This window comes from Niallia sp. FSL R7-0648, assembly GCF_038007005.1.
Lineage (GTDB): Bacteria > Bacillota > Bacilli > Bacillales > Cytobacillaceae > Niallia > Niallia circulans.
In genome coordinates, this window is sequence record NZ_JBBOWE010000001.1 from 1,384,118 (window position 1) to 1,441,788 (window position 57,671).

Consider the following 57,671-nt stretch of genomic DNA (forward strand, 5'->3'; position numbering starts at 1 on the left):
GATGAACTATCATGAAATGAACGAAAAAGAAGTAGAACAAACATTGAATACTGATTTTTCGGCTGGGTTATCAGATGAAGAAGCGGAAAAGCGACGAAAGAACTTTGGATACAATGAATTAGAGGAAGGAGAAAAGCAATCACTCCTGCTTATTTTCTTCAGTCAATTTAAGGATTTTATGGTACTCGTTCTTTTAGCTGCCACGCTTATTTCAGGTTTATTAGGCGAATATATTGATGCAATTGCGATAATTGCCATCATCATTCTCAATAGTTTTCTTGGATTTTTTCAAGAGATAAGAGCAGAAAAATCTTTATCTGCTTTAAAAGAATTATCACAGCCTCATGTTCAGGCACTACGGAATGGAGAATGGATTAGTCTATTATCGAAAGAGCTAGTTCCTGGAGATGTCATAAAATTCGCGAGCGGGGATCGAATTGGAGCAGATGTCAGAATTATTGAATCAAGAAGCCTGGAAGTGGAGGAATCTGCTTTAACCGGAGAATCTGTGCCAGTTCCTAAAACAGTATCTGCAATCAAAAATAACAATCTAGCACTTGGTGATATGGAAAATATGGGCTTTATGGGAACGATGGTATCCCGTGGAAGTGGTGTCGGGGTTGTTATTGGGACAGGGATGAAAACAGCAATGGGGCAAATTGCTGATTTGCTGCAAAATGCAGATTCGGTTACCACCCCGCTGCAAAGACGTTTAGAGCAGCTAGGGAAAATTCTCATTGTCACAGCATTACTATTAACCGTATTAGTTGTGGTGATTGGGGTTCTTCAAGGGAATGATTTATACACAATGGTACTAGCAGGTGTATCATTAGCGGTAGCCGCGATTCCAGAAGGCTTGCCAGCGATTGTAACCATTGCTCTATCTCTTGGTGTTCAGAAAATGATTCGCAAAAATGCCATTGTAAGAAAGCTGCCTGCTGTCGAAACTCTTGGCTGTGCTTCAGTCATTTGTTCTGATAAAACCGGAACATTAACGCAAAATAAAATGACAGTAACAAAAACTTGGATCGGCGGAAAAACATATACGGTAGATGGAACTGGATATGAGCCGCAAGGACAATACTATGTAGGCGAACAATTAATAAATCCAGCAAAGGATAAGGCATTACAACAGCTTTTAACCTTTGGAATGCTTTGTAATCACGCCGAGATTCTGCAAAAAGATGGCGATTATGTTTTAAATGGGGATCCGACGGAAGGAGCAATTTTAGTTGCAGGGATGAAAGCAGGATTCACGCGTGCTCAATTATTAAATCAATTTGCGATTGTCAATGAATTCCCTTTTGATTCTACAAGAAAAATGATGAGTGTTGTGGTAAAAGATCCAACTGGACGTCAATTTGTTGTTACTAAAGGTGCACCCGATGTCTTAATTGGTCAGAGTAAATCAATTCTTTTTGAAAATCGTTCACAAGCTTTAGGAAATAATGAAAAGCAAGTAGTTCAAGAAGCGATCAATGGCTTAGCTTCCCAGGCGCTTCGTACCATTGCAATTGGCTATAAGGAAATTTCACCAAACACTCTTATTATGCATGAAGGAGAAGCAGAAAAGGACTTGATTTTCATTGGTCTGCAAGGAATTATTGATCCGCCAAGACCAGAAGTAAAACAAGCTGTAAAAGAATGTAAAGAAGCTGGTATTAAAACAGTAATGATTACAGGAGACCATGTTATTACTGCAAATGCTATTGCGAAACAGCTAGGCATTGCCAATAATCGCTCTAAAGTAATGGAAGGGAAAGAGCTTTCAGATTTAAGTTTAAAAGAATTAGAGGATATCGTAGAAGATGTTGCTGTCTTTGCACGAGTTTCCCCAGAGCATAAATTGAAGATTGTTCAAGCATTTCAAAATAGAGGGCATGTAGTTGCGATGACTGGTGACGGAGTAAATGACGCTCCAGCGATAAAGAAAGCAGACATCGGCATTGCGATGGGAATCACAGGGACGGATGTTGCGAAGGAAGCATCTTCTTTAGTATTAATGGATGATAATTTTGCGAGTATAAAATCTGCTATTGTAGAAGGAAGAAATATTTATGAAAACATTCGTAAATTCATCCGTTATTTACTTGCCTCAAATGTTGGGGAAATACTGGTGATGTTATTTGCGATGCTGTTAGCACTTCCTTTGCCGCTTGTTCCTATTCAAATTTTATGGGTGAATTTAGTAACAGACGGATTACCAGCGATGGCCTTAGGCTTAGATAGACCGGAAGATAATGTTATGAAAAGAGGACCACGCAGTCCGAATGAAGGTGTATTTTCTAGAGGGCTTGGATGGAAGGTTATTTCTCGCGGGTTCCTTATCGGTATTTCGACTATTTTAGCTTTTATGTTTGCCTATAACAATAATCCAGAAAATCTTGAATATGCCCAAACGGTTGCTTTTATAACATTAGTACTTGCCCAGTTAATTCATGTATTTGACTGCCGCAGTGAAAAATCCATTCTTTCAAGAAATCCGTTTGGCAATATGTATCTAGTCTGGGCTGTGATTTCTTCCTTAGTATTGGCGCTTGCTGTTATTTACGTGCCAGGCTTGCAAGAAATTTTCCATACACTGCCAATAGCAATGAAAGATTGGCCAATGATCATCGGATTCGCCTCTGTACCAACTTTTTTACTCGCAGGATCATTTTTATTAAGTAAATCAAAATAAAATATGTTATAATCCAAAAGGTAGTAGAGACCACTCTATTACCTTTTATTTATTTGATGCTGTTTTTAATGCTGATTTCTAAAAGGTTAGTAACCATATAATGTATAATGAGAAATGATCGAATAATAAAGCAGCGTGAATACACGAAGACGGCAGGGGATTGTCAGATCCTTGAGGCAAAGCTGAAGAGGCATAAGCGTAAGCCTGCGGAAAGTAAAGTGCACTCTTGCTGGAGGTTAGCAGCGATTAAACTTTGTGGAAAAAGCACAAGCAAACATTAATTCGCACATTTTTTAGAAAACGGATGTGTCAGTATAATGAAAAGTATGACTGGATTTGGAAGAGCAACAAAACAATATCACCATGCAACACTTCATATCGAAATAAAATCGGTCAATCACAGGTTTAGCGATCAGATTATTCGGATGCCCAAGCAATTTCTATATTTGGAAGATCAAATAAAGAAAATTATTTCAAACTATATACATAGAGGTAGAATCGAAGTATTTGTAACATTAGAGGATGAAGACAAAAAAGGTCAAGAAATTATAGTGGATTGGCCATTGCTTGATCAATACTATCAATTGCTTCACCAATTAAAAGACAAATATTCTATCAAAGAGTCCATCTCGCTTCGTGATTTATTAAATCAAGAAGAGTGTTTTCAGATAGTAGAACGAGAGCTTGATATGGAAGAACTATCAGAAGTGTTGCTTATTACAATGGAAGAAGCGGTTGTCCAGTTAAATAAGATGCGCACTATTGAAGGAGTGGAATTATCCAAAGACTTAGAAAGCAATCTTAAGCAGATAGAAAAGCTAGTTGCGAAGTTACAGTCGTTGGCACCAGAAGTGATTGCACAATACCGTGAAAAGCTCAAGACAAGAATAGAAAGCTATTTAACGGAACCGATTGATGAAGCACGCCTTATTACAGAAGTGGCGATTTTTGCAGATAAAGCAGATATTAATGAGGAATTGGTTAGATTACATAGTCATATTAGACAGTTTTACCAAATTATGGAAGAAAGTAACCCGATTGGAAGAAAGCTCGATTTCTTACTTCAAGAAATGAACAGAGAGGTTAACACCATTGGATCCAAAGCTAATTCAGCAGATATTGGAGCAAATGTGGTGGAGATGAAAAGCTGTTTAGAAAAAATGAAAGAGCAAATTCAAAATATTGAATAAAAAGGGTTTAGAATAAATCTTCCTAGTTAAAACTAAAAATAATAAGATTGGAGAAGACGAATGTCCATAAAATTAATCAATATTGGTTTTGGAAATATAGTTTCTGCAAATAGAATTATCTCTATTGTCAGTCCAGAATCTGCTCCCATTAAACGTATTATCCAAGATGCTAGGGATAGAGGATCCTTAATAGATGCAACATATGGTCGAAGAACGAGAGCTGTTATTGTGATGGACAGTGACCATGTTGTTCTTTCAGCAGTTCAACCAGAAACAGTTGCACACCGTTTAAACGATCGTGATGAGATCATAGAGGAAGGGTAGGAGAAAAATTTGGTAGAAAAGGGACTTTTAATCGTTTTGTCTGGACCTTCTGGTGTAGGGAAAGGAACAGTGAGAAAGGAAATCTTCTCACAAAAAAATACATCCTTTGAATATTCTATTTCCATGACCACAAGATCACCGCGTGCTGGTGAGGTAGATGGAGTAGATTATTTCTTTAAATCAAGAGAAGAATTTGAGGATTTAATTGAACAAGGAAAGTTACTAGAATATGCAGAGTTTGTTGGAAACTACTATGGTACACCTGTTGATTACGTTAGAGAAACGACATTAAAAGGCAAAGACGTCTTTTTGGAAATTGAAGTAGAGGGCGCGAAGCAGGTTCGCGAAAAGTTTCCAGATGGATTATTTATTTTCTTGAGTCCGCCAAGTTTATCAGAGTTGAAAAATCGTATTGTGACAAGAGGTACCGAGTCAGAAGAGATTATTAACAACCGCATGAATGTGGCAAGAGAAGAAATAGAAATGATGCACTTATATGATTATGTCGTAGAAAATGATACAGTAGAGAATGCTTGTGAAAAAATAAAAGCAATCATTGTTGCGGAGCATTGTCGCAGAGAAAGAGTAGAACCAAAATACAAAAAAATGCTGGAGGCCAATTAATCTATGTTATATCCATCTATTGATAAATTAATGACAAAAATCGATTCAAAATATTCATTAGTATCTGTTGCTGCAAAAAGAGCAAGAAAACTACAAACTAATGCGAAACCACAATTAGCAAAATATGTTTCTCATAAAAATGTAGGGAAAGCATTAGAAGAAATCAACAAAGATCAATTAACTTATCGTGTAAATACACCCAATGGTGCAAGCGAGGAATAATTAAATTTTTATCATATAGTACGAAATAAAAGGCTTAAGTAAAAGGAATGATTCCATTTACTAAGTCTTTTTTCATGGACATAATGATTATTTAATTATATGCTAACAATAATAAAAGAAATACAAATCTTACATATGGCTGAAGTTTAAGAATATTAATTCTAACAAAGTGGGAGAATTTCTGCTTAGGATTGCTCGCATTTTTTATTAGCAACTTGCTTCGCCAATTCATTAGAACTTATTCATAAACAAACAATATATCTCACTCTTAACGAACAAAAAAGATTCATATTGTCTGACAGCTACAAATGGTTCAATTAATCCGGTCGCAGAGGGTTTATCTGGCTGATGATACGATTACTATATCATAAACTTTAGAATAGAAAGAAAGGAAGGAGGCACATGATGTTGAATGGCAAGAAGATTCTTCTGTGTGTAACAGGGGGCATTGCGGTATATAAGGTATGTGCTTTAACTAGTAAATTAACGCAAAAGGGAGCAGATGTAAAGGTTATTATGTCGGAATCAGCAATGGAATTTGTGAATCCATTAACCTTTAAAGCCCTCTCTAAAAACGAAGTATATACAGACACCTTTGATGAAAAAGATCCAAAAGTGATTGCACATATTGATTTGGCTGATTGGGCTGATTTAATTTTAGTAGCCCCAGCAACGGCTAATGTAATTGGAAAGATTGCAAACGGTATTGCGGATAATATGATTACAACAACCTTACTTGCAGCAACAAGCGATGTTTGGATTGCGCCAGCGATGAATGTACATATGTATGATCATCCTGCCGTTATTAAAAATATTAACACGCTTCATGACTATGGTTTTCGCTTTATTAACCCAGGCGAAGGTTATTTAGCATGCGGCTATGTAGGCAAAGGAAGATTGGAAGAACCGGAAATGATTGTTCAGCATATGGAGGATTATTTTTCCAATAATAACAAGGACAAGATCTTAACTGGAACAACCGTACTCGTGACTGCTGGACCAACGCGCGAAAAAATTGATCCTGTTCGTTTTATTTCCAACCACTCTTCTGGAAAAATGGGATATAGTATTGCCAAAAAAGCTATGGCCTATGGGGCAGATGTTATTTTAATATCTGGACCTACAAATCTAACTCCACCAAAAGGTGCTCAGGTTATTTCAGTGGAAAGTGCGGAAGAGATGTATAACGCTGTAATGACATACAGAGAAGAGGCTGACATTATTATTAAAACAGCTGCGGTAAGTGACTATAAGCCTACGATTGTTTATGACCACAAAGTGAAAAAGCAAAGTGGTCCAGAAACAATTGAATTCACGCGGACCCAAGATATTTTATCCGAACTTGGAAAAAGAAAAGAACAGCAGATTCTCATTGGCTTTGCAGCGGAAACACAAAATATGGCTGAATATGCAATGGATAAATTAAAACGGAAAAATGCAGATATGATTGTGGCTAATAATGTAAATAGACAAGATTCTGGCTTTGGAACCGATACAAATCTTGTGACTATGTATAAGAGAGATGGAACTTCAATCGAATTACCGCTTCTTTCTAAGGATGAGGTAGCGGAAAAAATATTGGAACAAGCAATGCAGATGAAGGAAGCTGTTCAAAAATGACGGTAGCCAAAGTAATTGTCGATGTACCGGCAAAACAAACGGACAGACCCTTTGATTATCTAATTCCGAAAGAATTAGAAGACGTTATTCAACCAGGGATGCGCGTAATTGTTCCATTTGGTCCTAGAAAGGTACAAGGCTTTGTGGAAAGCATAGAAGAATCCTCAAGCTTTAAATCATTAAAAAAAATTATAGAACCGATGGACTTAGTGCCCGTTTTAAATAAAGAACTTTTATCTCTTGCTGACTGGTTGTCTCATTCTACGCTCTGTTATAAGATTTCTGCTTTTCAAGCGATGTTACCACCGGCTTTAAAAGCTAAATATGAGCGTAAAGTAAAAAAGGTATCTAGGGAAGAAGAGAAGATGGCTGAAGGGGTAGCCGCTCTTTTTACTAAAACGGAAGAAGTGGTTTGGGAGGAAGCGTTAAAGAATGTATCTCTTTCTTCCTTACAAAAGGAAGTGAAGAAAGGAACAATCGAGGTTTCCTATGAGGTACAATCAAGAGGCAAGAAGAAGAAGGTAAAGCATATTTATCCTCTTCTAAATAGGGAAGAATTACTTCATTATGAAGAATCGCTGAATAAAAACGCTAAAAAACAAAAAGAATTATTGGTTTATTTTAGTGAGCATCCAGACCCAATCGAACAAAAGCAACTACTTACGAAATTGAGTATTTCAACAGCTGTAATAAAAGGACTAGTCGAAAAAGGGCTTCTTGCAGAAATGGAAAAAGAAGTATACCGCGATCCTTATCAAGAGCGGGAGTTTGAAAGAACATTTGCCTTGCCTTTAACCGATGATCAGGCGAAAGTGGTGGCGCCGATTCATCAGGCGGTAGAACAAAATCAGCATGATGTTTTTCTGTTGTATGGTGTAACCGGTAGTGGGAAAACAGAGGTATATTTACAATCCATTGATAAAGTGTTGGCAAAGGGAGAAGAAGCAATTGTCCTTGTTCCGGAAATAGCGCTGACACCACAGATGGTCAATCGCTTTAAAGGCCGCTTTGGCGATCAGGTTGCCGTTCTCCATAGTGGGTTATCGGTGGGAGAAAAATATGATGAGTGGCGGAAAATCCAAAGAAATGAAGTAAAGGTGGTAGTTGGAGCGAGATCTGCTATCTTTGCGCCATTTACAAATCTCGGGCTTATCATTATTGATGAAGAGCATGAAATGACATATAAGCAAGAGGAGAATCCTCGCTATCATGCTAAAGATGTCGCGATCGAGAGAGGGAAAAAGCATGGATGTCCGATTATTTTGGGTAGTGCCACGCCATCTTTAGAAAGCTTTGCAAGAGCCCAAAAAGGTGTATATACTTTATTGTCTCTTCCTAATCGCATGAATAATCAAGCACTCCCGAAAGTGGAAATTATTGATATGCGAGAAGAATTGAGAAATGGCAATCGCTCTATGTTTTCCGAAGTATTGCTGGAAAAACTGAAAGATCGCCTAGAAAAAAAAGAACAAACGGTATTGTTTTTAAATAAACGGGGACATTCCTCCTTCGTCATGTGCCGTGATTGCGGTTATGTCGTGAAATGTCCAAATTGTGATATTAGCTTGACCTATCACCGCTTTCAAAATCAGATGAAGTGTCACTATTGTGGATATGAAACGTATACGCCTACTACTTGTCCAGAATGCAGCAGTGAGCATATTCGATATTTTGGAACAGGGACGCAAAAAGTAGAGGAAGAGCTGACAAAAATCCTCCCAGAAGCAAGGGTTATTCGCATGGATGTCGATACAACTAGTCGAAAAGGAGCCCACGAAAAGCTGCTGCAAAAATTTCAAGAGGGAGAAGCAGATATTTTATTGGGAACACAAATGATTGCCAAAGGACTAGATTTTCCAAGAATTACGCTAGTTGGTGTACTGTCAGCTGATACAATGCTTCATTTGCCAGATTTCCGCTCATCGGAGAAGACCTTTCAATTACTGACACAAGTAAGCGGCAGAGCAGGCAGACATGAATTACAAGGAGAAGTTATTTTTCAAACCTATACTCCTGAGCATTATAGTATTGAGCTTGCGAGCGAACAGGATTATGACCGTTTTTATGAAACAGAGATGATGATTCGCAGACAACATGCTTATCCTCCTTACTATTTTCTTACGATGATTACAATTAGTCATGAAGAGCTAATGAAAGTAGTCGGGGTTGCGGAAAAAATCACCCAGATTGTCCGAAATAGATTATCACCGCAAACAGTTATTTTAGGACCAGTCGCATCACCAATCGCAAGAATAAAAAATAAATATCGCTATCAATGCCTAATAAAGTATAAACAAGAACCAAACTTGGAAGAAGTTTTAAAATCAATTTTAGATCATTACCAAACAGAAATAAGCACAAACGGCCTGCAGATTTCGATTGATGTTAATCCGTTTATATTGATGTAATATTCTGTTTGCCTATTCGAACAGTTTGTTCAGATTAAAACTATAAAGACCATAGTAATAAAAAACATGGGTAAGGTCTCCGGCGATGACCTTACCCATGTTTGTATTTCGTTAATTATTTTCTTTCTCCAAATAATAAATGCCAATCTGTATATTTTGCTTATGATTTCCAAAATGTTCCCCGAATAAAGTCAACCCACCAACTCTTTCGGATTCCTCTTCAACTGCAATTCTTAGAGTGAGGAAAGAAGAGCTCTCGAGCTGTAATTCATTAATCGTTACGCTGGAAAAGGGTTCGCCATCAATGCCTGTATCTATTTTATTCACCCTGATTGTTTTTAGCAAACCGTACTGACTGAATTTATCATTCCACCATTTCGGCGTATACCGTCCTCTCACATCAGAAAAATTACCAGGAACCGTGTATGTGCCAAGCTTAACATTATTTAAATAAAATGTTATGTCGCTCGGCCAAACATTATTGGAAAGTGGGAATTCAGAAGCAAGCTCCAAACTGATTTCTACCATTTCTGGAATTTCATTTGGTCCAAGTAAGTTAGGGATTTTATACTCTACAAACCCCTGAGACAACCACAATAGCTGGGCGTCCACTCTTTGGCTGTCCATAAAATATTTCGGATCATCCGCTTTTCCGATTATTTCTTTTTCTGTTGCAATCCCGCAAGTAGGCTTTACAGAAAAATCTGTATAATGACCAATTTTTAAATCAGTTTCGTGGAGTTGATATTCTTTAAATATTTTTCTTGGAAAATGAATTTCAATATTGTCTATCGCTAAATAAACAATTTTCTGCAGTCCTGATTTTCCAGGGATTCGTTCCGATTTAACAATTCCTGCTTCTTCTAGTTTTTGAATATGACGGGTAACGATGGCGGCGCTTATGCCTAATTGTTTTGCTAAATCAGATATATTCATGTTGTTTTTTGCGAGAATTTCTATGATCTCTATTCTTGTTTCACTAGCAAGTGCTTGATAAATGTGAAAATAATCCTTTGAAATTTGTATTTGCATAGCAATCTCCTTTAACTTTATGGTTAAAAAGTAGCTTGTCTGTTTATTTTATCATCCACAGTGTTTAACTTCAATAGAAAACACTGAAAATATTGTTTAAATAAGATTGACAACGCTTTCTTATGTTGTTAAATTAATAGTGTAATAAGAATATTAGTAGTCACTTTAACTTTTTAGTTAAAGAATTTCGTTAAGTAATGAGTTAAATAAAAGGAGGAATTAATGTGGGGGCAAAGAGCAAGCTTTGGAAGTATGTTGGTGTGATTGGACTCTCAATCGGTATTTTAGCAGGCTGTGGAGATTCGGAAGCAAGTAGCAGTGCCAAAAATGAAATTACGTTTTGGAATCCGTTCACTGGTCCAGATGGAAAAAATATGCAGGCGATGGTAAATGAATATAATAAAACGAATCCTGAATACAAAATCAAAAACGTCTCTTTAAAAGAAGGAGATATGTATACGAAAATCCCAACAATCGTAAACTCTAAAAAGAATATTCCTGATTTAACGATTGTCCATGCAGAACGAATTAAACAGTTTAAAGATAATGATATGTTAACTTCTTATAATGACTTGCTTGCTGATTTTCCGGAAATTAAAGCAGATAACTATGTAGCAGAAGCTTGGAAGATTGGAGAACTAGATTCAGAGCGTTATAGTATCCCGTTAGATATTCATACTTTCGGACTTTACTACAACAAAGATTTAGTTGATAAGTATTTGCCGACAGCATTGGATGACAATATCGTTACATTTGATGAAATTAAACAAGTTGGCGAGAAAGCCCAAAAAGATAAAATCAGAGCATTAGGGGTAACATGGCTAAAGCCTAATTTCTTGTCCTTGTATGCACAAAATGGTGGTGAGTTAACAGAAGATGGCATTCAACCAACTTTAGTAAACCAAGCAGCGAAAGATACTTTTAATCTATGGAGAGATTATGTAAAGGCAGGTTATACAACAAAGGATGGAGAAGATCCAACTCAAATGTTCTTAACTGGAAAAGTTGTTTTTCTTCCTGAAGGAATTTGGATGCAAAACCAAATTAAAGAATCAAAGGTAAATTGGGGATTAACTAATGCGCCTCAATTATCAGATGATTTATCGAAAGCGGTCAACTGGTCTTCTTCTCACCAATTTGTCATGCTGAAAGATGACTCACGTACGGAGGAAAAAGAAAAAGCTGTTGTGAAGTTTTTAGACTGGGTTCGTGATAATTCAATGGAATGGGCAAAATCGGGACAAAATCCAGCAACGCTTGCGCTTTTAGAAAATGAGGAATATAAAGCAATGCCACAATCATTCTTCTTGGCAACACCTGAACAACAAGCAACATTAAAAATCTTTGACTATAAATACAATGGTTATGTTTCAGAATTATTAGATTCTAAAGCTGGGGATGTCGTATTCTCCAAAACAGAAACAGATAAAGCATTAGAAGATATGGAAAAAGAAATATCTGCTAAGGTAGAAAAAGATAATTCGAATTAATGTTTGCCAAAAAGTAAGAGCGCTTACTTATAGCTGGTGATTGGAGAAGCCGCTGACTGTTTAAAAAGGTAGTTGTTTACTATTGAGACATATTATTATGCAATTCTTGATGAACTTTATATCAAACAGCTAAATAAATAAAAAAGCAAGCAGCCTAAATATAGTAACAAAAGTGCAGCAGGGAATCGAGGTATTTAGGCTGTATGCTTAATCTAGATAAGATGAAAATCTTATTCTAATAGAAGCGAGAGGAAAGGAAGTAGGCGTATGGAAACTGTTCCCGCTACGAAAAATGTAAAACAAATGAAAATAAAAAACTCCAGGAATACATCCTTTGCACCATGGCTATTTTTAGCCCCTCATTTGATCATTTTTGGAGTGTTTTTTCTTATTCCAATCTTTTTTGGAGTTTATATTTCTTTTACAGAATGGGATTTAATTAGTTCGCCAATTTTTGTTGGATTGGATAATTATAAAGAATTATTACTTCAACCAGACTCCGTCTTTTATGAACAACTTCATAATGGGTTGAAAAATACCTTTTTATTTGTTCTATTTACTGTCCCATTTTGTATTATTGTACCTCTGCTTCTTGCAGCAGCTTTGAACACAAAACCAGTTCTGTGGAAAGTATTTCAGTCATTATTCTATTTACCATCGTTGTTTGCAATTTCCGCTGTCATTATTATATGGGGGCTTATGTTTAATGTAACATATGGTCCAATTAATAATATTTTCAATCTGGAAACCGTTTGGACTGGTACTCAGCCTTATGCGTGGATTGCGCTAGTAGCCGTAACAGTTTGGTGGACGATTGGAGGAAATATGATCATTTACCAAGCGGCATTGAATGGTATTCCGAAAGATTATTATGAAGCGGCAGATATTGATGGAGCTTCTTCTTTTCAGAAGTTTATGAAAATTACCCTTCCAAGCATTAGAGGTCAGATTCTTTATACGGTTGTTATCACAACCATTGCTCAATTTAACGTCTATGGGCAGCCGTTGATGTTAACAGGTGGCGGCCCAACAGATTCAACAAGGGTGTTATTAATGGATATTCAGCAAAATGCCTTTGGTTCAGGTCAATCGATTGCGGGGATCTCGTCTGCGATGGCGGTTATTCTTGGACTTTGTATAATGGTTGTTGCATCATTACAATTCTTTTTCTTAAGAGAGAAGAAGAATTAATTAAAGGAGGAAGAGTATGAGCAGTAAAAGAATCAATCCACTACCTAAAATAATCGGGTTTGCCTTTTTGCTTATCATGGCTGTGATTTGGATTATTCCTTTATTATGGGGAGTTGTAACCTCCTTTAAATCAGAGATAGAACTACAAACAGTGGGCTTTAAATTTCTTCCAATTGAATGGGTACTGACAAATTACACTACTTTATTAGTTGATAATACAAGTACACCATTGGTTCGTTGGTTTACAAATTCAGTTGTTATTTCTGTGTCACACACATTATTAGTATTAATTGTGGTGACATTATCAGCCTTCGCTTTTAGCAGATTGAATTTTAGAGGGAAACACGGTTTGTTTGCCTTTTTAATGGCAACGATGATGTTTCCTGGTGTAGTAAATCTTATTCCTCTTTATAAAATCATCGACGTTCTCGGCTGGGTGAATTCTCCGATTGCGATGATTGTTCCAGGTGCAGCAGGTGTATTTAATATCTTTTTAGTTAGACAATTTATGAATAATATTCCTCTAGAATTTGATGAAGCTGCTCGTATGGATGGGGCTAGTGATTTTCAAATTTTAGGAAAAGTAATCTTGCCTTTGATCAAACCGGTTCTCCTTGTTGTTGCCTTATTTTCCTTTACGGGATCATGGAATGATTTTTTATGGCCATCGATTGTTTTTAATGATATTGAAAAAATGCCGATCACACCGGGTCTGCAGCTATTGCAGGGGATGTATCAAGCACAGCCAACCTTATTAATGGCAGGCGCATTGGTTGCGATAATTCCCACTTTTATCTTGTACCTATTCGCACAGAAATACTTCTTGGAATCAATGTCCTTATCAGCTGGAGTGAAAGGATAATGAATAGAAAACTAGAAAGGAATTTAGTGAGAATAGTAGGCGTTTGGCAAATCATCGATGGTCTTATTACAATCCTGTTATATGGAACACTAAAAAAGGTCGAAGGTGCAAGGCTTGCGGAGGACTCGGCTTTTGTCTATATGAAAGCGATGGAATCTTATGTTGGAAGTGTCTATATATTCATTGGCATGTTTGGCGCCTTATTAATTGGTCTGGGGTTAATAAATTTAGTCTGTGCCAAGAAATATATGATAGATGATCAAGTTCATGTAAAGGTTGCCGTATGGCTGTTTGTATGTGGAGCATTATCCTATATCATCATGGATATTATCAGTCTAGTTTTATGTATGTCAGCGGGTATTTTAGTTTTAGCAAAAAATAAATCTATTCGAAAAATAAATAGGACAACAAATAATCGAGTCGGAGGTATAAATTAATGAATGTACTTCATCCAAATCCTCAGTTTCGCAGAGCGGAATGGGTTTCTTTAGATGGAAAATGGAAATTTGCGTTTGATGATAAAAAAGTGGGAGACAAAGAGAGATGGTATGACTCTTTTCCAGAAAGCCAAACCATCAATGTGCCGTTTACTTATGAGACGAAAGCAAGCGGCATCAATCAACAAGAACATCATGAAACAGTATGGTATGAAAGAACAATCGTAATTGATGATACAAAGAAGCATCCAATTGTCCATTTTGAAGGAGTAGATTATGAGGCTTTTATCTATGTAAACGGGAATCTTGCCACGATCCATCAAGGAGGTTACCATGGTTTTTCTGTGGATGTAACTGACTTTGTAACAACTGGAGAGAATAAACTAACTGTTAAAGTCAAAGATTCAAAGGATTGTGCACAACCGAGAGGAAAACAACGCTGGCATGATGAAAATTTTGGCTGCTGGTATGTTCAGACAACGGGAATATGGAAATCCGTTTGGTTGGAATATGTAAATGAATCCTACTTAAATCATGCGAAAATTACACCATTATTTGATGCCCAACAAGTAGCGATTGAAGTAGAAACAAAAGGAATTCCGCTAACGGCAGATGGCTATAAAATAGTGGCATCCATCCAATTTGACGATAAAGTAATCAATGAATTAACAGCTAATATAATTGATAATGTAGCGTCCCTTACTGGAAGTGTATTAGAAAGACTGGATCCATGGACAATGAAAGTATGGAGTCCAGAAAACCCTAATTTATATGATTTGACGCTTAAATTGTACCACCATGATGAATTACTGGATGAAATTCAATCTTATTTTGGTATGCGCAAGATATCTATTGAAGGAAATAGAATTCTTCTTAATAATAGAGAGTTATATCAACGCTTAATTTTGGATCAAGGCTACTGGGAAGAATCAGATTTAACACCACCAAGTGTTGCAGCGTTGGAAGAAGATATCGATAAAATATTAGCATTGGGATATAACGGAGTTCGTAAGCATCAAAAAGTAGAAGACAGTAGATTTCTATATTTAGCAGATAAGAAAGGGCTTCTTGTCTGGCTGGAAGTTGGTTCGACGTATGGCTTTAGTGACAAAGCAGTCCTCAATTTTACCCATGAATGGCTGGAAATTGTGAAGCAAAATTACAACCATCCGAGTGTGATTACATGGGTGCCATTTAATGAATCGTGGGGCATTGGCGATATCCATCATGATAAGCAGCAACAAGCTTTTACGGAAAGTATCTATCATTTAACTAAAGCATATGATTGTAATCGCCCTGTTATCACAAATGACGGCTGGGAACATACTATTTCTGATATTATCACATTGCATGACTATGAGGAGTATGGAGCGCTGCTTGCTAGTAGATATAAAGACAGCGACAAGTTAATGTCTAATGGTATCCAGTTCAATAAAGGTTTCTATGCTTTTGCAGAGGGTTATCCGTATAAAGGTCAGCCAATCCTTATTTCTGAGTTTGGCGGAATTGCTTTTCAAACAGAGGAAGGTTGGGGCTATGGGAATCAAGTGAAGGATGAAGAAGCGTTCTTTAAACGTTTTGAAGACATTCACCATGCAGTTCAGGATTTAGAATACGTATGTGGTTATTGTTATACACAACTAACCGATGTCCAACAAGAAGTAAATGGCTTGCTTACAATCGATCGGAAGCCAAAAGTTTCTGTTGAGAAAGTAAGACAAGTAAATACCCGAAGATTATAATCATAGGAGTGTATAAGATGACGAGACAAGAATATCCCCGCCCGCAGTTCGTGCGTGACCAGTGGATTAACTTAAATGGAACTTGGCAATTTCAGTTTGATGATAAGAATGTAGGGGAACAGGAGCAATATTTTAATAAAGAAACACTGGATAAAGAAATACAAGTACCGTTTGTTTACCAATCTAAGTTAAGTGGAATTGGGGAAAGAACCATTCATGAATATGTTTGGTATAAGAAAGAAGTAGTGATTCCTAAATACGCAGATAAACGAACAATCTTGCATTTTGGTGCGGTAGATTACTATTGCAAGGTATACGTGAACGGAAAATTTGTGGGAGACCATGAAGGCGGGCATACTTCATTCTCATTTGATATTTCGAATTATTTATTAGACGAAAACCAAAGTATTACTGTTAAAGTCTACGATCCTATCAAAGATGAAACCATTCCACGAGGGAAGCAGTTCTGGGAAGAGGAACCAAGGGCGATTTGGTATACGAATTCTACAGGGATTTGGCAGACGGTCTGGGTGGAACAAGTAAATAATGATTATCTGGAAAAAGTTCGATTTACTCCTGATCTAGACCGCGGTGTCGTCTGGATGGATTTTGTTTTAAATAAAGAAGCAGAAATATCAAGAGCGAATTATTATGTGAAATACAAAATAAGTTTTAAGAACATTTTAATTGCGGAAGATCAAATTAAAATGAATAATCTTGCAGAAAAACGCGCGGTTGATATTATTCAAAATAAAATTTTTCGCACCAATTTTCACGATAGCGGCTATACTTGGTCACCAGAACACCCTAATTTATTTGACGTATCTATCGAACTTTGTGATGAAAAAGGAACCGTTTTAGATAAAGTGCAATCTTATTTCGGCTATCGAAAAGTCCATACAGAAAATGGTATGGTTTATTTAAACAATAAACCATACTATCAAAAACTGGTCCTTGATCAAGGTTATTGGCCAGAGGGACTTTTGACAGCTCCGGAAGCAGAAGATTTAAAAAAAGATATAGAATTAGCGAAAGAAATGGGATTCAATGGATGCAGAAAGCATCAAAAAACAGAAGATCCTCTCTTCATGTATTATGCAGATACATTAGGTTTTCTAGTGTGGGGAGAATGTGCATCAGCTCCTGTTTATACAAAAGAAGCAGCAACAAGATTAATGAAGGAATGGATGGAAATAGTCGACCGTGACTATAATCACCCTTCTATCGTTACTTGGGTTCCCTTAAATGAAAGCTGGGGTATTCCGGATATTCATCATGATAAAAAACAACAGCATTTCTCTACAACCATGTATCACATGCTCCATGCCATTGATGATACTCGTCTGGTTATCTCTAATGATGGCTGGGAAGCAACAGTTACAGATATTTGTGCGATTCATAATTACGGTCATGGAAATGCTGATGAAAAAGCAAAGTATCAATACTTCAAAGAGTCTATATCTTCTGTTGAAAATTTACTTACACATGCTCATAGCAAATGGGAAGTGTATGCTGAGAACCACTCCCACCAAGGAGAACCAATTCTGTTAACAGAATTCGGGGGCATTGCCTTTAAGATGGGGGAACAAAGCGGTTGGGGCTACACTTCTGTCGAAACTGCGGATGATTATATAACAGAATACCGCAAAATCATGGAAGCAATCTTTCAATCGAAGGGACTATGGGGCTATTGCTATACGCAGCTGACAGATGTTGAGCAAGAAATTAATGGGATTTTAACGTATAATCGTATTCCAAAATGTGATTTATCCAAAATTAAAGAATTGAATAATCTCTTCTTTCCCGAGCGATTGGCTACTAACGGGAAGAGGATGAATGGAGGCATAAACTAAATAAATAATCTGTAAAGGCAAACAATCTCAAAGTTAGTTATTAGATAATAGTTACTTTCTAACACGGATTTTTTATCGTTTTAAATATAGCCATGTTTAAAAACTAATTTGTTCCAAACTATACTTATCAACAGTAATATGTTAAAATGTTCAAGGCTCATGACAGCGAAAATGATGGATGGTTTCAAGTTATCCTGAGTTTCCTGACATGGGTTTTTATTTTTTCCGCCCAAAAATAAAGCAACGTACGAATTAATTTCCAAAAGGAATACATAGCTATTTAGTAGCAGGGTTTGATAAAATACAAAAAGGAATGAGTTTTAGCATAGGCTGTTTGTCTGAACAATGATGGCAAGACCGTCTTCGATTAATAAGAGCAAACCTTTAATCGACTATCTCTCTTAATGTTTGGAGGAAATAATGTGGCAGTAAAACAAATTGTAATGTACCCGGATCCGGTGTTAGAAACACCATGCGCGGAAGTTACAGTCTTTGATAAAAAATTAGCAAAATTATTAAACGATATGTATGATACAATGATTGAATTTGACGGAGTTGGACTAGCTGCTCCACAAATTGGTATATCAAAGCGCATTGCTGTAGTAGATATTGATGATGATATGGGTACACTGGAATTAATTAATCCCAAATTATTAGAAGTGAATGGCTCTCAAGTTGGTCCCGAAGGATGTTTAAGTTTCCCGGGATTATTCGGAGACGTCGAAAGGCCATTGTCTATTAAAGTAGAGGCGCAAAATAGAAAAGGAAAAAAATATATAATAGAAGCTGAAGAATATTTAGCAAGAGCGATTTTACATGAAATGGACCATTTAGATGGAGTACTATTTACATCAAAGGTAATTCGCTATCTAGAGGAAGATGAGCTAGAAGGAGTGGAAGCAAATGACTAAAGTTGTATTTATGGGTACCCCGGATTTTTCTGTTCCTGTATTACAAAGATTATTAGAAGAAAAGTATGAAGTAATTGCGGTTGTGACACAGCCTGATCGTCCTGTGGGCAGAAAAAAGGTGTTAACCCCGCCGCCAGTAAAGGTAGAAGCTCTAAAACATGATATCCCTGTCTATCAACCAGAGAAGATTCGTCAATCAGACGAGCTGAAAGCTATTATCTCTTTGAACCCGGATATTATTGTGACTGCTGCGTTCGGTCAAATTTTGCCAAAAGAGCTATTAGATGCACCAAAATTCGGCTGTGTGAATGTTCATGCATCCTTGCTTCCTGAATTAAGAGGCGGAGCGCCAATTCACTACAGTATTTTACAAGGGAAAGAAAAAACCGGTATTACCATTATGTATATGGCGGAGAAGCTAGATGCTGGTGATATTATTTCAGTGGCGGAAGTGGAAATTGAAGAAGAAGATACAGTAGGAACACTTCATGATAAATTAAGTCGTGTTGGAAGTGATTTATTAGCAGAAACTTTGCCTAAACTGTTAGCAGGAGAAATTACGCCGATTCCGCAAAAGGATGAGGAGGCAACATTTGCTCCAAATTTGAAGCGGGCGGACGAACTAATTGACTGGTCTGTTTCTGGAGAAGAAATTTATAATAAAATTCGTGGTTTAAATCCTTGGCCAGTAGCTTTCACTCTTTATCAAGGGAAAGTGATGAAAGTATGGGCTGGTAAGAAAGTGGCGAAAAAGAGAGATGCCTCTCCTGGAACAATTGTCGACATAACAGATCATGGCCCAATTGTGGCAACAGGTAATGACACATACATTCAATTAACAGAAGTACAACCAGCGGGCAAGAAGAAAATGGACATCAGCCAATTCTTACGCGGGGCTGGCAGTAAAATGCAAGTAAATGAGATATTAGGAGTTACGAATGAAGAAAACTAGAAAAAATGTGCGAGAAGCAGCATTAGATATTTTGGAAACCATTCAAAAAAATCAAGCGTATAGTAACTTATTGCTAAATACGACGATTAAGAAAAATGAGATTCCTTCTAAAGATATCGGTTTGTTAACAGAAATTGTTTATGGAACGCTGCAGAGAAAAATGACTCTGGAATTTTATCTGCGTCCTTTCCTTAATAAAGGAAAGAAAATAGAGGAATGGGTTTATATTCTTCTGCAGATGACTGTCTATCAAATCGTTTATTTAGATCGTATTCCAGATCATGCTGCAATAAATGAAGCGGTAGAAATTGCTAAAAAGAGAGGCCACAAAGGAATAAGCGGCTTTGTAAATGCTGTACTAAGAAATATGCTAAGACAAGGATTGCCATCCTTTAATGAGATTAAAGATGAAATAGAACGACTTTCCATTGAAACAAGTCATCCTAGTTGGCTTGTAAAAAGATGGGTCGAGCAGCTTGGTGTAGAAGAAGCGAAAAAAATGTGCGAAATCAATCTAACTGCACCGATGCAAACAGCAAGGGTTAATACAACAAAGGTTTCTGTAACGGAATGTATAGAACTTTTAACAGAAGAAGGATTTCAAGTAGAAGCAAGTGAGGTAATTCCAGAAGGGATTAAAGTTTTAAAGGGAAATATCGCTCATTCATCTGCTTTTGAAAAAGGGCTGCTGACGATTCAAGATGAAAGCTCTATGATTGTTGCTTATGCACTAGATTTAGACAAACCATATTCCGTATTGGATGCTTGTGCAGCTCCAGGTGGTAAATCTACTCATATTGCAGAGAAGATGAATAAGGACGGCAACATTCTTTCTATTGATCTTCATGATCATAAAGTAAAGTTGATTAAGCAAAATGCAGATCGCTTAGATTTACCAACGATTGAAACAAAGGCAATGGATTCAAGAAAGCTGGACAGCAGCTTGGAGAAAGAAAGCTTTGATCGAATTCTGTTAGATGCACCATGTTCAGGGTTTGGTGTAATGAGAAGAAAGCCAGATATGAAATATACAAAAACAGAAGCTGATGTAGATCGGCTGCAGAAAATTCAATTGGATTTACTAGCTTCTGTTTCCCCGCTTTTAAAAAAAGGTGGAATATTAGTATATAGTACATGTACCATTGATACAGCAGAGAATGAAGAAGTGGTGGAGAAATTCTTAGCTGTTAATACGCAGTTTGAGAGAGATAGAACATTGGCGGATCGTCTGCCACAAGATGTAAAGAATTACGCAGAAGGAAATGAATTACAGATATTACCGCAATATTTTGGCTCAGATGGCTTTTATATTGCAGCATTAAGAAAGAAGGTGCAATGATGGAACAAGTAAAAACATCATCAAGAAGAAGACAAAAGGCAGAACCAGCTATTCCCTCGATATACTCAATGGAATTGCAAGCACTAAAGGATTGGTTGACAGCGCATAATGAAAAGGCGTTTCGTGCGGATCAAATTTTTGAATGGCTATATAAAAAGAGAGTAACCTCTTTTGAAGATATGTCTAACTTATCGAAAAATTTACGTTTAATGCTTCAGGAAAATTTTACAATTACAACATTAAATACGCTTATTCAGCAAACATCAAATGATGGGACAATTAAATTTTTATTTGAATTACATGATGGCTATTCCATTGAAACAGTTTTAATGCGTCATGATTATGGTAATTCTGTTTGTGTAACAACCCAAGTCGGCTGTCGAATCGGCTGTACTTTCTGTGCTTCTACATTAGGTGGATTAAAAAGAAATTTAGAAGCAGGAGAAATCGTTGCACAAGTCGTAAAAGTACAACAGGCATTAGATGAATTGGGCGAACGTGTAAGTTCAGTTGTTATTATGGGAATTGGGGAACCATTTGATAACTTTACTAGTATGTTAAGTTTCCTAAAAATTATTAACCATGAACAAGCATTAAATATTGGAGCAAGACATATCACTGTGTCAACCAGTGGGATTATCCCGAAAATTTATGAATTTGCGGATCAAAATATGCAAATTAATTTTGCGGTTTCCCTGCACGCGCCAAACACAGAGTTAAGAAGCAGACTAATGCCAATTAACAGAGCGTATAAATTACCTGATTTAATTGAAGCTATCCGCTACTATGTGGATAAAACAGGTAGACGTGTAAGTTTTGAGTATGGTTTATTTGGCAACGTAAATGATCAAGTAGAGCATGCGGAAGAGTTAGCTGAGCTTGTGAAAGGAATCAAGTGTCACGTAAACTTAATTCCTGTTAACTACCAGAAAGAGATTATGTAAGAACACCGAAGGACCAAATCTTTTTATTTGAAAAAACATTAAAGAAACATGGAGTAAATGTAACAATCCGCCGTGAGCAAGGTTCAGATATCGATGCTGCATGTGGACAGCTTCGTGCGAAGGAGAGAAAAGAAGAGACGAGGTGATCACCTTTGAGTCAAATTTTTATGACTGATAAGGGGAAAGTTAGACAACATAATGAGGATAGTGGAGCAATTATTAGAAATAAAAGCGGTCAACGCCTTGCCATCGTAGCTGATGGCATGGGTGGACACCGTGCAGGTGATGTTGCAAGCTCACTCACTGTTGAGAAACTGACAGAACTTTGGACAATGGTAGAGGAAATTAAAACAGCAGATGAGGCAGAAAACTGGTTGGAATCCAATATTTTAGAGGTCAATCAATATGTTTTCGATTATGCTTCCACCCATCCAGAATGTGAAGGCATGGGTACCACCATTATAGGGGTAATCAGTACAGAAAATTTTTCGACGATTGCTCATGTGGGAGACAGCAGATGCTATCTTTATAATGAAGATGGCTTTAAACAAATTACAGAAGATCATTCCTTAGTAAATGAATTAGTTCGTATGGGCCAGATATCGAAAGAGGATGCAGAGCATCATCCCAGAAAAAATGTCGTCTTGAGAGCACTTGGAACAGATGCGCAGTTAAATATTGATGTGATGACCATTATGTTTGAAGAAGGAGACATCATATTTATTTGTTCTGATGGACTATCTAACAAAGTAACGGATCAACAAATTAAAGAGATTCTTGAAAAAGAGATTACATTAGAAGAGAAGGCTTCTACGTTAATCGAAACTGCCAATATAAATGGTGGAGAAGATAATATTACGGTCGTTATTTTGGAGTATGGGGATGGTCATCAAGCAGGTGAAGGGCAATGATGATTGGAAAAAGAATAAGTGGCCGTTATAAAGTCTTAGAGATGATTGGCGGAGGTGGAATGGCAAATGTCTACCTTGCGCATGACATGATTTTAGATCGAGATGTAGCAGTGAAGATGCTAAGACTCGATTATGTCAATGATGAGGAGTTTATTAAACGATTTCATCGCGAAGCGCAATCTGCTACAAGCTTAGCTCATCCGAATGTCGTCAATATATATGATGTTGGAGAAGAAGGAGACATCTATTATATTGTTATGGAATATGTGGAAGGCGATACACTGAAACAATACATACATAAAAATTCACCACTTTCTGTAGAGACAGTTATCGCAATTATGCAGCAAATAACATCTGCAATCGCGCATGCGCATCAAAATAATATTATCCATCGCGATATAAAACCGCATAATATTTTAATAGATAAAGAAGGAAAAGTAAAAGTAACCGATTTTGGAATTGCAATGGCATTAAGTGCGACAAGCATCACGCAAACAAATTCTGTGTTAGGTTCTGTTCATTATTTATCTCCTGAACAAGCTCGTGGTGGAATGGCGAATAAAAAATCTGACATTTATTCTCTTGGGATTGTAATGTTTGAATTATTAACAGGGAGATTGCCTTTTTCTGGCGAATCAGCTGTTTCGATTGCTTTAAAACATTTGCAGTCTGAAACGCCTAGTGTTAGAAGATGGAACGAAGCCATCCCGCAAAGCGTGGAGAATATCGTCTTAAAAGCTACTGCGAAAGATCCTTTTTATCGATATAATAGTATGGAAGAAATGTCAGAGGATTTGCAAACAGCTTTAGATTTAGAGAGAATAGACGAACCCAAGTTTGCAATACCCGTTGATGACGAAGCTACAAAAGCAATTCCGGTCATTACAAATGATGGTTTATATAAAAATTTTGATGAGACGATTGTTCATACAAATGAAAAAGAAGATCAAGGAAACACATTGGTAAAGGAAGCCCCAGTAAAGAAAGAGAAAAAGAAGAAAGCTAAGAAAAAGGGAAAGAAAATTGCTGCCATTATTATTTCAACCTTTATCGCCTTGCTATTAATAATGGGACTAGTAATATTTTTTCTGCCAGATTTACTTGCTCCAGAAGATATAGTGGTTCCTGATGTCACTGGTTTAGAATTAGATAAAGCAAAGACAACGCTAGAAGAAAAAGGCTTTGTAGTGTCTGATACTATTACCTTAAATAGTGATGATGTAGAAAAAGGTCATGTTATTAAAACAAGTCCTAGTGCAGGCAGCGCGCGAAGAGAAGGGACAGAAATTACGATCTATGAAAGTCTTGGAAAAGAGACGGTCGTGTTAAGTGATTATGTAGGAAGAAAATATGATGATGTTGTTAAACTATTAGAATCAGAAGGATTCGATTTTAAAGATATTGATCCTATCGAAGTTTTTGATGATAGTGAACCAGGAACAATATTAGAACAAAATATTAAGCCAAAAGAGGAAGTAGTACCAAGTGAAACTTCATTAGAATTTACAATAAGTAAAGGTGCACAGTTAATTAGTGTCAAAGATTTATCAGATTATACGAAAAAAGAAGTAAATGACTATGTGGGCGATGCTGGTTTAACGGTAACTTTTAAGGAAGAATATAGTGACACAGTGGAAAAAGGTCTAGTCATTTCCCAAACGCCTGAACCTCGTACTAATTTGAAAAAAGGTGCTGGAATTACTGTTGTTCTTTCTAAAGGAAAAAAAGAAGTACAACCGAAAGAAGTAATGAGAGAAATATCGATTCCATATGAACCGACTGAAATGACTGCCGATGGGAAGCCAGTCGAACAAACAGTAAGAATATATATTGGTGATTTTAATAATAGTATGACAGAACCAGCTGAAACATTTACGATTACCGAAAATACTAAAAAGACAATCTATCTGCAAATTCCTGAAGGGCAAAAAGGATATTATCGAGTGCAGATTGACAGTGTAGTCATCCTTGATGAAGAGGTTCCTTATCCTAACTAGTAATTGGTTTGAATTTAGCAAGAGAGGGAATGCTCTTTAAGTAGGTATTTTCTAATAAGCTGTCGGTTTTAAAATAGTTTTTAGAAACATACTAGAACTTTTATTAGTGAGCGAAAGTAAGTAAGGAGCGTTATATTTATGCCTAAAGGCAAAATTATTAAAGCGTTAAGTGGATTTTATTATGTATTAAGTGAGGGTCAATTAATACAGTGTCGCGGTAGAGGTGTATTTCGAAAAAACAAGATAACCCCTTTAGTAGGCGATGAAGTCGTTTTTCAAGCAGAGAATGAAACAGATGGCTATATTTTAGAAGTCAACGAAAGAAAAAATGAATTAGTAAGACCGCCGATTGCCAATGTGGATCAAGCCATTCTTGTCTTTTCTAGTGTGGAGCCAGATTTTAGCACCGCGCTATTGGATCGTTTTCTCGTATTAATTGAATACAATAGAATTGACCCAGTAATCTGTATAACAAAAATGGATTTAGCAAGTAGTGAGGAGGTTGAAAAAATGAAGGAGTACGCAGCGCAATATGAAGCTGTAGGGTATCCTGTCATTTTAACCTCTTCTGAAACCGAAGCGGGCATAGAACAGCTATTGCCTTATTTAAAGGATAAGATTTCGGTATTTGCCGGACAATCGGGAGTAGGAAAGTCTTCTTTGTTAAATGTAATTAGACCTGATTTAGACTTAAAGACAAATGAAATTTCTGCCAGTTTAGGAAGAGGAAAGCATACAACAAGACATGTAGAGCTTATCTCAATTGGAGATGGACTTGTCGCAGATACACCAGGTTTTAGTTCACTGGAGTTTCTAGAAATTGAAGGAGAAGATTTGAATTATTGTTTTCCTGAAATAGAAAAAACAAGCGAAAACTGTAAGTTTAGGGGCTGTCTTCATCTTTCAGAACCAAAATGCGCAGTGAAAGAAGCGGTAGAAAATAATCAAATTCCAACTTATCGTTATGAGCACTACAAAGATTTCTTACAAGAAATTAGAGATCGAAAACCGAAGTATTAGTTGCTGAATTGTTAAAAAAACAGCGTTTTATGAATAGGAGAGAATTCTATATTCCATTTGCATGAGCTTGGACAGAGATGTGGAGACCGGGCATATGCACCTAAAAGCGATAGAATTCTTGGAATTACACTTAGATAGACTTTTACTTATTTTGTATTTGCAGCCTTAAAGCAGATTCTTTCTATATAGCCGTTTGGACTTTTATCTGGATTGATTAGTAATCAACGTAGATAAAGAAAACAAAGGCATATAAAAAAGGATCTGTATTTTTGTATAGAAAAGTAATAAGAGGAGGAGAAACATGATTGTTCATATTATGGCTGGAGGACCAAAGCAGTATATTCCTCAGTTAGATAACTATCCGAAAGATATTTGCTGGATTGGTGTGGATAGAGGGGTTATGTATTTAATCGAAAGATCCCTGCCGATTTATGCAGCTTTTGGTGACTTTGATTCTATTTCGGAAACAGAACTGCAGGCGATGGAAGAAAAAACAGGTATTATTAAACGTTTTAAGCCAGAAAAAGACGAAACAGACATGGAACTTGCTCTTTTATGGGCTATTAAAGAAGGTGCAACGACGATTCGGTTATTTGGTGCGACAGGGGGGAGACTCGACCATACAATAGCTAATCTTCACCTGCTATTACGAGAAGCGCTAGACAATAAGAAGATTCAACTAGAAATAATCGATAAACAAAACAGCGTATCTGTTGTACAAGCAGGGTCTTATACGGTAAAAAAACTGGAGGAATATAAATATATTTCATTTTTCCCATATAGTACAAAGATTGTAGGTCTATCTTTAGAAGGTTTTAAATACCCTTTAGTAAGGAGAAATCTTCCTGCTAGCAGCACATTGTGCATTAGTAATGAACTAATTCGAGAAACTGGTACTTTTTCCTTTGATGAAGGCATATTAATGGTAATAAGAAGTTGTGATTAAAATCTGATAAATGATGGTACTAATTTATTTAATCTGAATAGGATATGGAAGTGCTAGCGATGTTTATTGATTAAGGAGGGACAGTATTCATGAGATTCTATACCATTAAATTGCCGAAATTTTTAGGAGGACTTGTCCGAGCAATGTTAGGAACCTTCAAAAAGGACTAACGAAAGATTCTGCGAATTTTTTTAGTAAAGACAACCTTTCACTATGAGGCGGGGATCTTCGAAGACTCACTTATGTATACGCTTTTGAATGTTGTTTGGAGACAAAATAAAAAAGGACATGTGACATGTCCTTTTTTATTGCGATCTGATTAAACGCGTTCTACTTTACCAGATCTTAATGCTCTAGCAGAAACCCAAACACGTTTAGGTTTACCGTCTACTAAAATACGAACCTTTTGAAGGTTAGCTCCCCAAGTACGTTTGTTAGCGTTCATTGCATGGGAACGAGCATTACCTGTAGTTGTTTTTCTTCCAGTGATAACACATTTACGTGGCATGTATATTTCCCTCCTTATTACAGAAACCCATTAAAATGAGTTTGAAAAGTCATAGATAGCAATTTACTTATAGTCTGCTAAATAATCCTCGTTACAGATACCTTAATAATTTATCATACAACTTAAATGAATGCAATAGTTGGATGAAAAGCTTTCAAGAAAATTTCCTTGACATGTATTTCTTTACTGAACAGATCAGTTTATCTCAAGACTTTATGGGAATAGTAAAACAAGTAGCTGTTTTCTGAATTTATCCCAATGCTTTAATAGAAGTGTTATTTTGTTATATAATAATAATAAGCTTTTTAACTATAGCTTTCAAAAAAGTTTTGGTTATAGTAAAATGTCAGTAGTCAAGGAGCAATTCCAAAGGGGGAAAACTCATGTCCATTGAACTAAAAACGAATTTCGGACAAATTGATATATCTACAGAAGTTATCGCTACAATCGCAGGTGGAGCAGCAGTAGACTGCTACGGTATCGTTGGAATGGCGTCGAAAAATCAAATTAAAGACGGTTTAACAGATATTTTGCGAAAAGAAAACTTTACACGTGGTGTAATCGTTCGAAAAGTTGAAGAAGAAGTACATATTGATATGTATATCATTGTAAGTTACGGAACGAAAATCTCCGAGGTTGCGCACAATGTTCAATCAAAAGTAAAATACACACTCAATAAGACAGTTGGACTTGCCGTTGACTCGGTTAATATTTACGTTCAGGGAGTTCGTGTGACGAACCCGTAGTAGAGGAGGAAACACAGTGTCAATTACAGTTTTAGAAGGAAAGCGATTTGCCGAAATGGTAATACAAGGAGCAAACCATTTGTCCTCTAATGCTAAATATGTAGATGCGTTAAATGTCTTTCCAGTGCCAGATGGAGATACAGGAACGAATATGAATTTATCGATGACTTCAGGTGCAAAGGAAGTTCAAAAGAATATTCAATCACATATCGGTAAAGTTGGAACCTCATTATCGCGAGGTTTATTAATGGGAGCCAGAGGGAATTCAGGGGTTATTCTTTCTCAATTATTTCGAGGGTTTTCTAAGCATATTGAGCAAAAAGAGACGATAACTGGAAAAGAATTTGCGGATGCCTTACAATTCGGTGTGGAAACAGCATATAAAGCAGTAATGAAGCCGGTAGAAGGAACGATTCTTACAGTTGCAAAAGATGCTGCAAAGAAAGCGGTTCAATCTGCCGAAAAAAATGATGATATCATTGTTATCATGGAGGATACAGTAAAAGAAGCAAGAGCTTCTTTAAACAGAACACCTGAACTTCTGCCTGTGTTAAAAGAAGTAGGCGTCGTTGATAGTGGTGGGCAAGGTCTAGTATTTGTATATGAAGGGTTTCTTGCAGAGCTAAAGGGTGAAAAACTTCCAGACGCTGTGCAAAATGTTGTTTCTATGAATGAATTGGTAAATGCAGAACATCATAAAAATGTTCACAGTTATATCAATACAGAGGATATTGAATTTGGCTACTGCACAGAATTTATGGTTCGTTTAGAGCAAGAAAAGTTAGGGAATAAGCCGTTTTCAGAAGATGACTTCAGACAAGCGTTAAGCAAATATGGAGATTCATTACTTGTAATTGCGGATGATGAAATTGTGAAAATTCATATTCACTCCAATCAGCCTGGTGAAGTATTAACATTTGGACAAAAATACGGTAATTTGGTAAAAATGAAGATTGAAAATATGCGTGAACAGCATAGCAGCTTAGTGGATGCAGCAGAAAAAGAGGAAGTAAATAATGCTCATTCCCTGGAAGAACAAAAAGAGTATGGGATTGTAACAGTTTCGATGGGAAGCGGAATTGCAGATCTTTTCAGAAGTATCGGTGCTCATTATGTTATTGAGGGCGGTCAAACAATGAATCCAAGCACGGAAGATATTGTTAATGCTGTACAACATATCAATGCGAAAAAGGTCTTTATTTTACCAAATAATAAAAATATTATTATGGCAGCAGAACAAGCAGCTGACGTATTAGAACAAGAGGTTGTGGTTATCTCTTCTAAAACGGTTCCTCAAGGAATGTCAGCTTTACTTGCTTTTAATCCTTCTAGTGATTTAGCAACAAATGAGAAGAATATGAAAGCGGCGCTTGAACATGTGAAAACTGGTCAAATTACGTATGCAGTCAGAGATACAAGTATTGATGGGTTAGAGATTGAAACAGGCGACTTTATGGGACTTGCAGAAGGAAAAATCATTGTAAAAAGCAAAGATAAAACAGAATCTGCAATGGAACTTTTAAAATCCATGATTGATGAGGATTCAGAAATTGTAACGATAATTAAGGGAGAAGAAGCGACGGAAGAAGAGGTTGAAACGCTTGTATCTTTTATTGAAGACAATTTTGAAGATGTGGAAGTAGAAGTTCATGATGGAAAACAACCACTGTATTCCTTTATTTTTTCTATTGAATAATAGTATTTTAAAAGGGTGTGCCTGTATATATGGAGGCATGCCTTTTTGTGTTTTAAAGGGGATAGTGGATGGAATGGGAGGGGCCTTCTGCTGTTTGTTCCCTTTTTTGAGGAGGAATAGATGCAATGGGTAACAGAGAGGAAGTGTCAGTGCTTATTAAAGTATAGTGAAGAGAAAAAAGGAACAGATGCACGATAACAAAAGTTATGCAGGAAGAAAACTTCGATATATCCCCTCAACCCTTCACACTTTCCTAATCAAAATTAGCTATTTTCTATCGAAGAATAAGAATTAGAACCATATATTAATATAGTATGATATTATATAGTGTAATCAATTTATACCCAGTATTATGTTAAAGAAATATCATTTTGACTTTTGGCCATTTAAGGAGAGACAAATCCATGAAATTTAAAAGCGTTTTTGATATTATTGGTCCAGTCATGATTGGTCCATCCAGTTCCCATACAGCAGGTGCGGCAAGGATTGGCAGAGTGGCGCGTAACCTTTTTGAAAGAGAACCAAAATGGATAAACATTCATTTTTATGGTTCATTTGCTGAAACATATAAAGGCCATGGAACAGATGTAGCGATAATTGGGGGAATTCTTGATTTTGATACCTTTGATGAGCGAATTAAAGACTCCTTAGAAATTGCAGAACAGCATGGAATCCAAGTAAACTTTCATATAGAAGAAGCGATCCCAGAACATCCTAATACAGCAAAAATTCATTTGGGGGATGAAGACGGAGAAATGGAGCTAGTTGGTATTTCTATTGGCGGTGGGAAAATAGAAATCACCGAGTTAAATGGCTTCCAATTAAAGCTTTCTGGTCATCATCCTGCGATATTAGTTGTTCATAATGACCGATTTGGTGCAATTGCGAAAGTGGCCAATGTATTGGCTAAATACGAAATTAATATTGGTCATATGGAAGTTAGTCGTAAAGAAAAAGGAAAACTGGCTTTAATGACAATTGAGGTCGATCAAAATATAGAAGAATCCATTTTAAAAGAGCTTGAAGAGTTAGATTCAATTGAAAAAGTTACAACAATCGTGGAATAAAGGGAGGGGTAAATATGTTTCGTAATGTAGCAGAATTGGTAGAAATAGCAACGACTAGAAATTTACCGATTTCCGAAATAATGATAGAACAAGAAATGCAAGTAACAGGAAAAACAAGACAAGAAATTATTGGTCAAATGGAAACGAATCTTCAGGTAATGGAGCAAGCTGTTGAAAGAGGGTTAAATGGAGTTGTATCCCATTCTGGATTAACTGGTGGAGATGCGGTGCTTCTCCAAAACTATATTAAGAAAGGTCAATTTCTTTCCGGAGAGATCATTCTAGACGCAGTAAGTAAAGCTGTTGCGACAAATGAAGTAAATGCTGCTATGGGAATGATATGTGCAACACCAACAGCAGGTTCAGCAGGAGTAGTACCTGGTACGTTATTTGCTGTACAAAATAAACTGAATCCTACAAGAGAGCAAATGATTGCATTCCTTTTCACGTCTGGTGCATTTGGTTTTGTTGTGGCAAATAATGCCTCCATCTCAGGTGCTGCAGGGGGATGCCAAGCGGAAGTTGGCTCGGCTGCTGGAATGGCTGCAGCGGCAATTGTAGAAATGGCAGGAGGAACACCAGAACAATCAGCACATGCGATGGCTATCACGTTAAAGAATATGCTCGGTCTTGTTTGTGATCCAGTTGCCGGCTTAGTAGAAGTTCCTTGTGTAAAACGAAATGCAATGGGAGCAGCGAATGCGATGATTGCTGCTGATATGGCTTTGGCAGGTATTAAAAGTCGTATACCATGTGATGAAGTAATTGATAGCATGTATCGCATTGGTCAGGCAATGCCTACAGCGCTTAAAGAAACAGCACGGGGAGGGTTGGCAGCAACACCGACAGGCCGCAGGTTAGAAGCCGAAATCTTTGGTAGTGCAGCTGCCGCAAATAAGTGAATGAGTCTTTACAACTATCCGTCGAACATTTAAAAGGGGTTGGACCCGAAACAAAAAAACAGTTAGAAGAAATGAATATTCATAAGATTAATGATTTGCTAGAATATTTTCCTTATCGCTATGAGGATTATCGTCTGAAAAACCTCGAAGAAATAAAGCATGAAGAAAAAGTGACGGTAGAAGGGAAGGTTCATAGTGAACCCTCCCTTATTTTTTATGGAAGAAAGAAATCTAGATTAACAATAAAGCTATTAGTCGAACAGTACTTAATTACGGTTGTATTTTTTAACCAGCCCTATTTAAAAAGTAAATTAGCTGTGCAAGAATTGATTACGGTAACAGGGAAATGGGATCAGCACCGCCAAACCATAACAGCAAACCATTTGCAAATTGGCAGTAATCAAAAGGGGCATTTATTCGAACCAGTCTATGCTGTAAAAGGGAATATGACCGTAAAAAATTTACGTAAATATATATCCACTGCTTTAAATCAATATGGAGAATTAATCGAAGAGAATTTTCCTTCTTCAATGTTAACGAAATATCGTTTGCTGCCCCGGAAGGAAGCACTCAAGATTATCCATTTTCCTGAAAAGAGAGAGGATTTAACGCAAGCTAGAAGACGTTTTGTGTATGAGGAATTTCTTTTGTTTCAATTAAAAATGAGTGCCTTAAGAAAATACGAAAGAGAACATTCTGGTGGTAAAAGCCAGCAATATTCCCTTGAAAAACTAACCACTTTCATCGAGGCACTTCCTTTTCCGTTGACAAATGCTCAAAAAAGGGTAGTAAACGAAATTCTCACAGATATGAAAGCAGAGGTGCGAATGAATCGTTTACTGCAAGGGGATGTAGGATCAGGAAAAACAATTGTGGCTGCGATTGTGTTATATGCTTCGATCCTTTCTGGCAATCAAGGTGCGCTAATGGCACCGACAGAAATCCTGGCAGAGCAACATGCAGATTCATTGCATCAGATTTTTTCAGAATTTGGAGTAGTATGTGGTTTGTTAACAAGTTCTGTTAAAGGTAAAAAAAGAAAAGAATTACTATCCCAATTAAAAGAAGGAAAAATCGATATTTTGATAGGGACACATGCATTGATCCAAGATGATGTAGTATTCCAATCATTAGGATTAGTCATTACAGATGAACAGCACCGCTTTGGTGTGGAACAAAGAAGAGTACTGCGGGAGAAGGGGGAAAATCCAGATGTTCTGTTTATGACGGCGACCCCAATTCCACGAACACTTGCCATCACGGTATTTGGTGAGATGGACGTCAGTATTATCGATGAAATGCCAGCAGGGCGAAAAAATATCGAAACATATTGGGTAAAGCATGATATGTTAACAAGAATCCTGCAGTTTATGGAAAAAGAACTTCATCAAGGAAGACAAGCATATGTAATTTGTCCATTAATCGAGGAATCCGAAAAGCTGGATGTTCAAAATGCAATCGATGTGCATGCAATGTTATCTACCTTTTTCCAAGGCAGATACAATGTTGGGCTTATGCACGGAAAACTGCATCCAGAAGAGAAAGATAATATGATGAAACAGTTCAGCCAAAATGAAATCCAAGTGCTTGTAAGTACAACGGTTGTTGAAGTCGGAGTTAATGTACCAAATGCGACATTTATGCTCGTATATGATGCAGAACGTTTTGGGTTATCACAGCTTCATCAGCTTAGAGGAAGAGTAGGGCGAGGGGATGCTCAGTCTTACTGTGTATTAATCGCCGATCCCAAAACAGATGTTGGAAAAGAACGAATGAAAATTATGACGGAAACGAGCGATGGGTTCGTGTTAAGTGAAAAGGATCTAGAATTAAGAGGACCAGGAGATTTTTTTGGGAAAAAACAAAGTGGTCTACCTGAATTCAAAATGGGTGATATGATACACGATTATCGCATCTTGGAAACAGCCAGAAATGACGCTGCTATCCTAATCGAGTCAACTGCATTCTGGCAAAATGATGACTACAAAGCGCTAAGAGATACTTTAAAAGAAACAGGGGTCCTTAACGGAGAAAAGCTAGATTAATCACAAGATATTTTCTAGTAAATAAAACAAGTGTAAGTATTTTGACTTGCTTTTTTATATAGAGAGAAGAAGCCTAAACTAGCTTGAATACACTACAGACAACATAGTAATAGTAAAGCCCCTTCTCGTAGAGCCGAAAAGATAGGGCAGGGGATTCATGCTCAAGGTTTACGTTTTTATTCACCAGTAGTTAGAACAAAACTTCGGCTTGCAATCCCATTGTATAAATTATATACTACTATTAGTACCTAGTCTTAATAGTGCGGTGGTGTGAATAAATGAAGAGGAACAAAAGAGAACGTCAAGAGCTTTTAGTGGAGACAATCAAGGAAACTCCATTTATTACAGACGAGGAATTGGCGGAAAAATTCTCTGTTAGTGTACAGACGATAAGACTAGATCGGTTAGAACTATCCATTCCAGAGCTTAGAGAGCGCATTAAAAATGTCGCCAAACAATCACTTGAAGACGAAGTGAAAGCATTGCCTATCGAAGAAGTCATTGGTGAAATAATCGATATGGAATTAGATAGTTCAGCTATATCTATCTTTGAAGTGAAAGAAGAGCATGTTTTTAAAAGAAATGGCATTGCAAGGGGACATCATCTTTTTGCACAAGCGAATTCTCTTGCAGTTGCCCTGATTAACGATGAGCTAGCATTAACAGCAAAAGCAAATATTCATTTTACGAGATCGGTTAAATTAGGTGAACGAATTATTGCCAAAGCAAAAGTAAAGCATATAGATAGTATGACCGGCAGAACAACAGTAGAAGTGAATAGTTATGTGAACACAGAATTAGTTTTTAAAGGCGAATTTGATATGTACCGTGCCAAAAGATAAAGGAGTAATCAATATGATGAAAATTGCAATGGATGCAATGGGGGGAGACAATGCCCCAAAGGAAATAGTTATTGGTGCCCAAAAAGCAATTGAAACTTTTTCAGACCTAGAGATACTTCTTGTTGGGGATGAAAAACAGATTCAATCTTTTCTAACCAATAAAGAACGAATTGATATTTTACATACAGAAGAGCAAATTTTAGCAACAGATGAACCAGTAAGAGCAGTACGCCGGAAAAAAACAGCTAGTATGGTCCTTGGTGCTACAGAAGTAAAAGAGGGAAGAGCAGATGCGTTCATATCAGCAGGAAATACAGGTGCCTTAATGGCAACTGGATTATTCGTTGTTGGTAGAATGGAGGGAATTGACCGTCCAGCATTAGCACCAACCTTGCCGACGATCAGTGGAGAGGGCTTCCTTTTACTTGATGTTGGTGCAAATGTAGACGCTAAGCCTGAAAACTTAGTTCAATATGCCATGATGGGAAGCATCTATTCCGAAAAAGTAAGAGGAGTTGCTAAACCAAGAGTCGGCTTATTGAACATTGGAACAGAAGAGAAAAAGGGGAATGAGTTAACAAAGAAAACCTTTGAACTTCTCCAAAGCACCAATATTCATTTCATCGGAAATGTGGAAGCACGTGATTTGCTTGATGGAGTATGTGATGTTGCTGTGACAGATGGTTTTACAGGAAATATGATTTTAAAAACGGTCGAGGGAACAGCGATGTCTATGTTTAAAATGATTAAGGCCGAGTTAATGAGCAGCTTTACTTCCAAAATGGCTGCTGCCGTCTTGAAGCCTAATCTAAAGCAGATTAAAAATAAGTTAGATTATTCAGAGTATGGTGGAGCTGCTTTATTCGGTTTAAATGCCCCTGTTATCAAGGCTCATGGTTCGTCTGATAGTCAAGCGATATTTAGTGCAATCAGACAAACTAGAGAGTTTGTGCAATCAGGTGTAGTCGCTCAAATAAAGAATGCAATGGAGAGCAATGTAGAATAAATTGAGACAGATATGGTGAATTCCACTTCTAATGGGAAGAAAAGGAGAGTAAAAATAAATGAGTAAAATTGCTTTTGTTTTTCCAGGTCAAGGCTCACAAGCAGTCGGAATGGGAAAAGGTTTATTTGAACAATTTGAACCGGCAGCAAATGTATTTAAAAAAGCGGATCAAAAATTAAACTTTTCTTTAACAGACTTAATTTTTGAAGGGCCAAAGGAAGAGCTTACGCTTACCCATAATACACAGCCAGCTTTACTTACAACAAGCATCGCTATTTTAGAACACTTTAAGCAGTTTAATATACAGCCAGATTTTGTTGCTGGCCATAGTTTAGGTGAGTATTCAGCGTTAGTGGCAGCAGGTGTGCTGTCTTTTGAAGAGGCTGTATTTGCAGTTCGCAAGCGTGGAGAATATATGCAAGAAGCAGTTCCAGCAGGCGAAGGAGCAATGGCCGCTGTGCTAGGGTTAGAAAGAGAGAAATTAACTGCGGTCACACAAGAGATTTCAGATGCAGGCAATTCTGTACAGTTGGCTAATCTTAATTGTCCTGGACAAATTGTGATCTCAGGCACTACAAAGGGTGTTGAATTAGCGGGAGAAAAAGCGAAGGAAGCAGGCGCAAAGCGGGCAATCCCTCTGGAAGTAAGTGGTCCATTCCATTCAGAGTTAATGAAACCTGCAGCGGAAAAATTTGCTTCCGTACTAGACGGATTGCAATTAACAGATGCAAAAATTCCTGTCATTGCTAATGTAACGGCAGCTCCAATTCAAGATCATGCAGAAATAAAAGCAAAGCTAGTGGAGCAATTGTATTCATCTGTCCTTTGGGAAGATTCCGTTCGCAAAATGCTTGATTTAGGAGTAGATACATTTATTGAAATTGGACCTGGCAAAGTTCTTTCCGGTTTAATCAAGAAAATTGATCGAAAAGCAAAAGTATATGCTGTAAACGATATGGAAACAAGTAGTAAAGTTGCAGAAGAATTAAAGGGGGATATGTAAGTGAAATTAGCTGGTAAAGTTGCTGTTGTCACTGGAGCATCTCGAGGAATTGGTAAATCGATTGCACTTGAGTTAGCAAAGCAAGGTGCGGATGTTGTTGTTAACTATGCAGGAAGTGTAGATCGTGCCAATGAAGTAGTGAAGGAAATCGAAGCTTTAGGAAGAAAAGCAATGAGCATTCAATGTGATGTATCCGATAGTGATGCTGTAAATGCGATGATGAAAGAAGTGTTAGACGCGTTTGGCAGTCTGGATATTTTGGTGAATAATGCTGGAATTACAAGAGATAATTTATTAATGCGTATGAAGGATTCAGAGTGGGACGATGTTATTAATACCAATCTTAAAGGTGTGTTCCTCTGCACGAAAGCAGTAACAAGACCAATGATGAAGCAAAGAAAAGGGAGAATAATAAACATTACTTCCATTGTTGGTGTGACAGGAAACCCTGGTCAAGCTAATTATGTTGCAGCAAAAGCAGGTGTGATTGGTTTTACAAAAACAACTGCGAAAGAACTTGCTCAGCGTAATATTACGGTAAATGCGATTGCTCCTGGATTTATTACAACAGATATGACGGATAAACTGACAGAAGAAGTGAAAAATGGCATGCTTACGCAAATTCCCTTAGGTCAATTTGGTAAACCAGAAGATATTGCTAATGCTGTTGTCTTTTTAGCTTCTGATGAGAGCAGCTATATTACAGGGCAAACATTGCATATTGATGGTGGAATGTATATGTAATCTTTCCTAAACAAAGGGAAAAATGCGAATAGTAAGAGAATAAACATCAGATAAAGTTCTCATTTATTATTTCGTTAAAATACTCTATAATGCATTTGAGGGGAGGTGAAATAAATGGCAGATGTATTAGAGCGTGTAACAAAAATCGTTGTAGATCGTCTTGGCGTAGAAGAATCAGAAGTAACTTTAGAGGCTTCTTTCAAAGATGATTTAGGCGCTGACTCTCTTGATGTAGTTGAACTTGTTATGGAATTAGAAGATGAGTTTGATATGGAAATTTCTGACGACGATGCTGAAAAGATTTCTACAGTTGGTGATGCTGTGAATTACATAAGTAATCGCTAATCAGTGTTTAAAAGCTCCGTTGCAACGGGGCTTTTAATTTTGTATATTAGCGGTGATTTATGTATATTCTATGACTGAGGAAATATCAGGAAAATCCATTATGAAAATGGCCCTAAGAATAGATGACAATATCTGTTTGTTTGATGTATACTAATAACTAAATACCTATTATTATAGGCGAAATATGAGTTATTGGACGGACAGATATGGATTCGTTCAAAAGAATAACAAATACAGCGTTTATTGACGCATAAAAGGATAGAAATAGTTTTTCTTATGTGAAGTGGGGTTAGCCCCCTAGTGGTAGCCCGATTTCTGTAATAGAAAAGGCTTGGAGAGAAAAAACTTTCCAAGTTTCTTTGCGTTTTTTATCTTTTTTACTTAAACTTGAAATGAATTGTAAACTTAGTGCTAAGGTGGATGCAAAATGCGAGGCAATCGAAAAGACAAAAGAACTGTTCGACCAAATGAGAAAAAAATGAAGGAACTCCAAGAAAAATTGGGGATTCATTTTACGAATGAAAAATTATTGAAGCAGGCTTTTACCCATTCATCATATGTGAATGAGCATCGAAGAAAACCACATGAAGATAACGAAAGATTAGAATTTCTTGGGGATGCCGTTCTAGAATTAACGGTATCTAAATTTCTCTTCAACAAATTTCCGATGATGAGCGAAGGAGAGCTGACTAAATTGCGGGCTGCAATCGTGTGTGAACCATCGCTTGTTTCCTTTGCTAATGAACTTTCCTTTGGCAAGTATGTGCTCTTAGGCAAAGGAGAGGAAATGACTGGGGGAAGAACGAGACCAGCGCTGCTAGCTGATGTATTTGAAGCGTTTATTGGTGCTTTATATTTAGACCAAGGATTGGATTCAGTGGTAGCATTTTTAGAGGAAGTTATTTTCCCGAAAATTAATAACGGTGCTTTTTCTCATGTGATGGATTTTAAAAGTCAACTACAAGAATATGTACAAAGAGATGCTGTTGGAACAATCGAGTATAAAATATTGCTTGAAAAAGGACCCGCACACAATAGAGAGTTTATTTCACAAGTCTTTTTAAATAATCGAGAACTTGGAACAGGTATGGGTCGTTCCAAGAAAGAAGCAGAGCAGCAAGCTGCCCAAAAATCATTATTAATGCTAAAGGCGGAAAGTGAAAACTAAATGCTCAAAAAAACGAACGAAGAAAAACAACTAGAGGAAAACAAGGAAGAATCGGGGTGAGGTCATGTTCTTAAAACGGTTAGATGTTATCGGTTTTAAGTCATTTGCAGATCGGATTTCTGTCGATTTTGTGCCAGGTGTGACGGCAGTAGTAGGACCAAACGGAAGTGGGAAGAGTAATATTACGGATGCAATTCGTTGGGTACTTGGAGAACAATCTGCAAAGTCCTTGCGTGGAAGTAAGATGGAGGATGTTATCTTTTCAGGTAGTGACTCAAGAAAAGCGGTTAACTTTGCAGAAGTGACGTTAACTTTAGAAAATGAAGATCATTTCCTGCCATTGGATTTCCATGAAGTAAGTGTAACGAGGCGTGTATATCGATCAGGAGATAGTGAATTTTTAATTAATAAACAATCTTGTCGTCTAAAAGATATTATTGATTTATTTATGGACTCAGGGCTTGGGCGCGAAGCATTTTCGATTATTAGTCAGGGAAAAGTCGAAGAAATCTTAAATAGTAAGGCAGAGGATCGCCGGTCTATCTTTGAAGAAGCAGCAGGCGTATTGAAATATAAAACTCGTAAGAAAAAGGCAGAAGGAAAGCTTGTAGAAACACAAGATAACCTAAACCGTGTAAATGACATACTACATGAATTAGAAAGTCAGGTTGAGCCACTAAAGATTCAAAGCTCAATGGCTAAGGAATATTTACATCATCGAGAGAATCTTGAATCGATTGAAGTGGCCTTAATGGTTCATGATATTGAAGAAGCGCATGAGCGATTTGAAGCTATTTCAAAGCAATTAGAAACATATAAACAAGAAGAGCTAAAGCTATCCTCTATGCTGCAAAATAAGGAAGCGAAGATGGAGGAAGTGAAAAATGAAGTAGCCGCTTTAGATGAATCGATTGATGATCTTCAACAAGTACTTCTTTTAGTGAGTGAAGAATTAGAAAAATTAGAAGGTCGAAAAGAAGTATTAAAAGAACGAAAGAAGAATGCAACACAAAATCGTGATCAGCTTGAAAAGAGCAAGGTGGAGCTGCAAGAAAGAGTAGAAACTCTTGTGCTGCAAAAAGAAACGCAAGAAAAGCTTGTTCATGAATTGCAAGCAGAGTCGAAAGCGATTGAAGAAACTTTAAAAGCTAATGAAAAAAATCTTGCTCTTTTTAATGAGAACCTAGAAGAAAAAATTGAGATGCTAAAAAGCGACTATATTGAGATAGTGAGTAATCAAGCAGCGGCAAAAAATGAATTGAATTCGGTTATTCAACAACTAGAAAATCATGAAAAAAGGACGTCGCAGCTTGATGAAGAAAATGCTAACTTCACAAATGAGCGTATGCAAATTCAAGAAAAAAAGACTAAGTTTACGGAGAAATTGAAGGAACTATCTGATGAACTGGAGAAATGGTCTAAACACTGGCAGGAAAAGCAAAGTCATTTTCAAGGAATAGAAGCAAAGGTTCAACAAGTAGAGAAGGCGCTTTATCAATCTTATCAATATGCACAGCAGGCGAAATCACGTAAAGAAATGCTTGAGGAATTAGAAGATGACTATTCTGGATTTTTCCACGGAGTAAAGGAAGTACTTAAAGCTAGAGGGAAATCCTTACAAGGGATTAGAGGTGCAGTTGCGGAATTAATGCAAGTACCAAAGGAATATAGTGTGAGCTTAGAGATTGCATTAGGTGGATCGATGCAGCATATTGTGGTGGAAACAGAACAAAATGGACGGGAAGCAATCGCTTTTTTAAAGAAGAATGGGTTTGGACGAGCTACGTTTTTACCAATGAATGTTATTAAGGGAAAAACGCTTGCTGATTCCCAACTACGATTAATTCAAGGGCATCCATCCTTTATTGGGGTTGCGGCAGATTTGATTAATTATGACAGTCAATATCGGGAAATTATCCGTAGTTTATTAGGAAATGTTGTGATTACGAAGGATTTAAAGGGCGCCAATGAGATGGCGAAAATTCTTCAATATCGTTCCCGTTTTGTAACGTTAGAAGGGGAGATAGTTAATCCTGGTGGGTCGATGACTGGTGGAGCGATGAAGCAGAAACAAGCTTCAATCATCACCAGAAAAGGAGAATTAGAAGAGCTTAAGAAAAAGATTTTTGAAATGGATAAAACATCTTTAAAGCTTGAGGAACAGCTGAAAAAAGGAAAAGCAGCATTGCAAGCAGAAGAATCATCGATAGAAGAAGCGCGCTTAAAGGTGGAAGATCTTCGTTTCCAAATTCAGACATGGAAAGATGACTTAAAAGAGGTGGAATTCGAAGAAAGAGCAATGAATGATAAATTGTCTCTATATGACCGCAATAAGGCCGATTCACATCAAGAGCAAGAGCTTCTGCAGCAAAGAAGAACTGTTTTGCAAGAAAAACTGGAACAGCAAAGTAAAAAGTTATCTGAATTAGATAAAGAGATTGCTTTAGTTACCGAGCAAAAAAATAAACAAACAGTTTCAAAAGAATCAGTCGTAAATACAATTAGTGATTTACGAATTCGGTCGGCAGCTAAAAAGGAACAGCTCCGCCATGAAAAGGACAAGTTAGCAGCTATCATTCAAGAACATGAATCAACAGAAGAAAAGTGGGAGCTTGTCAAAGAGGACTTACGCTTGCTTTCTTCTGAAATGAGTAATTCTCATTCAGGGGAAGCGACATTAGAAGAAGCAGCAGAACAAAAACTGCAAGAAAAACAAGAAACGATCCAGCTTATTTCTTTACGCAGAGAGGAAAGATTGCAAAAACAAATGCGCTTAGAAGAGCTGGAGCTGGAAACAAAGGAGCAGCGCAGGCTTCATAGAGGGATTGTTCAAGCACTAAAGGATGAAGAAGTTAAATTAAACCGTGTAGACGTGGAATTAGATACACGATTAACGAATCTACGCGAGGAATATTTATTAACGTATGAAGGGGCTAAGCTTGATTATCCTTTAACATTAGAAGTTGAAGAAGCCCGTAAAAAGGTAAAGCTCATTAAATTAGCTATGGAAGAACTAGGAACTGTAAATCTTGGGGCCATAGAGGAATATGAGCGAATCTCGGAAAGATACGAATTCCTGCTCGAACAAAAAACAGATTTAGAAGAAGCGAAGGATACCCTTTACCAAGTAATCGATGAAATGGATGAGGAAATGAAAAATCGATTTGAGCAGACATTTGAAGGGATAAAGGCTCATTTTGAAACGGTATTCCAAAGTTTATTTGGTGGAGGAAGTGCTGATTTAGTATTAACAAATCCAGAAGATCTTTTAAATACAGGAGTAGAGATTGTAGCCCAGCCACCAGGGAAAAAACTTCAAAATTTAAGTCTTTTATCTGGGGGAGAAAGAGCGCTAACAGCCATCGCTTTATTATTCTCCATTCTAAAAGTAAGACCAGTTCCTTTCTGTATTTTGGATGAGGTGGAAGCGGCATTGGATGAAGCAAATGTATTCCGATTTAGTTCCTATTTAAAACGTTATAGCCATGAAACACAATTTATTGTCATTACTCACCGCAAAGGGACAATGGAAGAAGCAGATGTTCTTTATGGGGTCACTATGCAAGAGTCAGGTGTTTCAAAGCTAGTTTCCGTTCGTTTAAGTGAAACAAAGGAATTAGTTGCAAATGGATAATTTTTTTATAGTTAGTTAGAAGCTTAATTCGCTTTAATAAACATTTCTAATTTCACTTCCGAGGCCTGTTGCTCTGTCAAGATAGAGGCCTTGGAAACTTTTAATGTTTACGATAAGCAGTTTACATGTACATAACCATATTTTGTAATGAAAGAAGGGATAATAATGAGCTTTTTTAAAAAGTTAAAAGAAAAAATGTCTCAGCAGACTACAACCGTAACGGAGAAGTTTAAAGAAGGCTTATCGAAAACAAGAAATAACTTTTCCGAAAAAGTAAATGAACTTGTGTCACGTTATCGAAAAGTAGACGAAGATTTCTTCGAAGAGCTGGAAGAAATCTTAATTGGAGCAGATGTTGGTTTCGAAACAGTCATGGAACTAATTGATGAGCTAAAAAAAGAAGTGAAAAGAAAAAATATTCAAGATCCAAAAGAAGTACAAGATGTAATTTCCGAAAAGTTAGTTGCTATTTATCAGAATGGGGAAGACCAATCCTCTACGATTAATATGCAAGCAGAAGGCTTAACTGTGATCTTGTTTGTTGGCGTAAATGGAGTAGGGAAAACTACGACAATCGGTAAGCTTGCTCATAAGTATAAAGAGGAAGGGAAAAAAGTTTTGCTTGCTGCAGGTGATACCTTCCGTGCTGGAGCAATCGAACAGTTGGAAGTATGGGGAGAGCGTGTCGGTGTGGATGTCATTAAACATACAGAAGGCTCTGATCCAGCAGCAGTTATGTTTGATGCTGTACAGGCTGCTAAGTCTCGTCAAGCAGATATTCTTCTTTGTGATACAGCTGGAAGATTGCAGAATAAAGTGAATTTAATGAAGGAATTAGAAAAAGTTAAGCGAGTAATTGAACGAGAGGTCCCAGGTGCACCACATGAAGTTTTACTCGTGCTAGATGCCACAACTGGGCAAAATGCTTTAGTACAGGCTAAAACATTTAAAGAAACAACAAATGTAAGTGGCATTGTACTAACAAAATTAGATGGAACAGCAAAAGGTGGAATTGTGTTAGCAATTCGAAACGAACTACATATTCCAGTTAAATTTGTTGGATTAGGTGAAAAAATGGACGATCTCCAAAGCTTCGATCCAGAAAAATATGTCTATGGTTTATTTTCAAACTTAGTAGAGCAAAGTGAAGAGTAAAAGAGAGTTAGGTTGGAAAGATGTCGTAAAGGAAACTTACGACATCTTTTTTTAACTGAATGTTAAATTATTGCAAAAACGTAATAAAAATAAGGATAAGAATAATAATAAAAGTAATATCTTTTTTTGGAGGGAAAACGTTTGATTATTCAAAGCGTTGTATTGCTTATTCTTATTGGAGGCGTTGTCTTAACAGTAAAAGGTCATCTTGTTCAGCATCATGCTTATGCTCAACTAGGTGATTCCTTACCAGCCAAAAAATTGAAAGGAGCAGAAGGAGAAAATTTCCTTACGCTAGAAGAGGAAAATCTTTTTTTAAGCAGCTTATCTGGCCTGCGCATGAAAATAATTGGTGCCATTCTAATAGCAATACCAACTAGTATCCTTATCCTTTTCCATTTAAACTAGCTTGTGTTCAAAGTTAGTTGAATTGCCTTTAAAGATTGAATGAAGGCGAAATGAGTATTTTACAAAAAAATACTAGCACCGATAATTATAGAACAATATTAAAATCAAACTTCTGTTAAAAGGTTACAGAAGTTTTTTTAAATGCTTCCCAAAAATAGTTTCTAATACATAAAACATTTGCAACAGTCTCTTCGTCTAATGAAGGAGAGACATTTATTTTGTAATATTCAAAAATATATATGTATAAAAAGTTTGTATTAGTGTAAAATTACATTATAATATTTTTGTCATTTACTGTAGGGAGGAAACAACTGTCAATCGTTTATTAATTAGAACCAAAAAATAGAAAATGGGGGAAACATAGTTTGCGAAAAGTAAAGAAAGTGATAATTATATGTTTTATCTTGTTCTTGGCCACTACTTTTATTGTCAAAGAAGCAAATGCTGCTTCTACTGACACAATAAAAATCACAACAGAAGCTGGATTAGCTGGTAAGGTAATGGATGGAAGAGGATTTCAATTAAAAGTTACAATGGAAAATACAGGAGAAGACTTTAAAGGAGATTTATTAATTCCCTATTCTCCAAGCTATGAAGCTGGAGGACAAACATTAGTTTCTGTCGATATCCCGGCAAATAGTAAGAAGACCTATATGGTCACAATCCCTGGGATTTCTTCTGATACAGATTATGCTAACAAAAAGATGAAATTATATCGCGGAAGCTGGCAGAATGGAGATGAAGTAACTTTTACTGGAGTAAAAGAAGTAAGGGTAAATCTTATCCCTGAACAGACTTTAGGTATTCTTACTGATCAATATGATAAATTTAAAGATTTAAGAAAGCTGCCTAGTAATTCCATTTATACAACGGAAATGATCAAAGAAGAAATACCTGATCAGGCATTAGCGCTTGAAACAATGAGCTATCTGCTGGTTGATCAATTTTCACTGAGTGAATTAACGGATGAGCAGCAGCAAGCAATAAAAAAAATGGATTGAAAATGGAGGTATTTTGATTACTGGTGCACAACCAAATGGAAAGCAAGCATACGGTCATTTAGAAACATCGATGCCGCTCGCACTTGGCAAAAAAGAACCTTTTTCCTTGACGGTTCTAGACACAAAAAATAAACAGCAAGCGAAAATAGATGGTTATCAATCTACCTTAATAGAGGGCGCAGAAGCAATTGTTTTACATAATGACCAGCCGATTATTGCGAAAAAGGAGCTCGGTGAAGGAAAAATTATTCAAGCTTCCTTTTCACTTAGTGATTCCAGTTTTCTTGGCTGGTCCGGATTTAATAGTTGGATAGAAAAAATACTATTAGCTGAAAGTTCGCAGCATGCCAATAATTCTCAATATAACAGTAACCCAATTGGTGATCTCTATAATAGTTTTGTGCAAGCAAATGAATATTTCGAGAGCTCCACTATTTCCACTAGTATATTATTAATTATTTTGACAGGTTATTTGCTTGTTATTGTGCCGATTTTATACGTTGTGTTAAAAAGAATCGACAAACGGGAGCATGCTTGGTGGATTATACCGAGCTTATCGATTCTTTTATCGATTGCGGTGTTCCTAACGGGTGCAAAGGATAAAATAAGAAATCCGCAATTTAATGAAATGGGTGTCTATCAATATAGCAATAACTATTTATCTGGATATCAAGCTACAACTCTTTTATCGAATAAATCTGGTGATTTTACATTTATGTATGATAAAAATTTGTATACTCCTATTCCTTTTACTGGATATGGAGAATTACAAACGAAGGCCGTTACAAAGGAAAAAATTAAAAAGAATGAAGTGATTTTTCCGGATGTAGAGTATTGGTCCAGTCGTACTATGTACGGCAAGTCCAGTATCCCAGTAGAAGGTGGATTCAGTCATAAGTTTGAAACAACAGAAAAAGAGATTACTGGTTCCATAACAAATCATTTTCCATATGATTTCTCCAACCTATTTATATGGTCGGGAACGGAAAAAATCGAATTAGGTTCTCTTGCTGCTGGAGAAACAAAAAAAATTAAGGTTTCTCGTAAGCATAAGTATTTTTCTAAACCATCTGATTCGAATCAAGGTTCCTATGTTTATGATTACAATGGAAATGATTTAAATGAATATAGAGAATTAGTTGCTTCAGGCTTGGTGTTGAATACGGAGTATTTTCAGACTGTGACAACTGGAGATCCATTATTAATTGGAATTACAAATGAGGATATCATCAAGGTTGGTTTAACAAGTGGAAAGGTAACGAAGAACAGCACTAATTTAATAATGGAGCCTCTTACAATAGCCAATAATTTTCCTGGGCCTTTTACCTTGAATGAAGGAGATATGTACCAGAAACTAGCAGTAATTAAAGGAACTGTCTATAATCAAAATTTCCAAGAAAATGATTTTACGTTAGAAGATGGGGAGTATCTCTATACACTTGGAATTCCGAAATCTTATGAAGATAGCTCGATTGCTTTTGAATCTATTACGATACAAGCAAGCGGAACTCCAGGTGTGAAATACAGTATTTATAATAAACGCACAGGAAATTATGAAGAAGTAAAAAATCTTTTCAAATTGGAGAAACAAAAGATTGCCGACTATTTGGATGAAAATAGAAAAATTACGCTGAAGGTGAATAAAGCAACAAATGGAGACCCATACATGCAATTGCCAACTGTTAAGGTGAAAGGAGAGATAAAAGAATGATAGAAATTAAAGGTCTTTCCAAGAAGTATGGGAAGTTTACAGCACTTGAACCATTAGATTTACAAATTGAAGCTGGATGTGTGTTTGGGTTTGTCGGCCAGAACGGAGCTGGTAAATCTACGACCTTCTCCATTCTTGCTACCTTATTAGCACCTACTTCTGGAACAGCAACGATAAATGGTGCAGATATTATCAAACAGCCGAAAGAGGTAAGAAAACAGTTAGGGTATATGCCTGATTTCTTTGGTGTTTATGATCAGTTAAAAGCAGAAGAATACTTAGATTTTTATGGTGCTAGCTATGGAATTTCGGCTGCACAAAGAGAAAAGTTAATTCCGCAGCTGTTAGAGCTAGTAAATCTTTCTCATAAGAGAAAAGAATATGTTGATCTTTTGTCGCGAGGGATGAAACAGAGACTTTGTCTTGCCAGAAGTTTAATTCATGATCCAGCAGTTCTTATTCTAGATGAGCCTGCATCTGGATTGGATCCACGTGCACGAATAGAAATGCGGGAGATTTTAAAAGAATTAAAGAATATGGGAAAGACCATTCTGATTTCTTCACATATCTTGCCAGAATTAGCAGAAATGTGTGATGTCATTGGTATTTTGGATCAAGGAAAATTAGTAGCGCAAGGAACGGTTTCAGCTATTCAACAGCAATTACAGAGTGAAAAAATCATTAATGTCAAAACATTTGATGTACAAAAAACGATTGCATTTTTGGAAGAAAGTCCACGAATTACAAAGATAGAAGTGCTGGAAGATGGCAAAGCAATTCAGTTCCTCTTTAAAGGTGGAGATAAAGAGCAGCTAGAATTATTAAAAACAGCGATTCAAAAAGAAATTCCGATTATTAGTTTTTCAGAGATGGAGAGCAATTTAGAGGATGTCTTTATGGAGATTACAAAGGAGGTTGAATTCTCTTGAAAGCTTATTTCATGAATCCAGTATTAAATAAAGAGCTAAAGCTACGTTTTCGTTCAGGAAAAACATTTGTCGGAATTCTGTTTTATCTGCTTGCGCTTACCTTGCTGATGGTTGCTTTAATGTATGTACTCAGAACCTCGAGCCCAAATGGATTTTTTAAACCACAGGAAAGTCGCTTGATGTTTATGTTTTTGGCGTTTGTTCAATTAGGATTAGTTTTATTTATTACACCAGGACTGACAGGTGGGGTAATTAGTAGTGAAAGGGAAAGACAAACCTTAAGTATTCTTTTAACAACCACCCAAAGCAGCTTTACGATTATTCTCGGCAAATTGCTTTCGTCCATTTCGTACTTAGTACTATTAATTTTAGCAAGTCTTCCGATATATAGTTTTGTGTTTTTATATGGTGGGATTTCGCCAACGCAGTTAACACAAGTATTTTTCTTCAGCTTATTTACGATGCTTGTCATTGGCAGCTTTGGTGTTTTATTTTCAACCCTTATACGCAAAACAATTGTTAGTATGGTGACAACCTATAGTGTTGCGTTATTTATTGTGGCAGGAACGGCAGTTATTTCTCTTATCCTTTTTCAAATAGCGAATATTCATGCTTCTGCGACTCCGGCAAAAGTTCCATCTGTATACTTTAGTGCCATGTTTAATCCTGGTATTGTGCTTGCAGATATATTTGAACCAACTGTTTCGGAACAAATTATAGAATTGACAGGCATTAAGTTTCCGATTTGGGCTGCCCACCTTATTACTTATTGTATTGTGATTGCACTGTCACTAACAATTAGTGTTCGTAATTTACGTGCCAATATGAAAAAGGGAAGTTGATAAGTCTATGGAAAATCTTCAGCAGTATAAGGAATTGCTCAAACCAGTAAGAAAATCTATTGTGAGAGAGTTGCTTGCAAAAGAGCTATGCCTATTACTAGCACTTATAGGAGGAGGATTTCTCCTCCTTTCCATAATGGCGTATCTTTTTATTCTGCCTTTTTTGTTATACTATCTCTTCGCCGTGCTGGGTCTTGGTGTTTCCATTTCTCTCCTCCGTTTATGGAGAAAATGGCCAACAGAAAAACAAGCGGTAAAACTATATAATCAGTTTGTTGCCGATGATTATGCAACGACGGCCTTTTCCTATCTACATAGTGAAGGTGCGGTCGAACAAGTAGTTGTAAAGCAAGCGATAGCGCAAATGACAGAGAAACAACTAGCTGTATTAAGCCGAAAGAAAAGATATATTTATCCGAAATTTATTCTTTCAGGAATGGTATGTTTCATCATTTGTCTACTGTTACAGTTTTTTCCATCAGCGAATATGGAAGCTGCCAAGAAAAAAGAGAATGAGATAAAAACAATCGCTAAAGCGGAAAAGGAATTAGAAAAAGCGATAAAAAAAGAAACAGATAAACAGGTGAGAAAAGAGCTAAGACAAATCCAAAAGCAATTAGAAAAGAAGGACACGGTCGAAAAAACCTTTGCAGAATTGGAAAAACAGGCGAAAGAGCTCCAACTGCAAAAGAGAAAGATTCAAGAGAAAAGCAAGGAACGCCAACAGACAGAATCCATGCTGAATGAGGCAGGTTTGAAATCTCTCGCTAAGGCTATCTCAGAGAAAGATAAGGAAGGAGTACAGAAAGAATTACAAAAAGCAAACGAACAATATAAACAATTAACAGATCAACAAAAAGATGCTCTCAATCAATTGACAGGTGCAAATAAGCAATTATCAGAAGAACAGCTTCAACAGCTATTAAAACAAATGGATGAATTGCTGAATAATGAGGAATTGCTGCAACAATTAGAAACTGTGCAAGCAGAACTTGACCAGGTAGGGAAAAAGCTGGAGGATGAAAGTCTAGCAAATGGAATAACAATCCCTAAGTCTCGTACGGTTGCCAATGGCTCAAGTAATAATGAAACAACTTCTTCAGGAGAAACAACTACCAGTAGTCAGCAAGGGCAGAATGATAAGGGCAACTCAACAAATGGAAATAATGGTTCTTCCAGCTCGGGTAATGGTGCAGGTAATAGCAATGGATCAGGATCAGGCTCAGGAAATGGCTCCGGTTCAGGCAATGGTGCTGGTGGATCAGGGAATGGGAATGGCCCAGGAGCTGGATTCGGAAGCGGAAGCAGAGAATTATTAACAGTACCGGAAAAAACAGATGGAAAAGATAATGTCGAAGTGGATTCAGGTAAATTAGGCAATGGCAAGCAAGGTCAGATGACAGAAGGGGAAGGGCCCGTTCTAAAAGGGAATATTCGTCCGTATGAACAGGTATTTTCAGAATATGAAGCTTCTTACAGGGAAAGTATTTCAAGATATAAATTGCCAAATGACTTGGAAAATATTGTAAAGAACTATTTTACTGATATCAAACCAAATGAAAAGTAGGGGAAAAGATGGAAAAAGAACTAGTGGAACAGGATTTTATCCAAGCAGAGGCTTTGCTTAAAAAGGTGAAAGAGGAGATTGGCAAATTCATTGTCGGACAGGAAAAAATTACTGATGAGGTACTTTGGAGTATGCTGGCAGGTGGACATGTACTTTTAGAAGGACTTCCAGGTCTTGGAAAGACGATGATGATTCGCACTATTTCGGAAGTCATGGACTTATCCTTCGCGCGAATTCAGTTTACGCCAGATTTAATGCCAGCAGATATTACTGGTACGATGGTGCTGCAGCCTGATAATAAAGGAAAACAACAATTTCATTTTCATGAAGGACCTTTATTTAAGCATATTGTTCTTGCAGATGAAATTAACCGTGCAACACCGAAAACGCAAAGTGCTTTATTGGAAGCGATGGGGGAGAAAACAGTCACCATTATGGGGGAAACGAAAAAATTAGCAGCGCCATTTTTTGTATTGGCAACACAAAATCCCCTTGATATGGAGGGAACTTATCCATTGCCGGAAGCTCAGTTAGATCGGTTTCTATGTAAATTGCATGTTACTTATCCGTCAAAAGAAGAACTAAAAGCCATTATTAAAAAGACTACTGGAACGGAGTCAACTGTATTAACGCGTGTTGCCTCTGTAGAGGATATTCTTCATTTACAAAGTCTTGTCAAACAAATTCTCGTTGCGGATGATATTTTAGATATTGCTGTCAATATTGTTTCTGCCACTCATCCTGGTTCGGAGGATGCGACAGAATTAGGAAATAAGTATATTCAGGCAGGGAGCGGTCCGAGGGGACTGCAGTCCTTAGTAAACATGGCAAAAGCAAGAGCATTAGCTTCTGGAAGATTGCATGTCTCCATGGCAGATTTGCGTTATGCGGCACTACCAGTGTTTAGACATCGAATTTTGCTTAATTTTGAAGGGGAAATTGCGGGCATTACGACTGATCAAATTATGGAAGATATTTTGGAAAAAACATTACGCATTGAAGCAGGGAAGGGACGATGAAGAACTATCATTCCTTATTAGCAAGAATGAACCGAAAAAGACTGCAAGTTTCGACGAAGGGTGCAGGAATGCAGAATGGTCGAAGAAAATCTCATATTCACGGAACCTCCTTGGATTTTGCTGATTATAAAATCTATCATCCTGGTGATGATATTCGCCAAATCGATTGGAATGTATATGGCCGAACTAATAAGCCATATATTAAAAGATTTCAAGATGAAAAGGAGATATCAGTTAGTATCTTCCTTGATGGGACTGCCTCAATGAAACAAATACCTTCCAAGTGGGAGCTAGCAAGAGAATTAGCAGCAGGCTTAGCTTATATCACATTATCCCATGAAGATAGACTGAGTTTTTCTGTTGTTTCTACAAAGCATTCCTTTCATCGCAAAGGTTCAGTTCATAATAAACGAACCTTTTATGAGATTGTTGATGTAAAGGAGCAGACGATTAATGAAAGCTTCACACAATCATTAAGCAGTTCTATAAAAGCGCCGACACAAATGATTATTTTGATAACAGACGGTTTAGAAGCTTTGCCATTATTTGAGGAAAGTTTTAAACGATTAAAATACCGCAATCAGCAAATATGGCTGATTCAATTACTAAGTGAGAGCGAGATTCATCCGAATCTATCTGGTGACATACAATTAGTCGATAGTGAAAATGGAAAAACCGTGGATGTAAGTCTAAATAGCTCGATTAAAACACTTTATAGAAAAAGACTCGATCAGCATAATCAAGAACTAGAAGTTCTTTGTGCTACAAATGGTATCCGTTATTGCCAAATCAGCGATAAACTGGATATCCAAACGATTATTTTACGAGAACTGGCGTTTGCTGGATTGGTTCAATAATTCTTTTTCATTACGAGCCAAAAGGAGAGACAAAATGCATTTAGCACAACCCTATTATTTTTTGCTGCTAATTTTTATTGGATTATTCATCCTAATATATTTTTTTCGCAAAAAATATACAAAACAAACTATCCCCTCCAATTTACTTTGGGAGGAAGTTCTTAAGGAAATGAGGGCATCCTCCTGGTTTCATAAATGGCAAAATAATGTTCTATTCTGGCTGCAGCTTCTATGCTTGCTACTCTTGATGTTTGCATTAGTAGGACCATATTTTGCTAAAGAAACGATGAAAGGGGAGCAAATCATATTCTTATTTGATACCTCGGCTTCGATGGCCGCGAATGGTAGTAGCTCTAACCGTTTAGAAGATAGTAAAAAAGAAGCACTCGAAATGATGAAAGGTCTTCAGAAAAATCAAGCCGTTACGATTTTAGAGGTAAATGATCGTCCTCAAATACTTCTGCATAATGAGTCAGAGCGAGATAAAATAAGTGCCGCAATCAAAGGGCTAGAACTTTCCTATACACATGAAGACTGGCAAAGTGCAACAGAGCTGACGGCAAGTCTAGCGAAAGAGGGTAAAACGGCCATTCATATTTTTTCGGATGGGGTAGAGAAGGAAAGAATAAAAAATATCGATTCTTTTTATGTAAAAGTACATAATCAAGAGCAGGAAAAAGCAGAAAATGTTTCAATTTTATCTTTTGGTGTATCAAAAAATGCCGATAAAATAGCGGGAATTGCGATGGTGGAAAACCAAACAGATTCCCAAAAAACAATACCTTTTCAAGTTGAAAGTGAAAAAACAGTGCTTTATCAACAAGATATTGAATTAGAGCCAAAGGAAAGAAAAGTAATTGCGATAAACGATCTTCCTGAGAAATCTTATTACAGTGCCCAACTTAATGTAACAGATGATTTTTTAGTTGATAATATGCAAACCGCTGTATTAAATAAACAGGCAACAACTATGTATACTGATAATGAAATGAATCCTTTTTTGGTAAAAGGATTTGAGGCGATCGGTCTTCAAGTTATCCAAATGGAGAATAAAGAAGATTTTCTCACAAAACAGGATGGTATTTTCCTATTATCTGGTTCTGCGTTACCCGAACATATCGAAGGCCCATTTGTTTTCTTCTTTACAGGTGGAAAAAAAGAAGAAGTGCAAACAGTGATAGAACCAAGTGAGGATGAACTACTTTTACATGTCGATATGAAGGATGTTTTTATCACAAGTGCAACGAAGCAGACAATGAAAACGATGAAACCCATTGTTAAAAGTGGAGAACTGCCGTTAATTCAAAAAGGTGAATGGAATAATCAGCCCGCTATAGCTATTCAATTTGACTTAAAAGATAGTGATTGGCCATTACATCCAAGTTTTCCGATCTTTTTATATAATATGTATCAATGGCTTTCTTCTCAATCCAATTATGTTGGTGATTTTCAGCCATTAGAATCGCGGACCATTCATTTAACAAGCAAAGAAACAGAGTGGGATATTTATAATGAAAGCGACCAATTAGTGAGAACCTTCTCATTGGATGATGGTTTCCAAGCACCAAAGCTGCCTGGTGTTTATCAATTGACAAATGGCTCTGAAATTCTTTATTTTTCAGTAAATCTAGATGATCGAGAGAAGACGACTGCTACGCAAAAGTCGTTTGTTCTAAATGAAGATAAACTAATAGGCAATGAAATGACAAAAACGCAGAATGATTGGTTATGGTATATTTTATGCTTGCTTGCGCTGATCATTTTATGTATGGAATGGGAGGTGTATCGACGTGCAGATAGAGTTTAAATACCCATTCATTCTATTAATTTTTCTTCCTATTGTCTTTCTTCTTTATCGGTACTGGAAACAATCAAGGATGATGTCAAATAGAAAAGAAAGACAAGTTATTCTCTTTTTAAGAAGCTTGATTTTTTCTCTATTAATTCTTGCGCTTGCCATTCCACAAATAGTTCTGCCGCAAAAAGAAAACCAAGTTGTTTTTCTGATGGATCGCAGTGCAAGTGTACAAGATGCAGGAGAGCAGCAGCTTGAATGGCTGGAAAAAAGCTTGCGATATAAAAAAGAAAAAGATCTCTATAGTGTTCTTTCCTTCGGAGAAAAAACAACTATAGAGCAAATGATGGGCAAAGATGAACTTCGTTTTCCGAAATGGAATGAGGAGTTAGGCAAAGACCACACAAATATTGAAGGGGCGCTTAACCTTGCCAGCAGTGTTTTTTCCAATAATAGCGGCGGTAGGATTATACTGTTTACCGACGGGAACGAAACGATGGGAAATCTTACTGAAGCGGCAAAATTATTAAAAAACCGCTCCATTGAATTAGACACTGTGCTGCTTGAGCCCTCTTTATATGAAGATACTGCTGTTACAGATGTAGAAGTGCCGTCCACTTTATTTGAAGGGGAACAAGCAAATGTTTCTGTAACAATTGAAAGTAATAAGGCGAAAACGGGATTACTTCATTTTTATGAAAATAATCATAAAATTGTCTCAAAGTCTATCAAAGTGAAAGAAGGTACAAATGTAATCCCTATTCAGTTTCCTGTAAAACAGACTGGCTTGGTAACATATAAAGCAGAAGTTGAACTTATGAATGATGCCTATGCTGAAAATAACAAGCTTCAGGTTGTCAATACGGTTAAAACCATTCCGAAAATTTTAGTAGTGCAAAATAGTCCCAATGAAGCATTTGTTCAAGCATTAGAAGCTGCTGGGTATAAAGTAGAGGTTCGTTCCTCTATTCAGCTTCCTACTGTGCTTTCTGGCTATTTAAACTATCAGTCGATTATTTTTAATAATATTGCAGCAACAGATATTACGGAAAAGCAAATGAGTCTTATTGAAAAAAGCGTTAAAGACTTTGGCGTCGGTTTTCTCATGACGGGTGGAGAAAACAGTTTCGGGTTAGGAGGATATTTTCAAACCCCTATCGAAAAATTATTGCCTGTTGATATGGATATAAAAGGGAAAAAGGAAATGCCCTCACTGGCATTAATGATTGTTTTGGACCGTTCGGGAAGCATGGACGGATCGAAATTTTCGTTAGCAAAAGAAGCAGCAGCTCGGACTGTAGAATTGCTTCAAGAGACTGATACATTAGGATTTATAGCTTTTGATGATAAACCGTGGGTTATTGTAGAACCTGAACCTTTGAAAAATAAAGAGGAAGTTGTAGAGAAGATTCGTTCTGTCCCAGTTGGCGGCGGAACCGAAATTTATGGGTCATTACTGGAAGCCTATGAGCAAATCAGTGATTTAGATGTAAAAAGAAAACATATTATTTTGCTAACAGATGGACAATCTGCAACGAATAATAATTATGAAGAGTTAATTAATAATGGCAGCAAGAAAAACGTTACAATTTCAACAGTGGCTTTGGGGGCGGATGCAGATCGGAATTTATTAGAAGAATTAGCGGAAATGGGAGCTGGACGTTTTTATGATGTACAGGATTCTTCGGTAATTCCTTCGATTCTATCAAGAGAAACTGTTATGGCGACAAGAACTTATATTGAGGATAATCCGTTTTATCCTCAAATAAAGTCTGGCTACGGATGGGATTCCTTGTTTAGTAAAGGGGTACCAAAAATGAATGCCTATATCGCAACAACGCCAAAATCAGAAAGCACCGTTCCAATTGAGAGTACAAAAAAAGATCCTGTTCTAGCGGAATGGCAATACGGTTTAGGTAAGGCAATAGCTTTCACTTCTGATGTAAATGGTATGTGGGCAGGAGATTGGGCGCGTTGGAACCAATGGAGTAGTTTTATGACAAAAATGGTCGCAAATACCCTGCCACAGTACGATTCGGAAGCATATTCTTTATCCGTTGAAAAAGCGAAAGACCGAACCTATCTATCGATAACCGCTGATCATTTATCGATGCTTCCGATTGAAACAACCATTATTTCCGAAAGAGGAGATACGGTGGAAGGAAATACAAAAATGATTGCTCCAGGAAAATATGAAGTGGATGTTGACGATGATCCTGGTCTTTATTTTATTCATGTTAAACAAACAGATGAGGACGGAAACGTTACTGTTTACCAATCAGGATTTACCGTTCCCTATTCAGACGAATATTTAATTACCGGAGCAAATAAAGAAAAGCTTGCTGAGCTTCTGGCGATAACTAACGGATCTCAGCTGGAGAAAGAATCACAAGCGTTTCGTCCGTTAAAGGATCCAGTTAAACAAAAGCAGGAAATTACTGAAATCTTGCTGCTGATTAGCTTCCTGCTTCTATTTTTCGAAATTGCTATTAGAAGACTTGGATTACCAGTGAAATTTTTCCCTGTCTTTGAAAAGAGAAAAAGAGGTAAGCGTCAAAATAATCGAGTATCTTCTATAGAGAAGAAAAAAAGTGTAGCACCTAAAGAAAGACCAGTTGCTTTAAAGAAAGATGTTTCAAGCAGAGAACCGAAACAAAAGCAAGAAAAACCGCTAGAGAAGATAAAGACGGAAAAGGTAGACAGCGAAAATCATTTGGAACAATTATTACAAATGAAGCGGAAGAAAAAGCGATGAATCAGATTGGTATGAAACTGCAGACAAACTTTATTGATTGTCTGCAGTTTTTTGAGGTGGAAAAGGTAATAGAGAAGTACCATCTGTGACCGAGCAAGGGGCAAGAAGTCAAGTCCGAAATAATGTGTAAATTCCTTAACTACAATGTTACAAACTTAATTTAGATTCTTTTAATTCTAGGGTATAATAAACTAATATTGTAATATTTTGGAATAGAGGAAATGGTCAAAAAAAAGGAGAGAGACATGAGCAACAAACTACTATAGTTTATTTGGAGTTATCTAACTTATTCCTTCGAAGAGGCTATTGATGGAGCAGATTTGATAGCGGAAGTAAAAATAATGGTAGAACTACTGCAAAAAAACACCGTAACGGCTACACATGAACTAGGAAATGCAATTGGTATAGGCGATTTATATAGTGTAGTTAATAAAAACAAACTAATGTATGGGATAGAAAACAGAACTGAAATGCACCACAAACTGCTGATAAAACAGATGCAAAAGAGGCTACGAGATAATTGAAATTCTAGAATTATGAATCTAGCAATTTTTTAGAAATATTAATTTTAATATTCAAAGATAGAGTCCTCTAGAAAAGAGATATATGAAACGTTTGATTAGGCAGCTTTTATAAGGTGTCTTTTTTCTGGCTCATAATAGCCTTTACGGTAATCACGTCGGTCGGTAGAACGTTCATAAGAATTGGCATTTAGATACAGGTCACGCTTTTTTTCATAAGTTCATTTAATACTAAAACGATAGAAGATTTCGTAATCGCTTCTATATCAAAATTAATTACGGATTCTTTTTACACAATTATATGGACTTAATCGGGAAAGAGGAGAAAAAGGTAACAGAGAAGCTTAGTAAAACCTATGTGTATTTTATGTCAAAAAAACTTATCTCATTTATAGATGCTAAGTCAGACGCCTACCAGTTTGTATAACGATAACTAAGGCGCTTCCGCTTTTCGATTTGTCCGGCTCCGAGTGTCCAGGGATGATGGGCTTCCCGCCGCTTCCCTACCGTTCACCGTGTTTCCTTTATCTCAGTAAGACACTTACCAGTTTGTACAACGATAACCAAGGCGCTTCCGCTTTTCGATTTGTAAAGATATTTTCTTGACATCTTTTTTGGGGGTGTGTAAAATAGTCGATGTAAAGGCTTTTGACTTAACACGGGGGTATTATTCGATGCTTGAGAAAACAACGAGAATGAATTATTTATTT

Annotated in this window: 48 protein-coding genes and 2 pseudogenes (1 of these 50 cut by a window edge); 47 read left to right on the forward strand and 3 right to left on the reverse strand. The window is 36.9% G+C overall.

The window, feature by feature from the left end; translation table 11 throughout:
- Position 1 precedes the first annotated feature (1 nt).
- The 7 genes from NSQ89_RS06485 (at position 2) to priA (ending at position 9,068) form a co-directional block, all read left to right on the forward strand.
- Positions 2-2,680, forward strand: coding sequence for a calcium-translocating P-type ATPase, SERCA-type (locus NSQ89_RS06485; RefSeq protein WP_047939942.1), 2,679 nt, complete (start codon positions 2-4; stop codon positions 2,678-2,680).
- 317 nt (positions 2,681-2,997) lie between these two features.
- Complete coding sequence (locus NSQ89_RS06490) at positions 2,998-3,870, forward strand: YicC/YloC family endoribonuclease (RefSeq protein ID WP_047939943.1); 873 nt, start codon at positions 2,998-3,000, stop codon at positions 3,868-3,870.
- A gap of 60 nt (positions 3,871-3,930) precedes the next feature.
- Positions 3,931-4,194, forward strand: a complete 264-nt coding sequence (remA, locus tag NSQ89_RS06495; RefSeq protein ID WP_016201046.1) for an extracellular matrix/biofilm regulator RemA — start codon at positions 3,931-3,933, stop codon at positions 4,192-4,194.
- Between the two features lie 9 nt (positions 4,195-4,203).
- Positions 4,204-4,818: a guanylate kinase gene (gene gmk, locus NSQ89_RS06500; protein ID WP_047939944.1), complete on the forward strand. Its 615-nt coding sequence runs from the start codon at positions 4,204-4,206 to the stop codon at positions 4,816-4,818.
- A gap of 3 nt (positions 4,819-4,821) precedes the next feature.
- Complete coding sequence (gene rpoZ / locus NSQ89_RS06505) at positions 4,822-5,040, forward strand: DNA-directed RNA polymerase subunit omega (RefSeq protein WP_047939945.1); 219 nt, start codon at positions 4,822-4,824, stop codon at positions 5,038-5,040.
- 405 nt (positions 5,041-5,445) lie between these two features.
- Complete coding sequence (gene coaBC, locus NSQ89_RS06510) at positions 5,446-6,660, forward strand: bifunctional phosphopantothenoylcysteine decarboxylase/phosphopantothenate--cysteine ligase CoaBC (protein ID WP_341133146.1); 1,215 nt, start codon at positions 5,446-5,448, stop codon at positions 6,658-6,660.
- A complete protein-coding gene (priA, locus tag NSQ89_RS06515) occupies positions 6,657-9,068 on the forward strand; it encodes a primosomal protein N' (protein ID WP_047939947.1) in 2,412 nt (803 codons plus the stop codon). Before coaBC ends, priA begins: the two co-directional genes overlap by 4 nt.
- 111 nt (positions 9,069-9,179) lie before the next feature.
- Here the strand turns inward: priA and NSQ89_RS06520 are convergent, their stop codons facing one another.
- Positions 9,180-10,100 (reverse strand): ArsR/SmtB family transcription factor, encoded by a 921-nt coding sequence (locus tag NSQ89_RS06520; protein ID WP_047939948.1) that lies wholly within the window; start codon positions 10,098-10,100, stop codon positions 9,180-9,182.
- Between the two features lie 224 nt (positions 10,101-10,324).
- On the opposite strand from NSQ89_RS06520, the gene NSQ89_RS06525 reads away from it, so the two are divergent.
- From NSQ89_RS06525 to spoVM, 15 genes and pseudogenes are all read left to right on the forward strand, one after another.
- Positions 10,325-11,590, forward strand: coding sequence for an extracellular solute-binding protein (locus NSQ89_RS06525; RefSeq protein ID WP_053215544.1), 1,266 nt, complete (start codon positions 10,325-10,327; stop codon positions 11,588-11,590).
- Between the two features lie 267 nt (positions 11,591-11,857).
- Positions 11,858-12,781 (forward strand): carbohydrate ABC transporter permease, encoded by a 924-nt coding sequence (locus NSQ89_RS06530; RefSeq protein ID WP_309325240.1) that lies wholly within the window; start codon positions 11,858-11,860, stop codon positions 12,779-12,781.
- A 16-nt stretch (positions 12,782-12,797) separates the two neighbouring features.
- The gene (locus NSQ89_RS06535) at positions 12,798-13,643 is read left to right on the forward strand and encodes a carbohydrate ABC transporter permease (protein WP_047939949.1); all 846 of its coding nucleotides are present in this window, start codon (positions 12,798-12,800) and stop codon (positions 13,641-13,643) included.
- Positions 13,643-14,080, forward strand: a complete 438-nt coding sequence (locus NSQ89_RS06540; RefSeq protein WP_047939950.1) for a hypothetical protein — start codon at positions 13,643-13,645, stop codon at positions 14,078-14,080. Before NSQ89_RS06535 ends, NSQ89_RS06540 begins: the two co-directional genes overlap by 1 nt.
- Positions 14,080-15,822: a glycoside hydrolase family 2 protein gene (locus NSQ89_RS06545; RefSeq protein WP_341132383.1), complete on the forward strand. Its 1,743-nt coding sequence runs from the start codon at positions 14,080-14,082 to the stop codon at positions 15,820-15,822. The genes NSQ89_RS06540 and NSQ89_RS06545 overlap by 1 nt, the downstream gene beginning before the upstream one ends.
- A 17-nt stretch (positions 15,823-15,839) precedes the next feature.
- The gene (locus NSQ89_RS06550) at positions 15,840-17,675 is read left to right on the forward strand and encodes a glycoside hydrolase family 2 protein (RefSeq protein WP_047939952.1); all 1,836 of its coding nucleotides are present in this window, start codon (positions 15,840-15,842) and stop codon (positions 17,673-17,675) included.
- Positions 17,676-18,097: 422 nt separating this feature from the next.
- A complete protein-coding gene (def, locus tag NSQ89_RS06555; protein ID WP_047939953.1) occupies positions 18,098-18,586 on the forward strand; it encodes a peptide deformylase in 489 nt (162 codons plus the stop codon).
- Complete coding sequence (gene fmt, locus NSQ89_RS06560) at positions 18,579-19,538, forward strand: methionyl-tRNA formyltransferase (protein WP_047939954.1); 960 nt, start codon at positions 18,579-18,581, stop codon at positions 19,536-19,538. The genes def and fmt overlap by 8 nt, the downstream gene beginning before the upstream one ends.
- On the forward strand, positions 19,525-20,877 hold the full coding sequence (rsmB, locus tag NSQ89_RS06565; protein ID WP_047939955.1) for a 16S rRNA (cytosine(967)-C(5))-methyltransferase RsmB: 1,353 nt from the start codon (positions 19,525-19,527) through the stop codon (positions 20,875-20,877). The genes fmt and rsmB overlap by 14 nt, the downstream gene beginning before the upstream one ends.
- Positions 20,874-21,967 (forward strand): annotated as a pseudogene (gene rlmN, locus NSQ89_RS06570) (23S rRNA (adenine(2503)-C(2))-methyltransferase RlmN). Before rsmB ends, rlmN begins: the two are co-directional and overlap by 4 nt.
- Before the next feature lie 6 nt (positions 21,968-21,973).
- Positions 21,974-22,732, forward strand: a complete 759-nt coding sequence (locus NSQ89_RS06575; RefSeq protein WP_095257564.1) for a Stp1/IreP family PP2C-type Ser/Thr phosphatase — start codon at positions 21,974-21,976, stop codon at positions 22,730-22,732.
- Entirely contained in the window at positions 22,729-24,729 is a 2,001-nt protein-coding gene (gene pknB / locus NSQ89_RS06580; RefSeq protein WP_341132384.1) for a Stk1 family PASTA domain-containing Ser/Thr kinase, read from the forward strand. Before NSQ89_RS06575 ends, pknB begins: the two co-directional genes overlap by 4 nt.
- Positions 24,730-24,867: 138 nt before the next feature.
- Positions 24,868-25,749 (forward strand): ribosome small subunit-dependent GTPase A, encoded by an 882-nt coding sequence (gene rsgA, locus NSQ89_RS06585; protein ID WP_047939958.1) that lies wholly within the window; start codon positions 24,868-24,870, stop codon positions 25,747-25,749.
- Between the two features lie 301 nt (positions 25,750-26,050).
- The gene (locus NSQ89_RS06590) at positions 26,051-26,695 is read left to right on the forward strand and encodes a thiamine diphosphokinase (RefSeq protein WP_047939959.1); all 645 of its coding nucleotides are present in this window, start codon (positions 26,051-26,053) and stop codon (positions 26,693-26,695) included.
- Between the two features lie 89 nt (positions 26,696-26,784).
- Positions 26,785-26,865, forward strand: coding sequence for a stage V sporulation protein SpoVM (gene spoVM, locus NSQ89_RS06595; RefSeq protein ID WP_016201070.1), 81 nt, complete (start codon positions 26,785-26,787; stop codon positions 26,863-26,865).
- A gap of 149 nt (positions 26,866-27,014) precedes the next feature.
- Here spoVM and rpmB read toward each other — a convergent pair whose 3' ends face one another.
- Positions 27,015-27,203 (reverse strand): 50S ribosomal protein L28, encoded by a 189-nt coding sequence (gene rpmB, locus NSQ89_RS06600; RefSeq protein WP_016201071.1) that lies wholly within the window; start codon positions 27,201-27,203, stop codon positions 27,015-27,017.
- Positions 27,204-27,586: 383 nt separating this feature from the next.
- Between rpmB and NSQ89_RS06605 the strand changes: the two genes are divergently transcribed.
- From NSQ89_RS06605 to NSQ89_RS06720, 24 genes are all read left to right on the forward strand, one after another.
- Positions 27,587-27,949 (forward strand): Asp23/Gls24 family envelope stress response protein, encoded by a 363-nt coding sequence (locus NSQ89_RS06605; RefSeq protein WP_047939960.1) that lies wholly within the window; start codon positions 27,587-27,589, stop codon positions 27,947-27,949.
- A 16-nt stretch (positions 27,950-27,965) separates the two neighbouring features.
- The gene (locus NSQ89_RS06610; protein WP_095257563.1) at positions 27,966-29,645 is read left to right on the forward strand and encodes a DAK2 domain-containing protein; all 1,680 of its coding nucleotides are present in this window, start codon (positions 27,966-27,968) and stop codon (positions 29,643-29,645) included.
- A 404-nt stretch (positions 29,646-30,049) separates the two neighbouring features.
- Entirely contained in the window at positions 30,050-30,712 is a 663-nt protein-coding gene (sdaAB, locus tag NSQ89_RS06615; protein WP_047939962.1) for an L-serine ammonia-lyase, iron-sulfur-dependent subunit beta, read from the forward strand.
- Between the two features lie 14 nt (positions 30,713-30,726).
- Positions 30,727-31,614, forward strand: coding sequence for an L-serine ammonia-lyase, iron-sulfur-dependent, subunit alpha (gene sdaAA / locus NSQ89_RS06620; RefSeq protein ID WP_047939963.1), 888 nt, complete (start codon positions 30,727-30,729; stop codon positions 31,612-31,614).
- Complete coding sequence (gene recG / locus NSQ89_RS06625; protein ID WP_047939964.1) at positions 31,611-33,659, forward strand: ATP-dependent DNA helicase RecG; 2,049 nt, start codon at positions 31,611-31,613, stop codon at positions 33,657-33,659. Before sdaAA ends, recG begins: the two co-directional genes overlap by 4 nt.
- 278 nt (positions 33,660-33,937) lie before the next feature.
- Positions 33,938-34,501, forward strand: coding sequence for a transcription factor FapR (fapR, locus tag NSQ89_RS06630; RefSeq protein WP_047939965.1), 564 nt, complete (start codon positions 33,938-33,940; stop codon positions 34,499-34,501).
- Positions 34,502-34,517: 16 nt separating this feature from the next.
- Positions 34,518-35,507 (forward strand): phosphate acyltransferase PlsX, encoded by a 990-nt coding sequence (gene plsX / locus NSQ89_RS06635; protein ID WP_144544375.1) that lies wholly within the window; start codon positions 34,518-34,520, stop codon positions 35,505-35,507.
- Between the two features lie 58 nt (positions 35,508-35,565).
- Positions 35,566-36,510, forward strand: a complete 945-nt coding sequence (fabD, locus tag NSQ89_RS06640) for an ACP S-malonyltransferase (protein ID WP_341132385.1) — start codon at positions 35,566-35,568, stop codon at positions 36,508-36,510.
- The gene (fabG, locus tag NSQ89_RS06645) at positions 36,511-37,254 is read left to right on the forward strand and encodes a 3-oxoacyl-[acyl-carrier-protein] reductase (protein ID WP_095321282.1); all 744 of its coding nucleotides are present in this window, start codon (positions 36,511-36,513) and stop codon (positions 37,252-37,254) included.
- A 114-nt stretch (positions 37,255-37,368) separates the two neighbouring features.
- Entirely contained in the window at positions 37,369-37,599 is a 231-nt protein-coding gene (locus NSQ89_RS06650) for an acyl carrier protein (protein ID WP_016201082.1), read from the forward strand.
- Between the two features lie 427 nt (positions 37,600-38,026).
- On the forward strand, positions 38,027-38,767 hold the full coding sequence (gene rnc / locus NSQ89_RS06655) for a ribonuclease III (protein ID WP_047939968.1): 741 nt from the start codon (positions 38,027-38,029) through the stop codon (positions 38,765-38,767).
- Between the two features lie 64 nt (positions 38,768-38,831).
- On the forward strand, positions 38,832-42,401 hold the full coding sequence (smc, locus tag NSQ89_RS06660; RefSeq protein WP_341132386.1) for a chromosome segregation protein SMC: 3,570 nt from the start codon (positions 38,832-38,834) through the stop codon (positions 42,399-42,401).
- A gap of 165 nt (positions 42,402-42,566) precedes the next feature.
- Positions 42,567-43,556 carry a signal recognition particle-docking protein FtsY gene (gene ftsY, locus NSQ89_RS06665; RefSeq protein WP_047939970.1) on the forward strand — a complete coding sequence of 330 codons (990 nt, stop codon included), beginning with the start codon at positions 42,567-42,569 and terminating at the stop codon, positions 43,554-43,556.
- 141 nt (positions 43,557-43,697) lie between these two features.
- The gene (locus NSQ89_RS06670) at positions 43,698-43,964 is read left to right on the forward strand and encodes a hypothetical protein (protein WP_061796729.1); all 267 of its coding nucleotides are present in this window, start codon (positions 43,698-43,700) and stop codon (positions 43,962-43,964) included.
- 365 nt (positions 43,965-44,329) lie between these two features.
- Positions 44,330-44,965 carry a hypothetical protein gene (locus NSQ89_RS06675; protein ID WP_341132387.1) on the forward strand — a complete coding sequence of 212 codons (636 nt, stop codon included), beginning with the start codon at positions 44,330-44,332 and terminating at the stop codon, positions 44,963-44,965.
- 13 nt (positions 44,966-44,978) lie between these two features.
- Positions 44,979-46,676 carry a hypothetical protein gene (locus tag NSQ89_RS06680; RefSeq protein WP_341132388.1) on the forward strand — a complete coding sequence of 566 codons (1,698 nt, stop codon included), beginning with the start codon at positions 44,979-44,981 and terminating at the stop codon, positions 46,674-46,676.
- Complete coding sequence (locus NSQ89_RS06685; RefSeq protein WP_047939973.1) at positions 46,673-47,605, forward strand: ABC transporter ATP-binding protein; 933 nt, start codon at positions 46,673-46,675, stop codon at positions 47,603-47,605. Before NSQ89_RS06680 ends, NSQ89_RS06685 begins: the two co-directional genes overlap by 4 nt.
- A complete protein-coding gene (locus NSQ89_RS06690; RefSeq protein ID WP_047939974.1) occupies positions 47,602-48,447 on the forward strand; it encodes an ABC transporter permease in 846 nt (281 codons plus the stop codon). Before NSQ89_RS06685 ends, NSQ89_RS06690 begins: the two co-directional genes overlap by 4 nt.
- 7 nt (positions 48,448-48,454) lie before the next feature.
- Positions 48,455-50,014 (forward strand): hypothetical protein, encoded by a 1,560-nt coding sequence (locus NSQ89_RS06695; protein ID WP_341132389.1) that lies wholly within the window; start codon positions 48,455-48,457, stop codon positions 50,012-50,014.
- 8 nt (positions 50,015-50,022) lie between these two features.
- On the forward strand, positions 50,023-51,033 hold the full coding sequence (locus NSQ89_RS06700; RefSeq protein ID WP_061796720.1) for an AAA family ATPase: 1,011 nt from the start codon (positions 50,023-50,025) through the stop codon (positions 51,031-51,033).
- Positions 51,030-51,890, forward strand: coding sequence for a DUF58 domain-containing protein (locus tag NSQ89_RS06705; RefSeq protein WP_061796718.1), 861 nt, complete (start codon positions 51,030-51,032; stop codon positions 51,888-51,890). Before NSQ89_RS06700 ends, NSQ89_RS06705 begins: the two co-directional genes overlap by 4 nt.
- Before the next feature lie 34 nt (positions 51,891-51,924).
- Positions 51,925-53,697: a vWA domain-containing protein gene (locus tag NSQ89_RS06710; RefSeq protein WP_341132390.1), complete on the forward strand. Its 1,773-nt coding sequence runs from the start codon at positions 51,925-51,927 to the stop codon at positions 53,695-53,697.
- Complete coding sequence (locus NSQ89_RS06715) at positions 53,681-56,440, forward strand: VWA domain-containing protein (protein WP_341132391.1); 2,760 nt, start codon at positions 53,681-53,683, stop codon at positions 56,438-56,440. The genes NSQ89_RS06710 and NSQ89_RS06715 overlap by 17 nt, the downstream gene beginning before the upstream one ends.
- Positions 56,441-56,781: 341 nt before the next feature.
- Entirely contained in the window at positions 56,782-56,964 is a 183-nt protein-coding gene (locus NSQ89_RS06720) for a hypothetical protein (protein ID WP_341132392.1), read from the forward strand.
- 122 nt (positions 56,965-57,086) lie between these two features.
- Here the strand turns inward: NSQ89_RS06720 and NSQ89_RS25325 are convergent.
- Positions 57,087-57,238 (reverse strand): annotated as a pseudogene (locus NSQ89_RS25325) (IS256 family transposase); the annotation flags it as partial.
- A 397-nt stretch (positions 57,239-57,635) separates the two neighbouring features.
- On the opposite strand from NSQ89_RS25325, the gene NSQ89_RS06725 reads away from it, so the two are divergent.
- On the forward strand, positions 57,636-57,671 hold the 5' portion of the coding sequence (locus NSQ89_RS06725) for a putative DNA-binding protein (protein WP_047939979.1). 297 nt of this gene lie beyond the right edge of the window; only the first 36 of its 333 coding nucleotides appear in the window; it begins with the start codon at positions 57,636-57,638; the stop codon falls past the right edge of the window.

Coding starts and splice junctions, on each gene's coding strand:
- NSQ89_RS06485 (WP_047939942.1), top strand. CDS start 2: ATGAACTATCATGAAATGAACGAAAAAGAAGTAGAACAAACATTGAAT.
- NSQ89_RS06490 (WP_047939943.1), top strand. CDS start 2,998: ATGAAAAGTATGACTGGATTTGGAAGAGCAACAAAACAATATCACCAT.
- remA (WP_016201046.1), top strand. CDS start 3,931: ATGTCCATAAAATTAATCAATATTGGTTTTGGAAATATAGTTTCTGCA.
- rpoZ (WP_047939945.1), top strand. CDS start 4,822: ATGTTATATCCATCTATTGATAAATTAATGACAAAAATCGATTCAAAA.
- coaBC (WP_341133146.1), top strand. CDS start 5,446: ATGTTGAATGGCAAGAAGATTCTTCTGTGTGTAACAGGGGGCATTGCG.
- priA (WP_047939947.1), top strand. CDS start 6,657: ATGACGGTAGCCAAAGTAATTGTCGATGTACCGGCAAAACAAACGGAC.
- NSQ89_RS06520 (WP_047939948.1), bottom strand. CDS start 10,100: ATGCAAATACAAATTTCAAAGGATTATTTTCACATTTATCAAGCACTT.
- NSQ89_RS06530 (WP_309325240.1), top strand. CDS start 11,858: ATGGAAACTGTTCCCGCTACGAAAAATGTAAAACAAATGAAAATAAAA.
- NSQ89_RS06535 (WP_047939949.1), top strand. CDS start 12,798: ATGAGCAGTAAAAGAATCAATCCACTACCTAAAATAATCGGGTTTGCC.
- NSQ89_RS06540 (WP_047939950.1), top strand. CDS start 13,643: ATGAATAGAAAACTAGAAAGGAATTTAGTGAGAATAGTAGGCGTTTGG.
- NSQ89_RS06545 (WP_341132383.1), top strand. CDS start 14,080: ATGAATGTACTTCATCCAAATCCTCAGTTTCGCAGAGCGGAATGGGTT.
- NSQ89_RS06550 (WP_047939952.1), top strand. CDS start 15,840: ATGACGAGACAAGAATATCCCCGCCCGCAGTTCGTGCGTGACCAGTGG.
- fmt (WP_047939954.1), top strand. CDS start 18,579: ATGACTAAAGTTGTATTTATGGGTACCCCGGATTTTTCTGTTCCTGTA.
- rsmB (WP_047939955.1), top strand. CDS start 19,525: ATGAAGAAAACTAGAAAAAATGTGCGAGAAGCAGCATTAGATATTTTG.
- pknB (WP_341132384.1), top strand. CDS start 22,729: ATGATGATTGGAAAAAGAATAAGTGGCCGTTATAAAGTCTTAGAGATG.
- rsgA (WP_047939958.1), top strand. CDS start 24,868: ATGCCTAAAGGCAAAATTATTAAAGCGTTAAGTGGATTTTATTATGTA.
- NSQ89_RS06590 (WP_047939959.1), top strand. CDS start 26,051: ATGATTGTTCATATTATGGCTGGAGGACCAAAGCAGTATATTCCTCAG.
- spoVM (WP_016201070.1), top strand. CDS start 26,785: ATGAGATTCTATACCATTAAATTGCCGAAATTTTTAGGAGGACTTGTC.
- rpmB (WP_016201071.1), bottom strand. CDS start 27,203: ATGCCACGTAAATGTGTTATCACTGGAAGAAAAACAACTACAGGTAAT.
- NSQ89_RS06605 (WP_047939960.1), top strand. CDS start 27,587: ATGTCCATTGAACTAAAAACGAATTTCGGACAAATTGATATATCTACA.
- sdaAB (WP_047939962.1), top strand. CDS start 30,050: ATGAAATTTAAAAGCGTTTTTGATATTATTGGTCCAGTCATGATTGGT.
- sdaAA (WP_047939963.1), top strand. CDS start 30,727: ATGTTTCGTAATGTAGCAGAATTGGTAGAAATAGCAACGACTAGAAAT.
- fapR (WP_047939965.1), top strand. CDS start 33,938: ATGAAGAGGAACAAAAGAGAACGTCAAGAGCTTTTAGTGGAGACAATC.
- plsX (WP_144544375.1), top strand. CDS start 34,518: ATGAAAATTGCAATGGATGCAATGGGGGGAGACAATGCCCCAAAGGAA.
- fabD (WP_341132385.1), top strand. CDS start 35,566: ATGAGTAAAATTGCTTTTGTTTTTCCAGGTCAAGGCTCACAAGCAGTC.
- NSQ89_RS06650 (WP_016201082.1), top strand. CDS start 37,369: ATGGCAGATGTATTAGAGCGTGTAACAAAAATCGTTGTAGATCGTCTT.
- rnc (WP_047939968.1), top strand. CDS start 38,027: ATGCGAGGCAATCGAAAAGACAAAAGAACTGTTCGACCAAATGAGAAA.
- smc (WP_341132386.1), top strand. CDS start 38,832: ATGTTCTTAAAACGGTTAGATGTTATCGGTTTTAAGTCATTTGCAGAT.
- ftsY (WP_047939970.1), top strand. CDS start 42,567: ATGAGCTTTTTTAAAAAGTTAAAAGAAAAAATGTCTCAGCAGACTACA.
- NSQ89_RS06685 (WP_047939973.1), top strand. CDS start 46,673: ATGATAGAAATTAAAGGTCTTTCCAAGAAGTATGGGAAGTTTACAGCA.
- NSQ89_RS06695 (WP_341132389.1), top strand. CDS start 48,455: ATGGAAAATCTTCAGCAGTATAAGGAATTGCTCAAACCAGTAAGAAAA.
- NSQ89_RS06700 (WP_061796720.1), top strand. CDS start 50,023: ATGGAAAAAGAACTAGTGGAACAGGATTTTATCCAAGCAGAGGCTTTG.
- NSQ89_RS06705 (WP_061796718.1), top strand. CDS start 51,030: ATGAAGAACTATCATTCCTTATTAGCAAGAATGAACCGAAAAAGACTG.
- NSQ89_RS06710 (WP_341132390.1), top strand. CDS start 51,925: ATGCATTTAGCACAACCCTATTATTTTTTGCTGCTAATTTTTATTGGA.
- NSQ89_RS06720 (WP_341132392.1), top strand. CDS start 56,782: ATGGTAGAACTACTGCAAAAAAACACCGTAACGGCTACACATGAACTA.